Below are 57,671 nucleotides of genomic sequence, written 5' to 3' on the forward strand. Positions count from 1 at the left end.
CTTTATTGTCCATGAGCATGGGCCTCTCGCGCATAATCTGCAACAACAGAATCCCATAAACCTTGATTCTTCAAGATATATTCTACAGCCTCTCTAACGGCACCATGACCACCATTTGCGTTAGAAATAAATTTAGCTAATGATTTAACCTCTAATACCGCATTGTTTGGTGCCATCGGTAAACCTACGAGTTGAAGAGCTCCTAAATCATTAAGATCATCCCCCATGTAAGCAACCGAATCTAAGTCGATTTGATGTTTTTTACAAAGAGTTCTTAATGCTTCAGTTTTATTAGCATACCCCATAAGAAGTTCATCAAAGTGTAACTCCTTCGCACGATGCTCTACCATCGGAGATACGCGAGCCGTGATAATTGCTAACTTTATCCCTGATTTACGAGCCGCAGTCAAGCCTAAACCATCTTTTACAGAAAAAGCTTTGAGCTCTTCTCCAGTCGATGTGTAAATTAGAGTTCCATCTGATAAAACTCCATCAACATCGAGAACAATCCATTGAATATTCATTATACAATGCCTCTACGCAATAAATCCGTGATGTGAACAATGCCAAGACATACATTATTAGTATCAACCACTGGTAATACGGTGATAGGGCGGGGTTGATTTTTCTCCATCAAATGAAGCGCTTCTGCGGCCAGTTTATCCTTTGTAATCGTACGCGGCATAGACGTCATCATATCCTCTACGGGCCATTCTAAAAAATTGCTGCCAGAATCAAGTCCACGTCGAACATCACCATCAGTCACTAGACCTAACAAATGTCCTTCTTCATCAATAACATTTGTAGCACCTAACCCTTTTTCTGTCATTACAAAAAGTGCATCACGAACGGTAGCCCCTTTAAATACTGTTGGATTATCCTCGCCACCATGCATGATATTTTCTACAGTCAACAATAATTTGCGACCTAAGGAACCACCTGGATGGAATACAGCAAAGTTTTCTGGAGTAAAATGATGGCGTTCCAATAAACATACTGCTAACGCATCACCTAGTGCTAGGGCAACAGTAGTACTTGTAGTAGGTGCTAAACCCAATGGGCAAGCTTCTCGTTCTACCTCTGCCAACAATACAATATCAGAATTTTTTGCTAATGTAGACTCTGGTTTCCCTACAACACAGATTAATTTAGCCCCTATGCGGCGCAGAGACGGCAAAATACTAATAATTTCTCCTGTTTCACCACTATTAGAAAAGGCTAACACTACATCATCTTCAGTAATCATACCAAGATCACCATGCACGCCTTCACCAGGATGCATAAAAAGTGCCGGTGTCCCTGTACTAGCCAAGGTAGCCGCAATTTTACGACCAATATGACCAGATTTTCCCATTCCTGTACATACTACACGGCCCTTACAAGCCAAAATCATATTTACAGCATTTACAAAATTGTGATCCAAACGAGAACTTAATTCTTCAATAGCACGAGCTTCCTCATGAAGCACCTGTGCCGCTTGTTCTAAAATAGTCACAAATACCGCCCCTAACCTTTTACGATTTTATCAATAGCTACTAAATCACGAAGCACATCTTCGAATTGATCTAAATACAACATATTAGGACCATCAGATAATGCTTCCTCAGGATTATCGTGCACTTCAAAGAATAGCCCATCTACACCACTAGCCACAGCCGCACGCGCCAAATTTGGTACAAATTCACGGTTACCACTAGATTTAGTCCCTGCACCACCTGGTAATTGAACGCTATGAGTAGCATCAAAGATTACTGGATAGTCGAAAGAACGCATAATTGGGAACGATCTCATGTCAACTACGAGATTATTATAACCAAAGCTAAAACCACGTTCGGTAAGCATAAGATTTTCATTACCTGTTTCTTTCATTTTATTAAGAACATTTTCCATGTCCTTAGGAGCCATGAATTGACCTTTTTTAACATTTACGCATTTACCAGTTTTAGCAGCGCCGTAAACAAGATCAGTTTGACGGCATAAAAAAGCTGGAATTTGTAGAATATCTAATACTTCAGCTGCAGGTTCAATTTGCTCGATAGAGTGAATGTCACTGACAACAGGTACATTGAGTTCCTTCTTAATAGAAGCAAGCATTTTTAACCCTTCCTCAAGACCTGGTCCACGGAAGGAGTTAAAGCTAGAGCGATTAGCTTTATCAAAGGAAGCTTTAAAGATATAAGGAACACCTAAACGTTCGCATATCTCTTTTGCTCGTTTACCGATAGCTAATGTGCGGTCATAGTCCTCAATAACACATGGACCTGCAAGGACAAATAAACCCTTGCCGCCACCCACAGTAATATCTTTAATTTGAACTGTTTTCATTTATTTCTCCTCTTGCTCGTAAATTGCATTAACACGAGCTAAGTCTTCAGGTGTATCAACACCGATAAATCGTTTATTTGTTAGAATAACACGAATTGTATAACCATTCTCCAAAGCACGTAATTGTTCTAGAGATTCTGTTTGCTCCGCCGGAGTTGGCTCCATCTTAGCGTAGTTTAATAAGAACTCTCTACGATATGCATAGATGCCAATATGTTTTAGTGGCGGACGCACAAAGTCATGACGAGGATATGGGATTAAAGATCTAGAAAAATACATCGCATCATTACGATTATTTAAAATGACCTTTACCGCTGATGGCTCCTCGTACTCTTCCTCTAATAAAGGAGTAGCTACTGTGGCCATCTGCAAGTTTGGATCTTCCTCAAATAGACGTGCCAAGTCATCAATAAGATTTGGATCAATCATCGGTTCATCACCTTGGACATTGATAACAACATCTAAGTCTGTATAATGACTAGCAACCTCTGCTAATCGATCCGTCCCTGTAGGGTGATTAGGATCTGTCATCATAACAGTTCCCCCAAACTGTTGTACTGCAGAATATACGCGGTTATCATCAGTGGCTACAATTGTACATACTGTCTTTGTAGCTTGTGATACCCTTGCATAAACCCGTTCAATCATAGGTTTACCTGCAATATCAGCTAATGGTTTGCCCGGTAATCTTGTAGAACCATAACGCGCAGGAATAACACATCCAAACTTCACGATAAAACCCCATTTCTGTTATTCGTGTATCTTATTATTATACACTAAATCTCTAAATTTTCTATGAATTCTTGTTTTCCAGAAACAAATTCAATCCCTATAGATAGCACCAGAATCGGTATTTTCAAGTCTTCAATTGCATGCAACTGACTTAACTTAACTGCATCCTTTTCTGTAATGCAAATAGCATCAGCTTGATGAGCAAATGCTTGTTTCCAAATCTCAACTACATCATCATTTGAAAAGTCATGATGATCTCCAAATGGCAAGGTATGAACAACGTTATACCCTACATCAGTTAACGTTTGTGTAAAGGATTGAGGGTTTCCAATTCCACTCACAGCCATAATGCGTTGTTCCTTGTAAGCATCTACAGAAGCCCCAACAGAACCATTAGCCCACTCATCTAAGGTGTACATAAATTGCGGCTTATGTGTTGTTTCATAGACAGGTATATTGGGAATCATCTGAGTTAATCGCTTTCGAATGCCGGATACAATACCTGGTGCTACTTGATCAACCTTAGTAAGAACGATAATATCCGCACGCTGTAAACCACTAAGGGGTTCACGTAATAGTCCCCGTGGCAATACATGTTCATAGCCAAACGGATTGGATGCATCGATTAGTACAATATCAATATCTCTTGCTAGTGCACGATGTTGAAAGCCATCATCCATAATAAGACAATCGGCACCTAGCTCATTAATAGCGATTTCTGCAGATTTGGAACGTTCACGTCCAATGATTACATTAGATTTTTGTAAAACCTTAGCCAGTAACCAAGCCTCATCACCACTGATAGATGGCTCTACAAGCATTGTTCCATCTTTAGAAATAATAATATTTTTGTTATTATCTTCTGCACGGTATCCACGACTAAGAACAGTAGGATGAAGGCCCTTCTGAGTAAGCACATCACAAATAAATCGCACCATCGGTGTTTTTCCAGTACCACCAGCCGTAATGTTGCCAACGCTGATTACAGGCACTGTAACTTTCGTAACGCCTTTACCCTCATCAAATCGAGCATTGCGTATTGATACAGCTTTCTCATAACCTTTACTCAAAAGGCCTAAACTGGAGCGAGCTATATCACCTAATACGGATTGATCTTCACCACTAACGATGGATTTGAATAATGCTTCCCCACTCATAGGTGACGCCTCCTATTATGTAATACAGTAAACTAATCTACAAATTTAGTCTTACTACGGAATAATTTGATGTTTCTCAAATAGCAAACGTAACTCTTGTGTATTACGCCGCGTAGCACCACGATTTTCTTTAATGATATCCAGGCAGTTTTGCCCCATCTTTTTAGCCAAGTCTCTATCCTTACATAAACGCAAGACCATAGCGGTTAACTCTTTTCCATTCTTCACTTGCTCACAAGCATTTCGAGAGTTTAATAAGGCGAAAATTTCTTTAAAGTTAAACATATGAGGCCCAACCAAAATTGGCTTACCATGTGCAGCTGGTTCCAAAATATTATGGCCTCCAGTTTTAACAAGGGAACCACCAACAAAGATAATATCGCCTAAGCTATACAGTCGGCCAAGTTCACCAATGGTATCTAAAACGACAACGGGAATACCTTCATGAACAGGCTCCTTCATATCGCTACGACAAATAGCACTCAATTCATAACGCTTTGCAATATTTTGCACATCATGACCGCGATAAATTTCACGAGGCGCAATCAATAAACGAGCTTGTGGATACTCTTTCAATACTTGCTTGAAGGTTTCAAAAATAGCCTCTTCTTCACCTTTGTGAGTACTACCTGCAATAATGATAGGATGATTATTTCCAAAGCCAAATTCATCGAGAAGAGCTTGTTTTTCTTCATATGATACGGTGGCATATGTTTGATCGTATTTCATATTACCTGTTACCGTAATATCAGGTGTATGAGCACCTAAACTTTCAATATACGCCGCATCAAATTTGGACTGCATGCAGAAACGCTCAATAGAACGTAACATTTCACGTGTAAAAGCACTGATATACTTATAACGTTTCATACTGCGATCTGAAATGCGTCCATTAACCATCATAACTGGAATATTTTCCGATTCGGCGATACGCAAGAAGTTTGGCCAGATTTCAGTTTCTACGAGTAAAATAGTAATCGGCTTAATAATATGTAAAATTTTACGAGTTAAATATGGTAAATCAAGGGGAAAGAAAATAATTCCTTCTGCTTCAGCAATGATACGATGAGCCATAGCATGACCAGTAGCAGTAACTACAGACACGACCACAACAGCTTCAGGAAACTCCTTTTTGACTTCTTTTACCAATGGACTGGTAGCCACAATTTCCCCTACAGAAGCGGCGTGAATCCAAATAGCACGACGCCCTTCAATTTTCTTTAATAGTGAAGCTGGCATATAGCCTGCACTCTGTTTGATACGCTCATAAAATCCATCTTCAAAGGCAAGTCGGTATAAAATAACCGGAATCAAGCCAATCCAATAGAATATGAGCAATACGTTATATATCCAGTACATGGTTATCCTTTATTGGAGAATTGAACGGAATAAAGATGGTTGTACAATCCGCCGTCAATAGCTAATAGCTCTTGGTGAGTCCCCTGCTCTACCAAGCGGCCTTGATTGAGTACAACAATTTGATGAGCATTTTGAACAGTGCTCAATCGATGGGCAATAACAAATGCCGTACGCCCTTTCATAAGGCGATCTAACGCCTCTTGCACAAGTTTTTCACTCTCCGTATCTAAAGCAGATGTGGCTTCATCTAAAATTAGAATTCGAGGATCTTTTAAAATAGCACGTGCGATAGCAACCCGTTGACGTTGTCCACCAGATAATGAACTGCCTCGTTCACCTACAATCGTATCGAGACCATCAGGCATTTTCTCAACGAACTCAAGTACGTTAGCCGCTTTAGCCGCTTCATACACTTCTTCATCAGAGGCATCTAAACGACCATACAAGATGTTCTCTTTGATAGTAGCATTGAATAAAACGGTTTCTTGTGGTACAAGACCGATTTGTTCACGCAAGGATTTAAAAGTAACATCTTTCACGTCATAACCATCTATTGTTATAGAACCACTGGTTACATCATAGAAACGAGGTAGTAGGTTAGCGAGAGTTGTCTTACCTGCACCGGATGGACCAACGAGGGCCACACTTTCACCAGCCTTAACAGACAAGGTAAAGTTTTCCAATGCAGTCTTTTCACCACCATAGGAGAAGGAAACATCGTTGAATTCTACATTGCCTGTAATATTAGGCAATGTAACAGCATCAGGTTTCTCCACAACATCAGTTTTAGTATCTAAAATCTCAAATACGCGATCAGCAGCAGCCAATGCTTTTTGAATATTACCATATACTTGGCTCAAACGTTTTACTGGGTTCGACAAGTTAATCGCATAAATCAAGAAGGCAATCAAAGAACCAGCAGTGATAGCACCTGTTACTACGGAGTAACCACCGTACCAAAGGATGACCGCTACAGCGATTGCCGCAGAAAACTCAACCATTGGACTTAATAAACTAGTCAATTTAGTGGCTTTAATAACCGCTTTAAAGTTACGGTCGTTTTCATCTTCAAAGCGCTTGCGCTCAAAATCTTCACGAGCAAAAGATTTTACAACGCGAACTGCACTGATTACTTCTTGTAAAAGTGCCGTAATATCAGCTACACGGCCTTGAACATCGTGCCCTGCCACGCGAAGCTTTTTACCAAAAACATTAATAATCACTAAAACTACGGGAACCGTAATAAAAGTAACTAACGTCAATTTCCAGTCAATGAGAAGCATGGACACCAAGGAACCGATAAGTGTTACAGATTCAGTGATAAAAGAAATCAAGTTATCTACCACGGCCGTTTGCAATGCAGCTACGTCATTTGTAAGATTACTCATGATAACGCCCGTCTTACGACGATCGAAATAGGATAAGCTTAATTTTTGTAGATGATTAAAAATAGCCTCACGTACATCGATAATCACGCGCTGTCCGATGTAGGACATATTATAGGTTTGACCATAGGTAGCAAAGCCACGAATTAGGAAAATGAGTATAATAGCACCTACAATAAGGTTCAACATAAACATATTCTTTTCATCTAATACTTGGTCTACTACATTCTTAATTAGCCAAGGTACTACCAAATAGGCAGCAGCAGCGACAATCATGCAGAACACTGCAAAAAGCATTCGCTTATAATAAGGCTTTACAAAATATAAGAGCCTAGAATAACTATTCATTACATTTCTCCTTACCGAGATTGTACACAAGATGTGCTACTCGTTTTACTGCACCAGGCTCACCTAATTTATGACGTACTTCGCGCAATTCACTACGCATAGCTTCATTTTTCTCTACATCACTGAGCAATGGTTCCACCAAAGATACAATCGCGTCTGGTGTGACAGCATCTTGTAATAATTCAGGAATGACCTCTTTACCAGCTACAATATTAGGCAAGCCCACATGTGTTACATTCACAACCATCTTACCAATACCATACGTAATTGGAGATACACGATACAATAATACCGTTGGCAATTCCATCATCGCCGTTTCTAATGTAGCCGTTCCTGATGCAGCAAGGCACACATCACAAATCTGCATCAAGTCATATGTATGGTCTTCCGTAATCGTAACAGGTACCTTATGAGCATCGATAAAAGCTTCTAGCTCACTTCGATCAATCGTATGTGCTCGAGGCAAGAAGAATTGAACATCTTCATGTTTCGCCATCAATTGCTCACCACTTTTTAGCATCGTATCAAGCAAGGATAAAACCTCTTGTTTACGACTGCCAGGCATGAGCAATACTTTTTTAGCCTCTTTACGAGCCCCAAAGTATTCTTCGGCCGCATCCTTAGTCATCGTAGGATGTACAATATCGAGTAAAGGATGACCTACAAAATCTACATCACATTTGTACTTGCGATACGCTTCAGCTTCAAATGGGAAGATAGATGCTACCTTGGTTACATACTTACGAATTGTATTACCACGACTACTGTGCCAAGCCCAAATCGTTGGAGCAATATAATATAAAACAGGAATCTCCAATTCATGAGCCACCGCAGCTAATTTCATATTAAAACCTGGATAATCTACACAAACGAGAATATCTGGTTTTTCCTTCATCATGACACGTTTCAAGTACGTGCGCAGCTTAAAGAATTTTGGCAATGACTTCACAATCTCTACAATACCAATGACACCAAGGTTCTTAATGTCATACACGATACGAACACCAGCGCGTTCCATCAGGGTGCCACCCATACCAAACATCTCTACAGAAGGATCTATTTCTCTCAATGCATTGGCCACACTTGCCGCATGAGTATCGCCGGAAGCTTCACCGGCGGAAAACATGACTTTCATTATGCATCCTTTCTGGAATTTACAAATTCTTGGTCTACAGCACAGATAACAATACCATGACGATCTGCCATATTAAGCACGTCTTGTTGTTGTACAAAAATAGTCTTTTCCGCTTCTACAGCTAGCACCTTACAACCGCTATCAATCATAGACATGAGAGTTTTTATGCCTACTGCTGGCACATCAAAGCGTACGTCTTGATTTGGTTTTTCGGTTTTAACGACAACCGCATCCCCACGACCGAGTTCGCCACCTCGTAAGATACACTTATCAGTACCTTCAATGGCTTCAATTGCCATGACCGCCTTATGCTTAACAACAACGGTTTGACCAATATCAAGGGCCCCCATTTGTTTAGCTAATTCAAAACCAAAACAAATGTCAGCCCATTGCTCATCTGTAGGTTGTGCTTTTGAAAGCACTCCTACCTTTGGCATAAATGGTTTCAAGTATACGGTTTGATCTAATACTTTAAAGCCTTCTCGTTCGATTTCATCAACGATGGCAAGCATAATCGTATCATCTTTACGATTTTTGAGCCGCTTTAAGACTCCTAATGTTTTTAAATCAGGAAATGTAAGGCCTTTAAAGAGAATCTCTTTAGTGACTTTTCCAAGCATAGTTAACTCTTGAACCTCTTCTTTTTTCAAGGTTTTAAAGATTTTACCTAGTTTAGCAACACCAATATCATAGAAAGCATCAGCCTCAGCCTTTAGAGCTGGGTCTATATCAGGTACTACACCGATAACAACCACCTCGTGGCCCAATACATGAGCGGCACGCATGAATTCTACAGGCAAAACACCTATGCCCGCAATTAATCCTACCTTTGCCAAGACTATACCTCCTAGATGGCCTCACGGCCTATATATCAATTAGTAATTTCAAGTTCCCTATGAAAAGGCCTAAAAATAGACATAATCATATACAATATATTGTACTATAAATAGCTACTTTTTACCATTAAAAAGCCATGGTTTATGCCCTTTTCTTCATCATTTTATTATAATTCCCTTATTCCTTTTAAGCACTAAAAAATCTACGATTATATCTATCAAAACTTTTCTATAAATATAAAAATATAATGTAAATTATCATTGATATAAAACTCAACTAGTAATAATGCACACAAAAAGACCTCGTACATTGTACGAGGTCCTCATAATTAGTCGCGACGAGTACGCATAATTCCCCTATCAGCATTGCGTAGGAAGCGTAATAAATTTTCAATTTCTACGGAAGAATCCAATTGTAATTCCATTTCTTCAATCGCCTTAGATAAGCTGAATCCAGAACGATAAATAATACGGAATGCCTGTTTCAAATCACGTCGTACATCTTCGGAAATCCCTGCACGAGATAGGCCTACAGAGTTTAGACCGATAACACGTGCCGGTTGACCATCAGCAATTACGTAAGGTGGGATATCTTGTACCACCTTAGCCATCCCGCCAACCATTGCATTACGACCGATTTTAACAAATTGATGAATACCTGCAAGGCCACCAATAACAACGCGATCTTCAACGATAGCGTGCCCTGCAAGACCAGCACAATTACTCATTATTACATTATTACCAACGATACAGTTATGAGCCACATGTGTACAGGCTTGAAGTAAACAATTATTGCCTACACGTGTTTCTTCACCTTCACCAGTAGCGCGGCTAATAGTTACGAATTCACGAATAACCGTTTCATCGCCAATATTACAATAGCTTTTTTCGCCTTTAAATTTTAAATCTTGCGGTTCCAACCCAATAGATGCGTTAGGATAAATTTCACAACGCTTACCAATGGTTGTCCAACCACCAATTACAACATGTGCACCGATTTGTGTGCCATCGCCAATCTCGACATGTTCGCCGATAACAGCGCCAGGACCTACGATTACATCTTTGCCCAATTTAGCATTTGGATGGACTATGGCTGTACTATGGATGTTGGATTTCGCATTTTCCATGCCTACAACTATCACTACAATCACTCCTCATTCTATTATACAAGGGCAAACATGTATTCACCGCTAGCGCACAATTTGTCGCCAACATAGGCACGGCCTTCAACCTTGCCCATTTTACCTTTAATTTTAACAATATCTACCTCCATGCGAACTTGATCGCCAGGTTTTACAGGATGGCGGAAACGCACTTTATCAATACCTGTAAACATAGGAGTAAGACCACGATTTTCCTCAGGGTATAATAATGCAATACCACCGACTTGAGCAATAGCTTCAGTCAATAATACACCTGGCATAACTGGGTTCCCTGGAAAGTGACCTTGGAAGAACAATTCGTTGAATGTAGCATTTTTAATACCCACAGCACGTTTCATAGGTTCTAACTCAACAATGCGATCAACCAAAAGCATTGGGTAACGATGAGGTAAAATTTCTAAAATATCTTCGTGATTAAGAATCATGGCTGTGTCTCCCTTATTTCTTCCATTATACTGCGAGCCAATCTTGAATTTAATTCATGACTCGATTTCAAAGCAATTACATGGCCTTCAATCGGTCCTAACAAGAATAAATCCCCTATAACATCTAATGCTTTATGGCGAACTAATTCATCCTCAAAGCGTGGTATAGATAGACATTTCTCATCATCATAGACTAATGCATTATCTAGGCTACCGCCTTTTGCAAGCCCCATGGCCTGTAATTGTTCCAATTCCTTCATAAATCCGATAGTCCTAGCCGATCCAATGTGTGCTTTGAAATACTCAGGCGATACTTCAAAATCACATTGTTGCGTACCAAGCAACGGATGGCTGTTAATTGATGTAAAAGTCATGCGATAGCCATCATATGGCAAAATCACAATAAAACGATCCCCATCATAAACAGCATGAGATCGAGTCACTTTGTATATATGACGCGATGCTATTTGTTCTTCAATGCCAGCCTCTTCAATAAGATTGACAAAAATAGCACTACTACCATCACCTACAGGAGGTTCTGGAGAATCCATTTCAATATAACAGTTATCAATATTCATAGCACTGAACGCTGCCATCACATGTTCAACAGTAAATACCTTTGCTTCACCATTTTCCAGCGTGGTAGCGCGCATAGTGTTCGTCACATTATCAATGTGTGCTCGCACAGAAGGATGCCCTTCAATGTCCGTGCGGACAAACACAATTCCTGTATCTTCAGGTGCAGGCTTAAAAACCATATGTACTGGTTCACCGCTATGAAGGCCAATCCCTTGATATGAAACAGCCTTTTTTATTGTTTGTTGTGGCTTACTCATAAGAATGTCCTTTCATAATCCGAATTCACGTTTACTATACACCAATATGTATTATACCCTATTTGCATAGGCGTTACAAGAAATTTACCATATATTACGCTAATTGGAAAGACTATTCTTAGTCTTTAAAATTTTAATAGATTATTTTTAAACACTAAGTTATAAGTTATAAAATAAAAAGAGATTTCATCCATGCTAGTAGGAATCAGTTTCATCTTGAAGACTCCACAATCGCATAAACAAAATCTCTTTAAAATTATTAACTATTGAAAAACATCAGGTGGTGTATCTATTTGTTCACCATAAAAACGACGAGTCCATTTCCAACGGTTATGAAGCCAGAACCAATCTTCAGGATATCGTCGAATATAATCTTCAATAAACTCATTTAGACGAGTTGTTGTTACCGCTATATCACGCTTTTTATCATCTGTACGTTCCACATAAATTGGTGGATGTGCTTCAATCTCATATTTCTCAGAAAACGGGCTATAATGTATGGTTACAAAAATAATAGGCACATCTTGCATACGAGCCAGTACAGCTGGCCCAGCAGCCGTCAATGTTTCATAGCCAAAGAATGGTACAAGAACGCCATCATCACCAGGGTCCTGATCCATAATAAGGCCTAAAAATGCACCTTTTTTTAGTTCATTAATCATTTCACGAACACCTGTTTTATAGGTCACATGTTGATGCATAATCCGACGATATTCATTGATAAACTTATCGGCATCACCATTCTGTTTCATAGCCACAGAAATCAGCGGATATCCTTCAGAAGCAAGAACGCCACCTAAAAGTTCCCAGTTACCACTATGAACAGCAGCTAAAATTGCACCTCGACCATTTTCTAAGGCATCATCTAAGTACTCTCGATTAATAAACTCCACCATATCTTTGTATGCGCCATCTTTAATTTCAGGATAGCGCAATACATCAATAATCATACGGCCAAAGCGTGTAGTACTAGCTTTCGCAATACGTCGAGCTTCTTTAGGATCATCTGTAATATTACAGAATAAAATTTGGCCTATCGCCAGGCGCTTGCGTTTAGGTGGCACCACTAACCACACAATTTCACCAAGCAATGTACCAATAGCATATTGCAAACCTTTAGGTAATAAGCAAATAAAGGCACTAAAGATTTTCATAAACCTATACATGGATTATTAGCTCTCCTTAAGCTGTGCTTTCAAAGCGTCAATTTCTTTTTGTAATTGTTTTACAGTTTTCACCATTTCTGGCAAACGATTCTCGTAAGCAGCCAATTTCAACCACTCTTTATGAGGTCTCATTGGATACCCAGCCATAACAGAATTAGAAGGCACATTGCCAGTAATTCCTGTTTTACCTGCAAATTGTACATTATCTCCAATTGTAATATGACCTGTACAGCCTGTTTGTCCTGCAAAGATTACATGGTTACCACATTTTGTACTACCTGCAATCCCAACCTGTGCGATTAAGAAACAATCTTCTCCAATCTCAACATTGTGGCCAAGGTGAACAAGATTGTCAATTTTGGTACCGCGGCGTACCAAGGTAGATCCCATTGTAGCATTGTCGATAGTAGTGCAAGAGCCAATTTCTACATCATCTTCAAGAATAACATTGCCTACTTGAGGAATATGCGTATGAATACCATTTTCTGTGGCAAAACCAAAACCTTCACCACCGATAACTGCTTTAGCACGCAATACAACGCGTTTACCCAAAATACAGTTCTCATGTACGATAGCACCCGCATAGATGTCAGAATCTTCCCCAATTCGTACATTATGACCAATATATACATAAGGTCGAATCGTTACATTATCACCGATAACAGCATTATCATTAATAACACAATAGGCACCAATAGCTACATTTTTACCAAGTGTAACATTCTTGCCAATAATAGCAGTACTATGCACTTCACGGGGAACTACAACAGGTGGATGGAATACTTCTAGCACTTGGGCAAATGCAGATTTTGCATTATCAACTACGATTTGCGCCATCGGTGCATTTTTTACTTCTGATTCAACGATAACAGCACCCGCTTGGCATAACGCAATATGTTCAACATATTCACCAATTGCAAAAGTTATGGATTGTTTTACCGCTTGTTCAAAGCTACGTGTCTCAGTAATGACAATAGACTCATCCCCTATAAGTTGACCGCCTACTAAATTTGCGAGTTCCTGTAAAGTTTTTTCCAAGGCAAACTCCCTCCCCTGTGGTAATCCTCAATTATTGTGCAGCTTCAGTTGTACTTGTTGTAGCTTGATCTGCTTGCTGTGCATTTTGCTGAGCATCTTGTTGCTCTTGGGCTTTAGCCGCATTTTCAACTTCTTTGATTTGATCGTCAGAAGCTTTACCCATTTTTGTGATCAAATCATCGGTTACATCAGAGCCACCACCAACAACAGCGCCTTTTTCAATAATAACATCAAGTTTTTTTTCTTTCACAAGTTCATTGATTTTTTGTTCTTGATATTGACGGTATTCTTGTGCTTTTGCATTTGCAAAGGCATTTAATTCTTGATTCGCTTGGTTAAATACATTTTGTTTAGATGCTTCATCAGCAGCAGCAATTTTAGCATCTAATTCCGCTTTTTTAGCGTTAATCTCTTTAGTAATTTCAATACCTTTTTCAGTACTATTTGCTACTTTCACGCTATCCACATAGCCAACATTGTTAGAACCACAACCACCTAAGATAGCCATAGAAGCTACTAAAGCTGCACTTAATACTAAAGATTTAATACGTTTATTCATAATATAACTCCTTATTGAACTCGATAAGACGCCTTCACTGCATCAGTAATATCAAGCCCTTTAATATTACCACCATCATCGATGATGACTAAATCTAAATGTTGTTCCTCAGCAATAATTGTTACGCGCATACGAACATCTTCTAAAATAGCCTCATGAAGTGCACTCACTTCAGCTTCTTTATCTGAAAGTTTTTTTGCCCATGTATCATTCCAATCTTGCGCCACAGGCAGATTATTATTAGCAATGATGGCTTGTGCTTGTTGTTGCACCATGGAGTCACGTTTCTCAGCTAATTCCTTCTGTAGGGATGCAGCGTATTGATTGAGCTCTTCCTGCCCTTTTTGTTGCATTGGAGCAAGCTCAGCCTGTACCTTTGCTTTAATTGAATCCACATCGAAATCCGACGGTTTTCTCTTAGCTAATAATTCTTTTAATCTTTCTTCTTTTTTAGCCTTTTCAGCCATAGCCGCCACCCTTTGTGCATCATCTATATATACACGTGCATCATCTATATATACACGTGCATCATAGGCATATAAGTCTAATTGAAGGTTTACGATTTCCAGATCATATTCATTAGTACTAACCTTTAACTCAGCTAAATACTTTTGAGTCAATTCATTGCGCTTCGAATTTAATTGCTGATTTAGTTCATTTTCTTTTGTTGCAATACGAGTTTGCAATTCTACCGTAAGAGCATCTGACAAGGTTGAATCCAGTGCAAGTGTTTTCAACTGTTCATCTTGTGTCTCTGACTTGGCATTTAAGGCTTGTTGTTCAAGTTCATATTGACGTTGTAAAAGTTCCAGTTCATTCTTGGCTTGTTTATAATCCGCATAGGATGGATTAAACTCTAGTACATCATCAATGCGTACAACACCTATTGACATGCCATCAGGACCCTGTTGGCGATTTGTTACAAAACCATAGGCCCAAACCATAGCACTTATTGCAGCAACGAGAAATATGACTAGTCCTATATATCGTTGTTTCCCGTTCATTGTCGTTCTCCCTTACATAGAACTACAGTTTATTTTTTTGCATCAGTAGCTAGTTTTTTCAATACTTGATCTGTAATGTCAACACCGCCATATAGTACAGTATCTTTAGTCATAACAACGCTAAGACCCTTAGCATCACCAACCGCTTTTGCAGCCTCCATAGCTTTATCTTGAACGGATTTAGCAATTTCTTGATCTTTTTTAGCTAGGTTTTGACGCGCTTCTTCAGCGATTTTTTGTTTAGTAGCATCATCTTGTGCTGCATCAATTTTAGCTTGCGTTTCTTGTTGTAATTGGCTTTGATAGCTCATATACTCTTGAGCTGCAGAGATATAAATTGGATTATCTTGAGACAACATACGAGATGTATCGATAACCCCAATAGTACTAGTCCCACTATTACTACTAGGCGAAGCCATTTGCGTATAAGCTAACGCACCAATACCAACAATAAAAATTGCAGCAATGACGATGGAAAAAATCTTTACATTCGCCTTGTTGTTCATCATTCGCATCATAATAGAGTGCCCTCATTTCTTTAAATCACTGCATCAAAGGATGCCATATAGAGATATTGGTGAAAGCCTCTTTAAAAAGAGGCCTTCACCATATACATTTACTATATTAGAATTGTGTACCGAAGCTGAAGTGGAATTTATTTTTGTGTTTACCCACGCCATAGTCAAGTTTAACAGGACCAATTGGAGTTGTAATACGAACACCAGCACCAACGCCATAGTTAAAGGATTTTTTGCTGTTATACCATGTAACATTTGGTGCATCCCATGCATCACCAATATCACCGAATAACACACCGCTAACTTTCTTAACAATTGGGAAACGGAATTCCAATGTAGCATTGTACATCTTCTTACCACGGAATTGATCATCTTCATAACCACGTAAGGAATCAGCTCCGCCCAATGTGAACAATTGGCTATAAGGAGCATCACCTTGGATGAAACCAGCACGTGCACGGAATGCCAATACATTTTTAGCACCCAATTTCTTGTACATACGAGTTTCAGCTGTGAATTTGTAGAAGTCGAAGTCACCGCCCAAACCATGACCAGCCCATTGTGTAGTATAGGAAATACGACGACCACGAGTTGGTTCATAGATATTATCGCGAGAATCGTATACTTTTTGCCATGTTACAGAGTTAATGCGACCGAAGTTATTTTTTACATAGTTGTCAGATGCGAAGTTATAGGAACCATTATCCCAGTTTGTACCTTTACCCGCATTTTTATCATAACGGAAACCAGAGCTATCATCATCATCCCATTTATAAGAATCTTTACGGGATTCTAATGTCAAGTAATCACGAGTATATTCCCCAGTTTGACGACCGAAGGAAATATTGAAACCACGAGATTTCTTATTGTATTCTGCTACTTCATTACCATCTTCATTGTAATCTGTGTATTCATCTTCGCGGTTGAAGAAGGAGAAGCCAAGGGATGTACCTTTGCTATCGATCCAAGGTTTCAAGTAGGAGATTTGGTAGTTCTTATATTTTTTCTTACCACCGATTTCCCAGTGAACTTTAAATTTATCGCCAGTACCACGGAAGTTATCTTCACCGAATTCAACAATACCCATCAACCCATCAGATTTAGAGTAACCAGCACCTAATGTGATGGTACCAGTCTTATGTTCCAATACATCGATTTCAATAATTACATTATTTGGATCTTGTTCACCTGGCAACATACGAACGTTTACGTCATCAAAGAAACCTAAGTTATATACGCGTTCTACAGAACGACGTACCAAGAATTTATTAAAAGGTTTTCCTTTCTTTTGAACAAATTCACGAGTAATAACTTTATTGCGGGTTTTCTTGTTACCTGCTGGAATGATATCTTCTACGATACCTTCAACAATGTGTATATGAAGTACGCCTTGGTCATCTACACGGACACCATCAACATGTGCTAACATATAGCCATCGCGAGCATATGCAGCATTAATGCCTTGAACTTTTTGCCCTACGGATACAGAGTTAAGAACTTGACCTGGTTGAATGTCCATGAACTTAGTCAATACTTCGGAGGAATATACAGTATTACCTTCAAAGGAAACGCCAGTAGTAACTGGATTTACTGTTACGGCAAAGTCCAATTTTACGCCTTCAGGCACGGAAGTGAATACAGGATTTACTTCGGAGAAGTAACCAGTATTACCAAGATTAGTTACATCTTTAAATACGCCATCAACAGATACGGCATCGCCAACTTTTTCAGTTAAAATTGGCAACAAATTTGCTTGCTGTTCAGCTGTAACGCCAGATATAGATAAACCGGTAATCAATTTACCTACGTAAGGATTAACAGATTCTGCACTAGCAGATGTAACATATTGTGCTTCTACTGTTGTAACAGCTTGAGTTTGGCCATTTTCAGCAGCCTTATCAAGATCAGTACCACCAGTAGTTTTAGATACCATTTTTACTTGTTTATCATCAGTTTTTAAAGCAGCATTATTGACTGTAACAGTTCCATCAGAACCTTTTACTACAGTGCCGTCACTAGATATAGTCGTATCACCACGAGCAGCTAAGATAGCTGCATCAGTTTCATCTTGTATAGTTGTAGTAGTTGCATCAGCATTATAAACAGCTTGTGTAGTAGCTGCATCATTTGTTGTAGCAGCATTAGTCGTCGTTGTGCTATTTAAATCTGGAGTATAGCCAGCTTGTACCTCAGCAGCAAATACACTGCCTGTCCCCATGACAGCGGTCAACACGGACGCTGCAAGCATACTTTTATAAGCTTTTGGTTTAAACATAAATTCCTCCTAGAACTCATCCCCATAAAGAGTTTACATCTTATTTATAAAGACTAATAAATCTTTATCATTATAGCATAAATTGCTTGGAATGAGTACTATATTAAACAAATTTTATGAAATTAATATGACTAGAATGTGCATACCTAAGGGGTTTACACATTCTAGTCATACTCTTAAAAGCTACGTGTCCAACGACCACCTATATAATTGTTCCCTTTTGATGTATGCCATCCCGTGAACTTAAGGTTTCGTTTAACAGAATATTCTATACCATATTTATTTTGTTTGTTATTAATACCTTGAGAATAAGTCAACATGACTCTCGGTAATACATATTTACCGATTTCAATATTATAATTACTTGCCGTATCCCTATTAGTTGGCTCATCGGGATCAATTGACCCTGTTGTAATATTGATGCGGTCTAACCCAAGTGTATTTTGTAATGCATCTTGTACATAGCCAAAAGCAAACATTTGAAGCCCTGCTGTAGCCACAGCATTCACATCTTCATTTGTCAAAGTACTACTATTTGAATCTGCACCGCGGCCGAAGGTCAACATGGAAATGATTTGCTTTCTAGACAATGTAGGATTAGAGGACAATGATAAGTCCATATGATCCACTGTCCCTTTTACGCCAAGCATAATAGTGTAATTACTTACATTTGTTTCAGCCTCTAATTGTAAGTTTGGTAAATAAGAGCCACCTACGAAATGAGCATTCCCTTTTGTAATATTAAATACATGGCTCAAATACTTAAACGTGCCATTTCTAACATCGAATTGACCACTAGCAGTTGGATTTTGTAAGGATCCACCAAAATGAACATCGCCACTGATAAACATGTTGTATAAGGTGCGATCATATAAACGTACACCTTTACCCGCATGAACAGTAACATCCACCCCCATATCTTTGGTACTTTCACTAGATTGTAAGGAAAGAGGAATTTTGAATTGAATCTTTTCAAGATTTAAAGTACCAATAAGGGTCGGCAATCCATCTCGGTCAGCAATATAAAGTTCACCATTCAAAGGTCCTCTTACATATTCACTGCGAACCTCTAAGTCTTCTAGCTGAACTGCCGCCTTGTAATTAGTAAGAGTATGTCCAGACCAATTTACTTTAGCAGCCAAACCAGCTGAGCCTTTGCCCATATTAATACGGGATTGGAAATCACCTTGTTGACCAGAGAAAATTAAGTCACCATCAATACCAGTAATTTGATTTTCTACACTTGCCAATTTCATCGTACCATTACGTACCGATACAGTACCATATGCTTCAGGCTGATCAATAGTGCCTGTAATGTGAACCGTGCCTTTTAACGGACCTGTTGCCTCCTTAACACTAGTTGTAAGAAGAGGGATAACAGCCATATCTGCTTCGTTAAAATCAATAGTTACATCCATAGATTTGCTATCATTTGCTGGAATATACCCAGACGTAAAGATTGCCGCTAATGGAATCTTACCATAGACACTTAGCTTATACCCACTTTTGGCACCTTGAATTCGTTGAATCTGAATAACTTGATCTTGCATTGTAGCCAATACAAAACCTTCATCAATACCAACACCATTAAAGGACCCCGACTCTACAGCACCGGATAATTCTACTTTAGGATTCTTAGTTTCCCCAGTGATATTTACAACGCCAGTCACCCAACCAGTAGCTTGAATATCCTTACCCATAAGTGGCAAGAACGGTACTATATCAACATCCTTTAATGCAACCTGTAAGTCCGCTTGACCATCAAGATCCATCGTACCGCCTATTGCAATGAGACCTTCATCAACAGGCAGTTTCAAAGTTGTAACTTTGAATTTACGATTAGCAAGACTTGCATCGATAGTTGCATCACCAACAATCTTTTCATCAATACTTACATCATTAATCTTGCCTGTTACATTAACGCTTGGATTGTCGCGTGTACCTCCGATTTCAACAGAACCATTTAATTTGCCATCAATGTGTTCATTGGACCGGTCTAGCAAGGTTAGCAAATTCTTTACGCTACCATTAGTAACATCTAATACACCAAATAGTTGTCTACTATCATCAAACTTCATACCACCTTTAGCAGTGTAGCGACCACCATCGGCTTCAGCAAAGGTGAAATCTTGCACATTTACAACCGATTTATCTGCATAAACACGACCATGAATATCGTTCAATAATTCCCCATTAACTGATAAGGCATCGGATGAAATATAGCCATTGAATTGAGGGTTATCCACAGATCCAGTAATTTGTCCTCGACCAGATAGCAAACCATCAACTTTGTAATCCGTATTAATGAGCAATCTGCCCATATCAATTTTTTTGCCTTCAAAATCAATATTAATTGCTTCTTTAGATACTGTACCGCCACCTGTGATAGTTGCACCATAACCTTCAATATCAAATCTATAAAGCTCTAATGTATCATTCTGATAGTTATATTTTGCAAACGCATTGGTCACGAGTTTGCCATAAGCAGAACCATCCCACAAATGAGCACGACCTTCTATAATCGGATTTGCAGCCGTCCCTGTAATATGATTGTCTGTTTCAAACCAACCTGTAATAGGAACATCTGTAACAGTACGAATCACATTTTCAATACGAGCAGCCCGAGCCTTGGCATTTAGATCTAACACATCTGTATTAAGATTATACCAACCATTAACATCATAGCCCCCATCGCCATCACCAATATGTCCATTGGTGATAGTGAGAATATGGTTATCTAGCTTAATATCTCCATGGATATTATTGAATCGAGCCCCTTTATAATGTACCTCTTGCCCCCATACAGTGCCCATTACATTTGGATTATCCAATGTACCTTGTATCGCAAAAGAGGTATTCAAGGTGCCATCAACATCTTGACCAATAATAGGACTTAGTGCGGTCAATGGCAATGCATTACCGGAAATAGTGGCATCTATATTACCATTTTGGATATAGCCATATCCGCTTAGCGCCCCATCTCCTATAGTGCCTACAACGGTCATATTTGTACTATTATCAGCATGCGTAAAGTTAGCTTTTGCAGTATCAACTACAACACCGCGAATGCCTATTTGGCGACCTTCAACAGAGCCTACAACATCTGTAACTTGATTATTTTTTCCTAAGATACGCATCTCACCATCGATATTACCTGTAACCGGTGAGATCATATCTTTTGTGAAAGTGCCTAAAGGTAAATTTTGAATCTTTATAGTAGTATCAAAATCCCCTGTATCAACCACATATTGGCCCTTAACCTTTGCACTACCTTCGCCTACTGATAGGCGCACATCATCCGTACGAACTAAACCGTTATCATATACAATATCACCTTGTAAACGATCAATATAGTAACCATTATAAGAAATACCATCACTAGCAATCGTTGCATCTACACGAGGGGCTACTGTCGTGCCACCAATATGTGCACGCCCACCTACAATACCAGAAACACCGACGTCTGTTATCGCCTCTAAATCTACTTTATCGGCCACAACATTAAGATTTAAATACTCTTCATCTTTGCCTAGTGTAACTAAGCCATTGATCTTTGTTACTTGATCATTTACCCTCCAAGAACTACGACTAATAATGATTTGATCATTATTAAGCATAATGCGACCCGTGCCATCGGTAATATTATAAATTGTATTACCCCGTTTATAAGTGCCTGTTAAACCTTTAAAGCCTACATTACCACTCATAATGTATTTGCCATCTTCACTTTTAAGATTTAAATGTAAATCTTGTAACTTACCACTCGTTACAGATAGATCCTTACGAAGTGGAACAAAACTCATAATACCAGCAGTATCAATTTCATCAGCTTGTACAAAGAGATCAAAATTAGATACATTGTTCATATCAATTTTGCCATTCAAGGTAATTGCGGAACCATCTACATCAGCAGTAAAGGCACCTTTAGACATGCCACTCATATCAAGCGCCATAGTCCCATCAAGATTTTCTACATTCCTCTTTATTCCATCTTTAGTACGTAGCGCTACGCGACCATCATTAACAGTCACAGAGCCATCAAAAGTACCCGACTTATTTGGATCGGATGGTTTTACTAACTTAGTTATACTCCACGACCCATCAGCTAGTTGCCATATATGAAAATCTGGCGCCTCAACGATTACACTAGAAATAGCCGTAGCCCCTGATGTGTTGCCACCGACAATCTTCGGCAAAGAAGATAGTTTAACTCCTACAGCTACCTCTTGAGCAGTTCCAACTAAATGACCATCTCTATCTTTGATAGTCACATCTGTTAGAACAACATCACCATTCCAATTAATTCGGAGAGAATCATAGTCTATAGATCCGTTTATGACATTATTTACTTGTTCTTTAACCATAGGTGCAATGTAAGTTTGAGCCATAGGATTGATGCTGGCACCAACAATACCAGACAAACCTAAAATCGCTGCACCGATAAGGAGCCACTTTTTACGGGTCATAATGATACTCCCATACACATTATGAATAATATAAATATATATACTAATCTTACCACAGACACAGTAATAACTATAGTATTTTCAGAGTGAATTTTATAAAACCTATCAAGAACACTCATTGTCTATAATGTCCATTACAAGAAAAAAAGACGACCGAAGTCGTCTTTTTAAAGATCATATTATTGATTGCCGCCTAGTTTTGACAATTGTTCAACAGCACCACTATTAGCGATAACTTCAGCACCTTGACCTACAGGTGTAGACAATGGAACGCCTGTTAATTGTTCAAGAGCCGCAATGCTAATATTGTAATTGTAAAGAGCTTCTACATAGTTATTACGAGCTGTTGTCAACTTAGTTTCTGCATCAAGTACATCAAGGTTCGTACCAACACCTGCACGGTAACGAAGCGTAGCAATACGGAAACTTTCTTGACCTTGTGCGACTGCAGTTTGTGTACTTTGGATTGTTTGTTCAGCAGCTCGTAAATTCAAGTATGCTTTTTGTACGGCTAACAATACAGCATCAACAGTTGCCAAGTTAGCTTCTTTTGCTTGTTCAAGTTGTGCATTTGCTTTTTTAATAGCATTTTGTGTTGCACCACCATCCCATAAGTTCCAAGTAGCACTAGCACCAACACTCCAGGACTTTGTACTTGTACCAAAGTAACCATCTGGATCACCATAGCCACGACCAGCTTTTACAGCAACCGTAGGCAAATAACCCGCCTTAGCAGATTTTACAGCTTCTTCCGCAGATTTTACATCAAGAGCTGATTTAACAAGAGCGGAACGATGAAGCATAGCATATGCTTTCGCTTGCTCCAAGGTTACATTATATGGTTTATATTGTAAATCATGCTCTGCTGTAGTAATAGCTGTTTGTGCAGGGTATGCAATAACTTGATTTAAGTTCGCCTCTGCTAAATTTGCAGCATTTTGCGCTTTTACAAGAGATGTTTGAGAATCATCAAGATTTGTTTTAGCTGCCAATACATCGGAGCTCGCCACTAAACCAACATTATACTGTGCCTCTACATTAGTTACATGACCTTGATAATCTTTAACAGCTTGTTGTGCTACATCTACCATATTACGGCTCATAATCAATGTATAATAACCGTTAAGAGCATCATATTTTGCTTGTTGTAAAGCCTCTTCATAGCTAGCACCAGTACCTTCACGAGTATAACGTGCAGAATCAATGCTTGCATCGAGTTGTGGATTGAATACAGGCGCACTAATGGAGAAGTTATGACTACCAGATTTGCCACTACCTGTGTCACCGCCCGTTTTTTGAGCACTCCAACCATAACTAACACTTGGATTCTTACCAGCTGCTACTTGGCTTACTGCAGATTTAGCAGCTTCATAACCCCATTTAGTTTGCTTAGCTGTACGATTATTAGCTAATGCTAAATCAACCGTACGGGCTTCGTTTAAAGCTAATGTACGTTCATAGGTTTTACTGTCTAAAACAGATTTTTCTGCTAATTGCTTTTGTGTTAATTGAATAGCTTCTTTTTGATATTTGCTTAATTGGTCTCCGTTGTTAACGGATGTAGTTACTACATCAGCGGCGAATGCACCAGTAGTAACTAAAGAAAGCATTACACCTAAGGAAAGAACCTTTTTATTCATAATATGTACCTCCATACTCATATAGAGTAAATGTGTTAGTCATTAGAATACTTGTTTAATACCGAAATAGGTACCTCCATTCGTAGAACTGAACGGTCTGGTCATTTGAATAACGCCATAGGTATCTTTATGCAAACGTATATCACTACGAATACGATATTTACGATGATTAAGGTCATATAGCGCGGCTGATAAGGACACAGGACCACGGAGGTTATAATCCACCCCAAGACCCAATTCACTTTCAAAAATACCACCACGCACTAACCATTTAGAACTAATAAATCGACCTGCATTCAGATCAAAAGTAGTATCATCACCCATATTAGAAAGGCCAATTTCAGCCATTCCTTTATTGTTAAAGGCACGTACTCTACCATTGACACGGAATTCATTATCCGTTGTGTTATACAACAAATCTACAGATGGTTCAATCTTGGTAGATGACTTTTTTTCAGTCATACCAACCTCTACACTATTTCCATTTACATCCGTTTGGTACGCCTTTCCGCCCATCAGTTTATTGATGCGAGCTGAAATCTGTGCCGTATTATGTAAAGTCTCCTTAATATTTTCTTGTGCTTTAGGATCTGTTACAGTTGATTCCATGGTACGAGCCATATTATCTACACGATCAGTAGTTTGTTTTAAATTAGTTAAAATAGCACGCATATCATTGCCTGCATTACCATCAGCATTAAACTGTTGTGCTGCTTGATTTAGCTGAGCCGTTACATCCGCCATATTTTGTGTAATAGCTACCGCATTATCAGCCATCACAGCTGTAGATTGCAAAGAATATTTAAGTGCACTTTGAGTTGCAGGATCACCAATAATACTATTAATAGACTGTAGCATCTTCTCAGTACCATCCATTAATTTTTGTGCACTCTGCATGGCCTTATCCACAGCATCAACGCCTTCACCTTTAACGGAGTCACCATCTTGTAAATATACTTTAGACTGTCCTGGTGAAATTTGAATAAATTTATCACCTAAAAAACCATCTGACCCCAAGGAAAAGATTGAGTCACTTGGAATCTGCGTTTTTTCATCAAGTTTCATCTTAACCACAACGCCACGCGGTGTAATTTCAATATCAGAAACAGTCCCGATGGCCACGCCGGAAAATTTAACCTGATTCCCATTTTTTAGGCCATTTACTTGAGTGAAATCACCTGTAATTGTCATTTGCGGTTTAGCCCAAATATCGATACGGCCTACAAATAGTATGCCTGCAATAAATAGAACTATACCTATTATTGTAAAAGCCCCTACCTTGGCCTCCGTCGTCCACTTCATTATATATCTCCCATCGCAGATTCGTTAATCGGCTCTGCTTCACCATGAATAAATTGTTGTACCTTCTTATTTGTAGAATTCTTAAATTCTATTGTATCAGAAATTTCTACAAAATGCCCCTGATCGAGTAAAGCTATGCGGTCAGCAACATAAAATGCTGACTGCATATCATGTGTTACCACGATAGAAGTACAACCAAGCCGATTCTGCATCCCCTTAATTAGCATACTAATCGTACCTGATGTAATAGGATCTAACCCTGATGAAGGTTCATCATAAAGAATTAAACTCGGATCTAGTGCTATAGCACGAGCTAAGCTAACCCGCTTTTTCATACCACCAGATAACTCATTAGGCATATAGGACTCATATCCCTTTAAACCAACCCAATCAAGTCTTTCTGCCACAATGCGTTTGATTTCGTCATCCTTTAACTTCGTATGTTGACGCAAACCAAAAGCTACGTTCTCACCTACCGACATAGAATCAAACAAAGCTGAATATTGGAATACCATCCCCATTTTTCTTCGTACCGTATTAAATTCATCTTCAGATAATGTAGTTATATCTGTGCCATCTACGATAATCTGCCCTGATGTAGGACGTTGTAAACCTATTAATAAGCGAAGTAATGTACTTTTACCACTACCACTGCCGCCTAATATAACTAACGTCTCCCCATCATTAATAGTGAGATTAACAGAGTCTAAAATCACACGTGACTCGTAGGCAACTACAACATTGCGTAGTTCAATCATAAATCCCTCTAAAAATATCCACTAAAATAACAATGTAGATAAAAAGTAATTTAATACAAATACTAGAATAATACTAGTTACTACAGAACTAGTAGTGGAAAAACCAACAGCTTCTGCGCCCATTTTAGTTTCCATGCCCTTATAAGCACCTACCAATGCAATGACAGCACCAAACACACTAGACTTTATAAGTCCTAAGGTGAAATCTGAAATGGTAGAAAACATTTGAATAGAATCTAAATATGTACTAGGCGCCAAACCCTTGATAACAGTGGCTACAAAGTAACCACCGGCAATACCGATAACAACACCATAAAATGCCAAAATTGGCACCATAATCATACACGCTACTACACGTGGTACCACGAGGTAACCAACAGGATCAACAGCCATAACACGTAGGGCATCAATTTGTTCTGTTACCTTCATTGTACCAATTTCAGCCGTGATAGCTGCGCCAACACGGCCGGCTAATACTACACCAACTAAGATAGGACCCAATTCACGGCCCATAGCTACAGCCATAAGGCCACCTACTGTACTTTGAGCACCATAGGTAATGAGTACATCTGTAATCTGTAAGGTCATAACGGCACCAGCAAAGAGTAGAGTTAAGCTAATAATAGGCAAGGAGTCTACCCCTAAGTGAGCCATCTGTTGAAATACATGCCACAGATTAATCATTTTTAATTGTTTTATTGTTTGCCACACTAATAATGTAGCACTACCCATCTGCGATAAGCCGTTTATGACGACTCGACCTATCGATTCTAGCCAACTCAACAGTCTATCCCTTTCCCTTACAGTTTCAACTTATTCAGCTGTATTTGTTCCACCAGCATTAGCCTCATCTTTTTTATTGGTTTCTTTCGACTCTTTTTTAGAATCCTTTTTAGACTCAGCTTTATCCGTTTTATCTTTTTTAGATTGATCTTCCAATTCTAACTTGCGTTCCATCTTAATCTGATGTTTCGCTTCTTTGACACGTTTTGCTAATTCTTTATCCCGATCAGCAGGCTTCATTACATGAATCGTAAATTGACCATCACCTTGCACAATGTACTCAGTATCAACAGCAGTCTTTTCAGGTTTCTTTTCATCATCCTTACTAGAACTCAAATCTTCTTGACCTGTTTTTTTCTTTACATCCCCTGGCATAGGTTTTAATTCCACATCTTTAAGCTTAGCCTTTTTAACAGATTGAGAGCCATCTTCATCAACTAAGCTGATACCATCTTCCAAAAATTCTACAACGATTTGATTATTTGTATCTGTCTTTTGAATTTCATCATAAAGCTCATCAAAATCTTTATGAACTTTCAAACGGCGTAAAATTTCATCTGTTAAATTATATTTCTGTTTTTCCAATACGTATGGCAATGGAATCTCGCCACCGCCACGCACCTCTAAGGTATATTTACCAATAGCTTGATCTTCAGGTACCTTAAAGAAAATTTGTTTAATAACCTTTTCACCGCGGAACGGCTCTAATGTTACATCTACTACGATAGTATCCCCAGGAGAAACTACAGTAGACGAAGCAGAAGCATCGATAAGCTTTGCTGTTTTCTTATCTTGCGTTACGTTGGTTTCAACCGAAATATCCGAAATTTCATAGTTGATGAATCGATTGTTCATAAGAACATCAATGACATTATAAAATTCATCAACTGCTTTTTCACTAATGGAATCAGAGCTGTAGAACATATTTGTCCGCGTTAATGGCTTATGTTCTTTCCCTTTTGGCGTAATAGTATAAGAAATTGTAGCCGTACCAGAGCCACTGCGATCCAATGTTTTATTCAACATATTGTATAAGGCTGTAGCTGCTAAAGTTGGTGTCATTTCACCATCTTCAATAACCTTGACGGAACTAGTTCTATCACGGCCCATATCAATATCCTTTAAATGGAATCGCAATGGAATACCTGGCGAAATCACGCCTGATACACCTGCAATACCGGCACCTCTATCTTCAGTAACAGAACCAATCTCTTTACCCATAGAGCCAAGCTTAAAGGCAGCATTATAGCTTTTTACAACGGTAAAGATACTTGCATTGTGCATAAAATAGTTAGAAGAACCATGTTTTAAGAATGGATGACCAAAGGCAACAACCTTTTCACCATCTACATGAGTAACAGTACCAATAGCGCCCAATTTAAGGTCACCATCAACTAGCAAAGCCGCTACCGAGCCACCAGCTTCTAAAGGTTTTGCAATTTCATCACCACTAGCACTTGCGGTGTCATATGTTTCATATTTATATTGTGGTAACTTCGATTTAAAGTATTCCATTGATGCCGCATCGAAGCCATACGCCATAAGTGGAGTACCTAAAGGAATCAATTGTGTATCATCCCAAGGTTTAGATAAGTTTTTCTCATATGGTATATTCCATAGTTTGACCATATCCTCAATAGGAGTAATCATACCTATCGTACCATCCGCAAACCCCCAGCCATAAGCAACAGCCCCAACAAGTTTACCATTTATATATACAGGGCTACCACTCATACCATGCGCAATGCCACCAGTTTGATCCATAACGGGTCCGGAAAACTTGGCTAAAATAAGATGACCAGATGGTCCCTTATCCTTCATGACACCCAGTACCTTTACATCAAAGGTGGAAATAGTATCCCCTACGATTACAGTTTTTGCAATACCTTCCATACCTGTTGTTACATCATTGACAGGCATAAAATCAATAGCCTGTGCAGTTGTAAGTGAAGTACAGAAGAAAAGCGCCAGTATCGCTTTTCTATACCGACGCCAAGAATGAGAAAACTTCATTCCTTCTCTCCTTTATTTACTTTCTACAGTGACAACGATTTGATCACGAGAAACGTCTGAACCCACTGTAACATTAACCGCCGTTACAGTACCAGTTACAGTAGATTTAGCAGCAGCCATAGGACCAGCCAATGTCTCTACAGTCACCAATGTTTGGCCTTCTGTTACAGAAGTACCAACAGAAACTGTAGAAGCAACTTTACCTGTTAATACACTTTGGTATGATACAGGGGCCGCCATTACAGAGCTAACACTTAAAATGCCTAATGCAGCTAAAGCTAACACTACTCTTTTCATAACGATCCCTCCTTTTACAAAATTAGTTATGTATTTATAGTATACTAAATTATTAGTAATATTTCAAACAGAATTGTATGCAACGAATCTATTTTATAATTACTATATCCTCATAACTCATAGGTGCAGAAGATTTGTGTACATAATCATCATTGATAACTATATCAATGCTACCTTGATTTGATAATTCAGCGCCATCAACAACACCTAATTTAGACAATAACTGAGCTCCTTCTTTTTGAGTCACACCTACAGATTGAAGTTCGGATTTATCAACTGTTAGCACAACTAAATCGTGTTCCTTTGTGGTTCCAATGAAGCTACGACCTTTGTTATTAGATTCATCAGCACCTACATAGCGACCGCCTTTCATCACCATAGTGCCCACTTCTAAACTAGCTCCACCGGTAGTACTAACTTGAGCAAGTTCTTCTCTATTTTGAATCGTAATAGGTGTTCCAACTTTTAATTTACGTAAAGCACTTCCAGATTCGCCATGACCAGACAATACGTATTGGTTTTCCCCAATTTTAGAATTTCCCTTTTGTTTACTAATAACCTTGCCATTAACTACAGTCACTTCATAACCATATTCATTGGTCTTTGTAGAAGGACCATAAGTTGACGTATAAAGGGTCAAGGCATTCTCTTTACGAACCGTATCAACGGAGGTGATTACAAAACTCTCATTCTTTGTTTTAGCTTGAAGTAAAGGTTTTTTCTCTTCTATAAAATATCCTCTATTAGGCGTATATCGTAACGTACCACGATTAGAAATACGCTCTAAATCAATGGCTCCATCACTCGCCACTGAGTAAGGTCGTTCAAAACTGCCCCCTTTTACCTTTGCTCCAATGATAGCTGTATGAGCTTGAGTAACAGAAGATAATGGTTTACCTTCTGGAACATGCGCCACCACCATAGGTGAATCATTATCTACGGCCAATGCAAAGGCTTGAATTTTCCCTTCAGCTACGGTGTTATTAATTTTGCTATACGTTACAGATTTATTTACATCTTTTGTAGTCTGTTGCGCATAGCCAGAAAATAAATCCACTACTATACGCGAAGGCTTTTCTAATGCAAACTCATGATGTTGTACATCCTTATTCGCTGTTAATGTTACTCGTAAGGCCCCATTAACCGGTTGTAAGCCAATGCCTTTAAGAACTCCCGTTTTTTTATCATTTTGTGATATGGGGCCAGTTAAACCATTTGTAGTACCCCCTAAGTTCAATGTAAGAGCATGTGTTTCTTCATTATAGGATTGAGTCCAAGATACAGGCATTTCAGATACATCTAAAACAATTCGGCTTGTACCTTCATGATTAGATACGCGCACCCCTGTTAAATTACCGGCCTCAGCATGAGGAACGGTACTACCCAGTAGACCTAAAACAGCAAAAGTCATATACAGATATCGTTTCATCTTTAATTCCTCTATAGCTATAAACCATAATAATGGCCTTATATCATTACATCAATTTTACGCAATATACTTTTACTATAGTATACAGCATAAAGATGAAAAATTCAAAAAATAAACGAAAAACGAGGTTACAGTCTAAAGATACTCCATACATAAAATAGAATAACTGTAGACCATAACCTCGTCAATTTAAGCTTACATCATCATGGTATATTATTGTAACTATATTATTGTAACTCATCTAATGTATCACGAAGCTGTGACATTTCATCTAAAGCCTTTGCAACACCTTTAATTACTGCATATCTTGGAGATTCTACAAGGTATGCCGCGATTCCAATAGAACGTGTAATAACACGGTCTAATCCATCGATGAGCGCGCCACCACCAGTAAGAATAATACCATGATCGTTGATAGCGGCCACAAGTTCCGGTGGAGTTTTTTCTAGAATAGACTTAACGCCTTCCAAAACATTCATCACTTGTGCTTCTAGAGCACGTTGAATCTCTAAAGAATTCACCGCGACCATCTTTGGTAATCCAGAACTTGAATCTCGTCCTCGTACCTCAATCGTGCGCTCCTTTGCACGGCGATCCACAGTCCCTACAGAAATTTTAATTTTCTCTGCTGTTAGCGGACCAATAACCAAGCGTTTCTTACGACGGATATAGCGAATAATAGATTCGTTAAAAGAATCTCCACCGATGCGAAGTGATTCACTTACAACTACACCCGTATCACAAAGAACGGCAATATCCGTAGTGCCACCGCCAACATCGACAACCATCGCCCCTACGTGCTTAGCATCATTGAGACCAGTCCCCATAGCAGCAGCCAATGGTTCTTCAATAAGGACTGTCTTTTTTGCACCAGTTCTGAGTAAAGCTTCCAAAATAGCGCGTTTTTCAACTGGTGTAATGCCCGACGGAACACATACAATAATACGCGTCTTCATCAATCTAGAAGCAGGTACAACGGAGCGAATAAAGTACTTCAACATGAATTCTGTCATATCATAATCTGCAATAACGCCCGCTTGAACTGGACGGATGACGGAAATCCCTTTTGGAGTACGGCCCACCATAGAACGTGCAGCCTCACCTAAAGCAAGAATATCACCAGTTTTATCATCCCGTGCAATATACGCAGGTTCATCTAATACCAAGCCTTTACCCTTCGCAAAAATGAGGATATTTGCAGTCCCTAAATCAATTCCCAAATCGAAGTTTAAGGATCGATTTAAACGACTCATAAAATCCCCAACTTGCTCAGGTCGAACTAAACGTTTTAATGTCATGGCTGGTGTTGTTTTAGCAATCGCTACAGTCTCACGACTACGTCGTTCAGCACGGCGCATTTTTGTAACTTTAATCATGGTCTCACGCATATTGGAGGCCAAATGATTAGCTTGCTTTGCCACGCCATTTGAAAGCTTAGTAGACTTACGTTTTGTCCTTCTCAATGGTTTGCGTGTAGTACTCACTTTCGAATTTTCAACCTTTGCAGCACCTAAGTTCTGTTGCTCGTTGTATAAAGCCGGCCCTTTAGAGCGCCGGCTTCTTTTCTTTTTATTTTGTTTTGGCTGTGTACTCTTATTCGTCAACCCGAACAATATCAGCACCTAACCTTTGCAATTTACCTACAAAATCATCATAACCTCGGTCAATATGATGTAAACGACCGACTTCTGTTCTACCTTCTGCAGTCAATGCAGCACATACAAGCGCCGCTCCAGCACGCAAATCAGTAGCATTTACTATAGCCCCATGTAAGCTTGGCATACCTTCGACAATAGCTTGACGATTGTCGATGTCAATATGCGCCCCCATTTTACGAAGTTCAGCAACATGCATAAAACGATTTTCAAATACAGTTTCTGTTACTGTACTAGTGCCTTCCGCAATCGTAGTAAGAGCCATAAATTGAGCTTGCATATCTGTTGGGAATCCAGGGTATGGCAATGTTTTAATGTCCACAGCTTTAATACCTTTACCACTACTGATAACGCGAATGCCGTCGATTTCTTCCTCTACTGTTACACCAGCTTCCTTTAATTTAGCCACTACTGGTTTTAGATGTTCTGGCAATGCATTTTCTACGAATACATCACCACCTGCCATAGCAGCTGCGATTAAATATGTACCAGCTTCAATGCGGTCAGGAATAACTGTATGAATAGCACCGTGTAATTGAGGTACACCTTCAATACGAATCACATTTGTACCAGCTCCGCGAATATTAGCACCCATAGCATTTAAGAATGTAGCTAAATCAACAATTTCAGGCTCTTCTGCAGCATTTTCGATAACGGTTTTACCTTTCGCCATAGAAGCAGCCATAATTACATTCTCTGTAGCCCCCACACTTGGAAAATCCAAATAAATTTGAGTCCCTTTAAGTCCTTCCGGTGCATGAGCATATACGTAATCTTCAGTAATTTCAATTTTTGCACCTAATGCTTCAAATGCTTTTAAGTGAAGATCAATGGGGCGTGCACCGATAGCACATCCACCAGGCATTGAGATTTTAGCCTCCCCTTTACGAGCCAAAAGTGGACCCATGACAAGGAAGGATGCACGCATTTTACGTACAAGTTCATAAGGAGCTTCCGTAGCAGTCAATGTAGAAGCATCAAAAACAATTTCACCATCTGCATTATTACGAGCGATTTTAACCCCCAAAGACTCGATAACTTGGCAAATCGTGCCTACATCTTCTAAATTTGGAATTTCAAGCAATTTACTAGGCGTTGATGCTAGCAAAGTACCGGCAATAATAGGGAGTACTGCATTTTTAGCACTACTAACACGTACACGTCCTTCCAATCGATTGCCACCTTGAATGATTAACTTTTCCAACAGAATTCCTCCTACACTTTATATCGTTCATCTTGTATAAGCTACAAGACCTTGTATTTATAACGTCATATACTAAATGTTATTATACTATTTTTCGATATATCTCATCAAGAGAATGAGAGAAAATACAAAGAAAAAAAAGCCCTGAATATATCTCAAAAATTTGTGCCAAATTTTTGAGTATATTTCAGGGCTTTATTCTTATTTAGCTTTTAATGTTTTAAGTTTATGATCCATATGCACTGTATCAAGGAAACGAACCGTACCAGTTTTAGACCGCATCACAATAGTATGTGTACGCGCACCACCTGGGAAATATTGAATTGGATTTAATAAGTTACCACGTGTAATGGCAGTAGCCGCAAAAATAACATCATCAGTACGAACTAAATCATTTAATGTGAGCACTTGGTTTACATCGGCAATGCCCATTTCATGGCAACGACGAATTTCTTCTTCCGTTTCTGGTTTTAAGCGAGCTTGCATATCGCCGCCTACACATTTTAAGGCTGCAGCCGCTAATACACCTTCAGGTGCACCACCAGTACCTACAACCATGTGCACCCCAGAACCTTCGATACAACATTCCATAGCTGGATTAACATCACCATCAGAAATGAGCATAATACGAGCCCCTACTTCACGAGCCTCTTTCATCAAGCCTTGATGACGCTCACGATCAAGCATAACCAACGTGATTTCATCTACATTACGTTCCATTTTAGCCGCTACATTTTTGATATTTTCGGTCAAAGATTTCGTAATATCGATAGCACCTGCACCTCGAGGACCAACACAAAGTTTCTCCATGTACATATCCGGTGCATGTAACAAGCCACCTTTTTCTGCAATCGCCATAACTGCAATAGCACCATTTTGACCTTTAGCAATCAAGTTTGTCCCTTCAATAGGATCAACAGCGATATCTACTTCTGGTCCGCCAGCACCTACGTGTTCTCCGATATAAAGCATAGGAGCTTCATCAATTTCGCCTTCTCCGATAACCACAGTACCAGAAATGCGAACAGAATCAAACGCTTGACGCATAGCATCTACAGCAAGACCATCGGCTGCATCCTTTTGCCCACGGCCAAGCAAACGACCGCTACGCAAAGCTGCGGCTTCAACGACACGAGCAAATTCCAAAGATAATGTACGATCCATAATGGGCCTCCTTATAAGTCCTCTATGTATTGATATGACTCTTACCTAGAGTCTCTAACTTATTGATTAGCTTGTTTCCAATCTTCCATAAATTTTGCAAGTCCTGCATCAGTCAACGGATGTTTCATAGCTTGCATGAGTACTTTAAATGGAACAGTTGCAATATGAGCACCTGCTTTAGCACATTGAATAATATGCAGCGGAGTTCTCACACTTGCAGCAATAATTTCAGTTTCAATTTCATGAATAGCGAAAATATCTGTAATATCTTGAATCAATGTAAGACCATCCATGCTGATATCATCAATACGACCCACAAATGGACTCACATAACTTGCACCTGCACGAGCAGCTAATAAGGCTTGGTTTGCAGAAAAAATCAAAGTCACATTCGTTTTAATGCCTTCTTTGCTCAAAATAGCAACGGCTTTAAGACCTTCTGGAGTCATAGGAACTTTAATAACCACATTAGAGCCTAATTTCACAAGGTCATGTGCTTCCGCCACCATGCCTTCAGCATCAGAGGAAATAACCTCTGCGCTAACAGGTCCATCAACAAGGTTTACAATTTCAGAAATAACTTGTTTCAAATCGCGTTTAGCTTTCACGATAAGCGATGGGTTTGTAGTTACGCCATCAATAAAACCAAAATCATAGGCCTCTTTAATCTCATCAAATTCTGCTGTATCAATAAAGAATCTCATAAAATGCCCCCTCTTATTTAGCCGGTGAAATCACTTCAACGCCACCCATGTATGGCACGAGAACTTTTGGAATTACAACGGACCCATCGGCTTGTTGATAGTTTTCCAAGATAGCAGCTACTGTACGCCCTACTGCAAGGCCAGATCCATTTAATGTATGAACAAATTCCGGTTTACCCTTAGGTCCACGACGGAATTTAATATTAGCACGACGAGCTTGGAAATCAGTCATATTAGAGCAAGAGGAAATTTCTCTATACTTGCCTTGTGCAGGCATCCACACCTCTACATCATAGGTTTTAGCAGAACCAAAGCCCATATCACCTGTGCACAGAGTGATAACACGGAACGGTAATTCTAATAAGCGCAATACTTCTTCTGCATTATCTGTTAATGTTTCTAATTCTTTGAAAGAATCTTCTGGTTTAGCTAATTTAACCATTTCAACTTTGTTAAATTGATGTTGTCGAATAAGGCCACGAGTATCACGCCCCGCGGAACCCGCTTCAGCACGGAAACATGCGGTGAATGCAGTATAGTATTTAGGCAATTCCTCTTCGCTCAAAATTTCACCACCGTGATAATTAGTCAATGTAACCTCAGCAGTTGGAATCAAGAAATATTCCGTTCCCTCTACATGGTACATATCTTCAGCAAATTTAGGCAATTGCCCAGTGCCCGTCAAAGTTTCACGTGTTACCATATATGGAGTCATCATTTCAGTATAGCCATGTTTATCTACATGAAGATCCACCATGAAGTTGATAAGAGCGCGTTCCAAACGAGCCCCTAACCCCTTATACACAGTAAAGCGAGCTCCACTCATTTTGCCTGCACGATTGAAATCAAGGATATCGAGGCTTTCACCTAAATCCCAATGAGCCTGTACATCAAAATTAAATTGACGTGGTTCGCCCCATTTGCGTTGCTCCACATTTTCATCTTCATCGGCCCCTACAGGAACAGATGCATCACACATATTTGGCAACATCAATGCCGCATCGCGCAATTTTGTTTCCACTTCGCGAATACGGTTATCAAACTCAGCAATCTCATCGCCTACTTTTTTCATTTCTGCGATTTTTTCATCAGCATTTTCTTTGTTGCGTTTTAATTTGCTAATTTCTTCTGTTACAGAATTGCGAAGCGCTTTTAATTCTTCTACTCGACCGATCAATTGACGACGTTCATCATAAGCGGATACAAAGGTTTTCAGATCGCCTTTTGTATGACGATTATCTAAATTTTGTTGCACTAAATCAATATTTTCACGGACAAATTTTAAATCTAACATACTATAAACCTCATTTTCCAACTATGTTACGCACAATATATTCAATACGTTTAAGTATACCATATATTGGTGTATTTATCATTAAATTATGTGCTATATACTAGACTTCTCACCAATATTTTATATTATTCATCCTCTTCTTCATCTAGCAAATAATCTTTTGCCATCCATTTACGCGTGCCTGTAAAAGAAATGGTCACCCATTTTTCCGTTGGGTTACCGCCGATTTCTTGGTCAATTTCATTGCGAATAGCATCAATTTCAGCAATGGTTTGATATGGAAAACTTTTAGGAACTAAAATATCAATTTCAATGATTCGAGTATTGCCATATACTTGCACGCTCGTCACATAATCTTTAAAATTATACTTTTCCATAAATCGATCCATAATTTCTTGCACTTCATTATGCAATGAAGTTGGTGCCCATCCTAATATTTGTTTCATGGATGGCACAATGATACGAAATGCAGAGGGTATCATCTGTACCGCTAAAATAATTAATACAATAGGGTCAATATAAGTAGCCCATCTAGCATATTCAGTACTTTCTAGCATAGTAGCTACAACGAAACTAATCAAGATAGCCGCTTCTAACAAAGCATCGACATACCAGCTTACATTATCAAATTTAATTAAGTTAGACTGCAAACTTTTATTAATACGACGTACATAAAGATAGTAAGCAGTATCCGCAACAGTAAAGAATATAGCATAGAAAATAGCTGGCCCGAAGTCTACGTGACGTCCACCAGACAAAAGATCTGTAATCCCACTAGATAAGGCATAAATTACTATGAGAAGAATAAAAAAGCCCTCCACGGCGAGCACCAGAGGTTCAAATTGCCAAAAACCGAATTGGAATCGCTTACTCGTTTCTCTAGCAACTAACTTAGCTGTCATAAGCATCATAATCTTAATAACAACATCAACGAAGGAGAATACCCCATCTAACAACACTGCACTAGATCCCGTTACAATCCCCATCACAGTGCCGCTCACCGCAACTAGCGCCATCAAAGCAACAGATTGCATTAATAGCTTTTGTTCAATAGAGCGTCTTGCTCCTAATATATCCATTAAGCCCCCACTTTCTTAATTTGTACATTTTTTTATTATACACCAAGTGAATTGATGAGCAAAATCGCCCTGTTCAGTAATATAAACAGAAAAGCTATAAAACCTACTATAAATCATAATCCAAAGTTTATCTAACACCTCGGTCAGGTTCTAAAAGAAGCACCGAAAAGCAGCTAGTTTGAAGGGTATACAAACTAGCTGCTTTAAATATATCAGTATTTTTTTCTGTAAGATATAAACTTTACCCTTTTGGACTCGGAACTACGCGACCAGCTACATAGCGTTCAATAATATGACGATCATCCCCTACATATAGCCAGCGCTCTAAACGCTCTTCCAAAGAACGTTCATTTGGGTCAAATAAGGACGTATCATCGATAATAAGGGCATCTAACTCATAGCCTTTTTCAAAGCTTCCAACGTGGCCAAAAAATTGTCCACCACCCTTGGTAGCCATATAGAAGGCTTCACTCAAGGTAAGAGGTGCATAGTTTGGGTCTACTTCAGCCCATTTCATTTTCGATAGACCAATAGCTTCAGTAAGGACCTTTGCCATCGATACAATATGTCCACCAGAAATATCGGAGCCTAAACCAATTGGTATATTCCGCTCAATCAGCTTACGAATCGGTGCAATTCCGCTAGAAAGATTTACATTCGAATATGGACAATGAGATACCATGGTCTGCGTTTCAGCCATGCGATCCATTTCTACGTCACTCAAATGAATGCAATGGGCCATTACAGTTGGCACGGTACCCATCAAATGATGTTCATAGTACACATCTGTATAGTTTGACGACTCAGGATGTAATGATGCGACCCAATCAATTTCGCCGTGATTTTCCGACAAATGAGATTGAACAGGAACATCGTATTCTTTCGCTAATTTAGCAAGTCCTGTCATGAGTTCACTCGTACAAGATGGTACAAAGCGCGGTGTAATAATAGGTTTAACTAAAGGTCCAAATTGAGCTGATGTATCTAACCATACTTTAGTATCAGCTAATGATTGATTCGTTTCTTCAATCAAAAATTCCGGACTATTACGGTCCATGTTTACCTTACCCACATAAGCTGACAATCCTGCTTTTTGTAAAAGCTCCATCAACACCAATGTGCTGTCTTTATGGATTGTACCAAACAAAATACTTCTCGTCGTACCATTGCGCCATAAATCGTGAACAAAGGCACCATATACTAGACGAGCATAGTCAGGATCAATAAATTTTGCCTCTTCAGGAAATGTATAAGTTTCAAGCCATGGTAACAGTTCCTTATCCATACCAAGTCCACGATTACAATATTGTGGTGCATGCGCATGGGTATCCACAAAACCAGGAATAATGAGATTATCACCGTAATCAACAACATCATACTCTGTATAAACTGTAGGAATACTTTCACCACAATGAACAACCACCCCATCTACAGCAATAACATAACCCTGTTGAATAGATACAAGTGCTGATGGATTCGGTGTATATAATATATTTCCTTTTAAAATAATCGTTGAATTCATATAACCTCCTCGCGTGATTAGAGCCCTAAAGTACTGCGCCCATATACTACGCTAGATTTTCGTTTAAAGACTATGCTATATGATTCATAGTATATGCTATTTAAATAGCAAAGTGAATGATGAACGCCACAGTCATGATGTACATAATAGGATGAATTTCATGATGACGACCTGTTGCCAATTTAATTAATGTATAAGAAATAAAACCAAAGGATAAACCTTGAGCAATACTAAATGTTAATGGCATAAGAAGAATTGTTAAGAACGCAGGCAATGCTTCCGTGAAATCAGTAAAATCAATATGCGTTACCTCACTCATCATAAATACGCCAATAGTAATCAGTACAGGTGCAGTCGCTTGTACCGGTACCAATAAGAACAATGGTGCAAAGAATAAAGATACCAAGTATAAAAGGCCAGTTACTACTGCCGTAAGACCTGTGCGACCACCATCAGCAACGGCTGCCGCACTTTCAATATAAGAAGTAACTGTAGAGGTACCTACAACGGCACCTGCTGCGGCACCAATAGACGTACATAGCAAGGCACGATTCAAACCTTCAAATTTCCCTTCTTCATTTACTAAGTTTGCTTTTCTCGTTACACCAATCAATGTACCGATATTATCGAACATATCCACAATAGTAATGGAGAAGATAATGGAGAAAAAGCCATACCCAATAGCACTCATTACATCAAGTTGACCAAATGTGTCTACTGGAAATGGTGGTACCAAGTTAAAGATATCCGAACTAGATATAGGAACCTTAGTCAAACCTAACACCATAGCCAAAATCGTAGTGAAGGCCATACCAATTAACAATCCACCCTTAACCTGCTTAGCTAATAAAATACTTGTAATAAACAAGCCTAACAATGTTAATAGTACTGCAGGATCTTTCATGTTCCCAAGGGTTACAAATGTAGCATTATCAGAAATAATTATATGAGCATTTTTAAAGCCAATGAAGGCAACGAATAAACCAATACCTACGCCAATAGAGGTTTTCAGCACTTGTGGAATACCATCTACTATTTTATTAAGAACTTTAGTAACTGTTAAAATAACAAAAACTGTACCGGAAATAAAAACGGCACCTAATGCAGTTTGCCAACTAAGGCCCATAGCACCACAAATGGTATACGAGAAAAATGCACTTAGGCCAAGTCCAGGTGCTACGATAACCGGAACATTAGCAACAAAACCTATTAGCATTGTCGCAAAGGCAGTTGTTAAAATTACAGCCGCTACAGCACTACCATGAGGCATTCCTGATACAGATAATAGATTGGGTATTACTGCCAGAATGTATACTGATGCAATAAACATTGTAATACCCGCAAAAATCTCAGTCTTTACTGATGTTCCATGTTTGGTTAACTTGAAAAACCGATCAAGACAACCATTGGCTTGATTACCTCTTTCATAATCCATTGAACTCATCGCACTTACCTCCTAAACTTTTAGAAATATAAATTTAGTTAAATAAAAAACGGCTACAAGAGCATCATAAATAAGCTCTTGTAGCCGTAAATCTCGGTTCACGCTAGAGAGACTTGACCCATCCCGTCAAGGTTATACAAGGTATGTAGTAGTTCTATACAGTTAATCTATATCATCACATTCAGATTCGATAAAGCAAAGATAAATAAGAAAAACTTTATATGCATGAATTTATATCATATATATTATGTAAATACCACATCTCACACTTAGTATAAAATTATTTTTATACACTGTCAATAACAATTGATGAATAATCATAAACTATTTTTTTATCCTAGAAATTATTTTCTATAGACTTTATATCGTTAATTTTGTTATATACTTATAGACTGGTACAGGAGCTCAACATATTAACCACTCCATTAATCCATCGTATAAAATTACATATAGCATTCATGTTTCAATACATATTTAAAGGCAGTATCGTAGTAACAGGTTTAAAATGATTTTTATATGATACTAACTATTTCATAAATATATAAAAAGCTCCCTACTCAAAGAATAGGGAGCCTTAATAGTGTCGATTATTATTCTGCTTCTTCAGCTTCAAAATGCTTAGGAGCTTCTGGTTTCATCAACGGGAACAATAATACATCTCGAATAGATGCAGAGTCTGTTAAGAACATAACAAGACGGTCGATACCAACACCAAGACCAGCTGTTGGAGGCAAGCCGTACTCAAGAGCAGTAACGAAATCCTCATCCATACGATGAGCTTCATCGTCACCCGCTTCACGTTCTTTCAATTGATCCAAGAAACGTTGTTTTTGGTCGATTGGATCATTTAACTCGGAGAAGCCATTTGCCAATTCACGACCATAGATGAAAGCTTCAAAACGTTCTGTAGCCAATGGATTTTCACGACTTGCTTTAGCAAGTGGAGAAATCTCTTTAGGGTGACCATATACGATAGTTGGCTGAATCAAGTTTTCTTCTACATAATCTTCAAAGCAAAGATTTAAGATTTTACCAATACCATCATTTTCTGTGTATTCTACATTTAAGCGATCAGCAATAGCACGAGCTTCTTCTATAGTTGTGACTGCATCAAAATCTTCACCAGTGTATTTTTTTACACCTTCAGCCATTGTGATACGATTCCAAGGAGGAGTCAAATTAATTTCTGTACCTTGGTATGTAATTTCTTGTGTACCAAGTACTTCTTGAGCACAGTAGGACACAAGATTTTCTGTTAAGCGAATCGCATCCTCTACATCTCCATAGGCTTGGTATGATTCGATAGTAGTAAATTCTGGATTATGACGATTATCGATACCTTCGTTACGGAAGCAACGGTTCATTTCGAACACGCGGTCCATACCACCAACGATTAAACGTTTGAGATACAATTCTGGTGCAATACGCATGTAAATATCGATATCAAGCGCATTATGGTGAGTGATAAATGGACGTGCAGCAGCTCCACCAGGGATAGCATGCATCATCGGTGTTTCCACTTCCATGAAGCCATCACGCATCATGTATTCGCGAATCTTAGCAACGATTTGAGAGCGTTTTACAAATGTATCACGCACTTCAGGATTTACAATCAAATCAACATAACGTTGACGGTAACGAAGTTCTGTATCCTTTAATCCATGCCATTTTTCTGGTAGTGGACGTAAAGACTTAGATAACAATGTTAATTTGTTAACTTTAATGGTAACTTCACCGGTATGCGTTTTAAATACGTGACCTTCTATGCCGATGATATCACCGATATCAAGCATTTTAACGTATTTATAAGCATCTTCGCCCAATACATCTTTACGGAAGTATACTTGAATATCACCTGATTTATCACGAATATTCGCAAATGCCGTTTTACCATGGGAACGGATTGTCATCAAACGACCTGCAATAACTACAGGCTGGCCATCATATTTCAAGAAGAAGTCTTCTTTAATATCTTTTGCGTAATCTTTTACGACAAAACGTTGGCCAAATGGGTAAATACCATCAGCTTCATATTCGGCTAATTTATCGCGGCGAATTTGCATTTGCTCATTCAGCTCTTCTTGTATATTTTTAATTTCTTCACTCATGTTATCGCCTCTTTGTCGGTAATTGTAAATTATTGGATTGCTAACACTTTGAATGTTACAGGACCATCTGGTGTGGAAACCTCTACTTCATCGCCCTTACGTTTACCCAAAATAGCTTTACCTACAGGAGATTCATTAGAGATACGATTGTTAAATGGATCCGCTTCAGAAGAACCAACGATAACATATTCCAATTCATCGTTGTACATAGTGTCAAGTACAGTAACTTTACTACCTACAGATACAACGTCACCTTTTACAGATTCATCGATGATCTTCGCAGTGTTAATCTTATTCTCTAACTCTACAATATGACCTTCAATAAAAGCTTGTTCATTTTTTGCATCATCATATTCAGAGTTTTCACTGATATCGCCATATTCAATAGCAGTTTTAATACGTTCAGATACTTCAATACGGCGTACAGATTTATAGTACGCTAATTCTTCTTCTAACTTCTTTAAACCTTCGGCGGTGAGTAATGTTTCTTTTACGTCTGCCATGGGTACCCCACTCTTTCTACATATAAATAATAAGAAAAAGTGTCATAATAAGATGACACCTTATCTCTTGTTTCTAAATTATCTCAATCATTATATAAAAATACTATTTATTTGTCAATCTAACTACCCTTCGGACAGTATTTTGCGATATGATTCTAGCTCATTGTGAAAGCTCGTTACAGTATGAATTGTATTCACTCGATTGCGCCAATATGCAGATTCCGGAAGTCCCTTCATATACCAGCCCGCATGAGTGCGTATCTCCTTAACGGCCATACTTTCACCCTTGTATTGGCATAACAAGTCAAAATGCTTTAATAACATATCTAGACGCTCTATATCGGTCGGAGCCGGCAATACTTCACCAGTGGCTAAATAATGATGAATACGACCAAAGATCCAAGGATTCCCCTGTGCACCACGGCCTACCATTACAGCATCACAACCGGTTTCATCAAGCATTTGCTTAGCATCTTCAGGATTCACAATATCACCATTGCCAAGTACAGGTACAGATACCGCTTCTTTCACAGCCTTAATATAAGACCAGTCCGCATGTCCACTATACATTTGCTCCTTTGTACGCCCATGTACGGCTATAGCAGCCACACCTGTAGACTCAATGCGTTTTGCAAAATCCACAACATTAATAGAGTCACTATCCCAACCGATACGCATTTTTACAGTAACAGGTACATCAACAGCCTCAACAGCGGCTTCTGCAACACGCGCCGCTAGATCAGGATTTTTCATAAGTGCCGAACCATCGCCAGAGGTAACTACCTTTTTTACAGGACAGCCCATGTTTATATCTACAATATCGGCACCCGCATCGGCCACAACCTTAGCCCCCAAAGCGATTGCTTCTGGATTAGAGCCAAAAATTTGCATGGATACAGGACGTTCTGCCTCTTCAATGCGCAATAATTCATGAGTACGTTCATTCTTATATTTAATACCCATAGCACTGACCATTTCGGTACATACCAAGGCTGCACCTTGTTCTTTGGCCAGTAGTCGATACGCAATATCGCTAACCCCTGCCATAGGCGCTAATATGGCTTGACCATCAATTTTGACAGCCCCAATTTGCCACTGTTTATTATTCATATAATTCTATATCCCCTAATAAAAAAGGTACAGCATAAGCTGTACCCGAATGTACACTACTTCGTTACATATACGTAACTATATTATAGTAGCATTATTTATTTCTTTCGTAAATAAGGCGTAAGCCTTCTAATGTAAGCATAGGTTCTACATGGTCAATACAGTCTGTAGCACTGCTAATAAGTTGTGCCAAACCACCTGTAGCCACTACAGTTACATGATTTCCCATTTCTGCTTTCATACGAGACACGAGTCCTTCTACTTGCCCTACATAACCGTAGAACATACCAGATTGCATAGAAGACACCGTATTTCGGCAAATGACTTGCCCCGGATCTCTCACATCGATACGAGGCAATTTGGCTGCCCGTTGAAATAGAGCTTCTGCAGAAATGGTTACCCCTGGACTAATAACCCCGCCCATATAATCACCATTACCTTGTACCGCACAATAGGTAGTAGCCGTACCAAAATCGATGATAATTAAATCGCCCTTATAAAGCTCATGTGCTGCTACGGCATTTACAATACGGTCAGCCCCTACTTCACGAGGATTATCATACTTAATAGCGATGCCAGTTTTAGTGCCTGGTCCTACAATAAGAGGATTTACATTAAAGTAGCGCAAACACACGCGCTCTAATGTAGGCATTAATGGTGGTACAACCGAGGAGATAATGATAGCATTAATATCTTTTACATCAACCTTACGGTCGTGAAAGAATAAGTTCATCATCAGCATGCCATATTCATCGGTGGTACGAACCCGATCTGTGGAAATACGCCAGTGACCCACAAGTTCTGTCTTGTCGTATACACCGAGAACAATATTGGTGTTTCCCACATCAATTACTAATAACATTAATGCCTCCTATTTACGCGGACGAATTGATACGTCCCCTGCCACAATACGTTTAATTGTCCCATCTGGGATTCTTACTAATAAATTACCATCTTCATCAATATCTGTAGCTGCCCCTTCATAGGTATTGCCAGGAGCACGCACTTCAATTTCTTCACCGAGAGTAACAGATAATTGACGCCATTCATTAAGGGTTTCGTCAAAGCCACTATCGAGCACTTCATAATATTGATGTTCTAATTCTTCTAATATAAGTCTAAATGCTTCTGTGCGCTCAATATCAATATCTTCCATCGCAAGGGATGTAGCAATTAATTTTAACTCTTCTGGTAATTCTTCTTGTTTTGTTTTTACGTTGACCCCAATGCCCATTACAATATGAGAAATTTCTTCCATAGAACCAGACATTTCAGTCAAAATACCTACTAGCTTACGACCATTCACAAGAATATCATTAGGCCACTTTATCCCCGCATCAGTGAGTCCCATCTTATGAAAGGCCTTTGTTAAAGCCACTGCAGCCATCAAAGTACACTTTGGAGCCTCTACAGGTGGAAAATCAGGGCGTAAAATCAAGCTAAACCACAAGCCCTTGCCAAATGGAGAATACCAACCACGAGATAAGCGCCCACGACCAGCAGCCTGTTCCTCAGTAACCACAACCGTGCCTTCTTCTGCACCTTGTTGAGCTAAACGACGAGCTTCTAAGTTCGTAGACTCCGTAGTATCCATATAAACATATCGTTTACCAAATACATCTGTTTTTAAGATTTGTTTCATTGCCAAGGGGCTCAACAAATCAGGTTCTTCCAATAATCGATACCCTCTCTTGGTATAAGATTCAATTTTGTAGCCTTTTTGACGTAACGCCTTGATATGTTTCCAAATAGCTGTGCGCGAAACATGGCAGGCTTCGGACATATCTTGTCCCGATACGAAACTACCTTGGTTTTGTCTCAAGAATTCTAGCACTTCATCACGCATAGTTTAGAGCCCCTTTCTTTGTCAACCTAGGTTTACAATTCGATTGTACAAGTGTCCCCTTCAAAATGCAAGGATTATTTAAAATAATTAATGGTATAATGTATATAGTATAAAGGTATACATAAAAAAATAGATAACAATAATGCTATCTATTATCCTTCGGAGAGATATATGAAACAGTTTACATTAGAAGAGAAAAATCAAGTTTTAGAGAACCCTTTTATCCATATTCATCGAAAACTGGATGTACTACTCAATATAGGGAAGTTACTAATGGAATGTGGGGCAAATACAAATCGAATCATTGAGGAAATGCTAAAAGCTGCAACATTTATGGGAATTCCTCATGATTACTTAAATATCCATATTTCATATACCACTATTATGGTCAATCTATTACACAAAGAACGATCCATAACGGTCTTCAGAAAAACACCGGTTCATATTCCGAATATGGCTATGATCAATGCCGTATCAAAGCTCACATGGCGCGCATTTGAGCGACATTACTCACTAACGACCTATGAACGACTAATTGCCAAACTGGATACAACTATACCAACGTATCCAAACTGGATAAAAGGACTAGCTTGTGCACTAGGATCAGCAGGTCTTGCATACCTCTACAGTGGCGATATCATCGCATTCATTGTTACCATCATATGTTCTAGTATTGGTTATTTTACGCGCACCCTATCAGGCAGATTAGGTCTTAATGAATATGTAGGAATCGCATTAGGCGGATTTGGTGCCATGATATCGGCTTACGCTTTTTATAGTCATGTAAATAATGAATCCTTACTATATGTACTCGTTTGCTGTACCTTGTTCATGATTCCTGGGGTACCATTGATCAATTGTGTCATCGATATCATTAATAATCATATTTTATCGGGCATGACACGCGCTATAAGAACACTACTCATCGTGGGTAGCATGACTTTAGGTATGGCTATGGCACTCTACTTTAGCCCTGCACCAGCATTTAATTTTGTTGATATTAAACCTCATGTTATTTCCATAGAGCAAGTTATCGGTTCTTTTACAGCTGCGGCCGCTTTTGCGGTACTTTTTAATGCTCCTGTCAGACTATTAGTATCCATTGGTATTGGTGGCGTACTATGTGTATGTATTCGCAATATACTATCCGTAGAATTAGGATTTTCTACACCAGGTGCTACCTTTATTGGTGCTGCCATTATGAGTATTATTTTTGTAAAAGTTTCTACTTGGTTAAAAACATCTAGCACTATCATTATCGTACCGTCTGCCATCGCATTAATGCCCGGTATATTGTACTACCGATTTCTCTTCGACATGTTACACATCAATGCATTAAATGATGCTAGTCTAATCCTTATGATACAAAATGGTGTAACTGGCACATTTACAACTATAGCTATAGCAATCGGTGTAGCTATACCAAATGTTTTGGCACAAAAATATTTGCAAAAACTAAAAGAACAACGCATGACAGAACTTCTTGCCACACGTCATATAAACGATGGACAGTAAAAAAGAGCTAGCCTTTTTAGAAGGCTAGCTCTTTTTCATTTGGACAAAATCCATTATTTAATTTCATTAGATGATGCTTCACTAAGATCTGCTACAGTACTAGTTGTTTCTTTAGCATCAACACTATCTGGTACTACGCTACCTTCTACTTCAGAAGCTACTTTAGGCTCCTCAGCTTCAGGTTCTTTTGTTGTACCATATTTGTAAAGATTATCTACCGCTTTCGCATCGATTGTTTCCTCTTCTAACAAAGCATTTGCCATGTCATGTAAGAATTTTTCATTATCGCTAAGAAGTTTTGTTACATCTTTATAAGCTTCTTCTACGATACGATGAATTTCAGAGTCGATTTTCGCAGCGATTTCTTCACTATAGTTGCGCTCATGGCCCAGGTTTTTTCCTAAGAAGATTTGTTCTTGTTGTTCACCAAACACGATAGGACCAAGCTCATCGCTCATCCCCCAACGCGTTACCATAGCGCGAGCAGTATTAGTTACGCTTTGCAAGTCACCTGAAGCGCCTGTACTGATTTCATCTAAAATCAAGGCTTCTGCAATTCGACCACCAAGAGCGACTCGAATATCTGCTAATAATTGAGATTTTGTTTTGTAGTTTTGTTCCTCAGTAGGAAGCATCATAGTGTATCCACCAGCTGCACCACGAGGAATAATTGTTACTTTATGAACAGGATCTGCATGAGGCAATAGATGTGCCACGATAGCATGACCAGATTCATGGTATGCTGTCAATTTACGATCCTTATCGCTCACAATATGACTGCGGCGTTCAGGTCCCATACTAACTTTTTCACTGGCTTCTTCAACTTCAGCCATAGTAATTACTTTTTTGTTAAGACGAGCCGCCAAAAGAGCTGCTTCATTTAACAAATTGCTCAAGTCTGCACCAGTAAAGCCTGGTGTTTTCTTCGCAATTATTTTCAAGTCTACATCGTCAGCCAAAGGCTTATTACGAGCATGAACTTTCAAAATTGCTTCACGGCCGCGTAGATCTGGACGACCTACAATAACTTGACGGTCAAAACGACCTGGACGCAAGAGTGCAGGATCTAGAATATCTGGGCGGTTTGTTGCAGCGATAGTAATAATACCTTCGTTGGCACCAAAGCCATCCATTTCAACGAGCAATTGGTTCAATGTTTGTTCACGTTCATCGTGACCACCACCAAGGCCGGCACCACGTTGGCGACCAACCGCATCAATTTCGTCTATAAAGATGATACATGGGGCGTTCTTTTTCGCTTGTGTGAAAAGATCACGCACACGAGAAGCACCAACACCAACGAACATCTCTACAAAGTCAGAACCAGAAATCGTAAAGAATGGTACCCCTGCTTCACCAGCAACAGCTTTAGCAAGTAATGTTTTGCCTGTACCTGGAGGTCCTGCCAATAATACACCTTTCGGAATTTTAGCACCGATAGTTGTAAATTTGCCTGGATCCTTTAAGAATTCTACTACTTCTTCTAATTCTTGTTTTGCTTCTTCAGCACCAGCTACATCTTTGAAGCTAACCTTTACATTGCCTTCACCCATCAATTTAGCACGGCTTTTACCAAAGTTCATCACTCGGCCACCGCCACCTTGCGTTTGTTGCATGATGAAGAAGAATAATACTACCAAAATGATAATCGGAATAGCAGAACCTAACAAGCTCATCCACCAAGCTGGTTGCTCAGGTGGAGCTGCAGTAATTTCTACACCATTATCTTGTAAAGTTTTGATTAACGTTTCATCAGTTGGCGCATAAGAATTGAATTCTGTTCCATTTTTTAGTTTACCTTTAATACCATGATCATTGGTAATCGTTACGGACTCAACCTTTTTCTGTTGTACTTGTTGAATAAATCCTGTATAACTGAGTTCAGATTTATTCGCACTTTGACCAGAGAAAGCGTCAATGGCGATAACGAAAGCGGCAATGATAAGTAAATAAAGGACGATATTTTTTGTAAATCGACCCAAAATATTACCCCTTTCAATAATAGTTTAGTGGCATAAACGAATTGAGTACATCTCGTTGAGAGATGCACTCATATATTATATCATATTTTTAATCTTGATACATTTCTTCCTTTAAAATACCTATATAAGGTAAGTGACGATATTTTTCTGCATAGTCTAAACCATAGCCGATAACAAAGTAGTCAGGGATGACAAAACCTACATAGTCTACTTCTACATCCATTTTACGGCGTTCAGGCTTATTCAACAACGCTGCAAGGCGTACACTTTTAGCTCCACGAGCATGTAAATTTTCTAGCAAGTAATGTAATGTTGTACCCGTATCTACAATATCTTCTACAACGAGTACATGCTTTCCTTCTACAGAGCGATCCAAATCTTTTAAAATTCGAACTACCCCTGTACTAGTTGTACCACTGCCATAGCTAGAGCAAGAAATAAAATCGAAGCTTACATCCACATTCTCATCGATAGAGCGAGCTAAATCTGTAAAGAAAACGATAGCACCTTTCAATACACCTACGAGAACTACGGATTCCCCTTTATAGTCAGCACTGATTTGACGACCTAATTCAGCCACACGAGCCTTTAATTGTTCCTCTGTATATAAAATATCTTTTGCATCTTGATGCATCTATATGACCTCCGCGATTCATATTAATGTTTGCAATATACCTTTATTGTATCACATTGAGCACTTACTTTTATACTTTTAATATTGAAAGTTTTCCCTTCCCCAGTGTTAACAATATCGAGTAATTGCTCTTGATGAGCAGTGGTAAGCTTGATTTCAGGATCAAAGATGCTCACCAGTCTTTGCCACAATCGACGTTGGATAGACAACGGCTTCTTACGTAACCCCCTACGAGATATAAACGCGCCCTCATCAGAGATAGTTACTAACTCATCAAACGCCATATCCGTTAAATTAGAAATAAGAGAAATGTCTTCGCGTACAGAAGCCCCTAGCCTTACTATAGCATCGATAACGATAGGATTAATGGCTTTTAACTCAGGTATAATGCAATGACGAATTCTATTTCTTTGATATCGTACATCCTCATTTGTACTATCTATACAGTAAGAAATATCTTTCTCTTTTAAATATAGAAGTAATTCTTCTTTTGTGACATCTAACAGAGGTCTTACTACTGGAACAGTATAATCATTACTAACAACGGCCATGCCTGTCAAACCATTAAGTCCAGTCCCTCTAATAAGATGTGCTAAAATTGATTCTGCTTGGTCATCTTTATGATGAGCTACTGCAATATAGTCATACCCCTCAGACTGTGCTATACCGGTTAGCCATTGATACCGAACTTGGCGGCCTATAGTTTCCTCTGATAGCTTTTGAGCTTGACTCAATTTAGGCACGTCAAAGACAGCCGTATAAAATGGCAGTCCTAGTACGTCCGCTTGATTTCGTAACCATAGGACCTCATTCTTGCTTTCAGGACGAATACAATGATCTACGATAGCAACTCCAAGCTCATATACTGTATGGCGATGTGTAGCAATATCTTGCAATAAATGCAATAAAGCCATCGAATCAGGACCACCAGAACAAGCTACCAAGATACGACAATTCTCAGGAAATATATCATGTAATTTTAAAGTGTGATTAACGGTTCGAATGAGTGCTTTCACATTCACGGGCCATCGCCTCCATACCATCTTGGTCGCTTACAAATACATGAGAGACCTCATAGGAATCCATAAAGGATGTTAAAATCTCCGCCCCAGCAACAATGATGTCGGCACGCCCAGCAGGTAAACCTTTTACTTGTAGTCTCTCATTACGACTCATATACCGCAATTTCATAATAATGCCTTCCACCGTTTCACGGCTCAATTTATGACCTTGCACCTTTGTGCCATCATAATGGTCTAAACCTAAATCAATAGCAGCCAAGGTTGTTAGGGTTCCTCCAATACCGATAAATTCACCAAATTCACCTTCAATCATCATCGGATCCCAAAGAAAACGGGTTTCCTCCCACACTCGTTGAGGCCCTTCATCAGATATAGATTGAAGGCGTACCGCTCCCACAGGATAAGAACGGCTCCAGTACACTCCATCCTTGTTACCTAATGCAAGTTCTGTACTACCTCCACCAATATCAATGGTCGTATAATGACGTCCATCCTCTAATTGATTTCCTAAAGCACCATAAAAGCCATACATCGCCTCTTCATCACCAGATAAAATTCTCCACTCCATAGGACAGTATTTATTAATACGTTCCATAAATGCAAGTCCATTAGCCGCTTCACGAACAGCACTCGTCGCAAAACCAAAGCAATACTCAGCACCATATTGGCTTGCTATTTTTTTTATATCTGTAAAAGCTTGATAAGATGCTTCCATGGATTCAGCTCGCAAGGTACCATCTGTATTTCGTTGACCTAAACGGGTAGTCCACAACTGCTTAGGCTCATAACGCCACTCGTTATTCTCATAGGTAGCCAATAATAAACGTACTGAATTAGAGCCAATATCGATAATTGCTAACTTCATAATCGCTCCTTACATATACATAGCATTCTCCTAATACTATTATAGCGTTAATACTCTATACATAAGTAAAGAGATGGCGGAATGCCATCTCTCACTATTAATCTCGACGGCCGCCTCGGCCTCCGCGTTTTCCTTCGGTATTGCGTTTTAAATCGTGTAATCGTTCATTACTATCGCGCAAGAATGATTTCATCTTCGCTTCGAAAGACTCTATACTTTGTTTCGATTGAACACGATGAGGGCGTTTTTCTTCGTCCATACCCTCTTTAGGTTGTGTTTGACGAATCGAAAGGCCAATTTTATTACCATCAATAGATAAAACCTTAACCTTTACCGGATCCTCAACCTTTAAAAGGGTATTAATATCTTCGACATATCCATGAGCTACTTCAGAGATATGAACTAACCCTGTTTGCTTTTCTCCTAAATCAACAAATACGCCGAATTTTGTAATACCTGATACGGTACCATCAATAATGTTACCAACTTCGATTGCCATGCAACCTCCTAATTAATGCGGAAACCTTAAACTACAAACTGATGCAAAGAAAAAATAATAGAATACACTCTATTTTACATATGGTACTTCACCAGGCTTTACCAATCCTAACTCCTCACGAGCAAGCCCTTCTATGGTCTTTGGATCTTGTAACCTAGCCTTTTCCTGTTCTAACTCTTCATTTCGCTGCTGTAACTCTTGCAATTGTTGCTCTATATGTTGTTTTTCTTGATATACAGCCACCAAGCGATAAGCCTGCCCTAACAGTAACAGCACCATAATCCCTATGCCAATCCGCTTGATCCACATGAGGATAATACGCTGATCCTGTGCTTTGCGATTAGGACGAACCCGTTTGCGTGGCCTTTTTGGGCGTTGTACATCCATAGTGTCCTGAGTCATAATGTCCCCCAAATATTCATCATCTGTATACTGTCATTTTTAGATTATACCACATAACAGAGCTTGGGACTAAAGAAAATTACAGATATTTCTCATTAAGAACGATAACATAAATCCGTATAAATTTAAAACTCCATATGCAATGTAAACTTTCTATATACAAAAGTAAATATCCACTTACATAGTCTCAGCCTTTGCAACATGTTCACGAATGACAGCACAAGAAGCTTTAAATAAGGCTAGCTCTTCATTGGTTAGTTGCAGTTCAAAAACATCTTCGATGCCATCTTTACCAATAACAGCAGGAGTAGATGCAAATATTCCTTCTTCTCCATATTGTCCATTTAAATAACAGGAGCAAGGCAATACCTTCTTTTCATCATGGAATACGGCGCGAATCAATTCTGTGGTAGCACTCGCAATACCAAACTCCGTAGAACCTTTACCAGCTAGTACATGATAGCCACCAATTTTAACATCATCTAGTACTTTTGTATGGTCAAGTTTAGGAAATCTATGAGGTAGCTCTCGATATAATTCTAAAAGTGGTTTACCTTGTACACAGACATGGGACCACGGCACCATGGCACTACCTCCATGTTCACCTAAACAGTAGGCCGTAATAGAGCGATTACTAATAGTAAAGATATGAGCTAATTCTTTTTGCAATCTAGCTGAATCTAGAGCGGTTCCCGTTGAAATAATACGCTTAGGATTCCACTCAAGATGTTTACATAAATAGGTAGCTACCACATCAGCAGGATTAGAAATTGAAATGATGAAACCTTGAAAAGAAGACTGCTTAATACGTGGAATAACATCTTTTAGTACAGCCACTGTTTCACCAAGGCTCTCAAGGCGATCCTGATACAAATTCGGCAAAGGCCCCGCACTAAAAACGAGGATATCACAATCTCCACATTCTTCAATAGGGCCTGAGGTAGCAGTTACTTGATGTGGAATATAGCTAACGGCATCATTAATATCCATAGCTTGCGCCTGAGCTTTTTTCTCGTCAATATCCATCAAATATAATTCATCAACCTCACCTTGCAAGGCTAAAGAAAATGCCACATGAGAGCCTACATGGCCAGTGCCAATAATACCTACCTTACGTAACTTCATAAGAGCCTCCATACCTTAGCATAAAACGATAGCATATCCTCAAATGCCAATTATTTAAATCACGTATATCTGTATATGATTTATCTTAATAGAATCATAACTCATTTAAATTCATCTCATCCAGATTGAGTGGGAACAAATCTTTTCCTTCCATCGCTTGAGGAGATTTTTCTAAATATTGTTTACGCATGGACCATAAAATATCCAAATCTGTAGGATCCAATTTTGATAATGCATATATCATAGTAAAGTCAGAACCATAGTGCCCACGTAAGCTATCAGGTACACCCTTAGAGCCTTCACCACTAATGCGGTTATTAAAGAACCCTTGGATACGACGATTATCTAAATCTATAATAATAAAACCTGATCCATCATACACATATAATGTATGATTAACACGTTTTAATGCACGTACTGTATTCGTAATAAAATACTGGTCCTTCAAATCAATGAGGGACGACTCATAACCAGAATGGTAAAAGTCACCATAATAATGGGCCCCTCCATCGGTAGAGTCCAACAAACTTTTAAATTCGTCTTGCTCATCATTACTGAAGTCAGACAATGCTTTTACCTTTGTTATATTCCGTAAACCTCGTTGGTAATCACCCGATTTAGGAGGTTCTATATGTTGCCCTCTAAAGGTAATGGGCATCAAGCGAAGTGTATTATCAGATAAATTATAAATCCCTAGTCCTTCATAACCTAAGAAATACACTTGCGATCCACTGGTCTTCATAGCTAATATTCGTTTTGAAATAATGGCATCACTAGAATTAACCAGTGTATGCGCTTCTGGATCAATACGTACTGTTTTGCTATCATAATTTGCCCCTACAGCAAGCCAGTAAGATATGCCCATTATAATAAGTGCCAGTACAAATAATCCAATACGTTTTATATTCATCTACACTCTCCATGACTCCCCAATCATAAAACGTAAGAGCATGCGTACAATCTGTATCATGTTTACAATGTATCTAACATTAGCTTATATACGATTCTAGCTTATACCTCCAATTGAGATAATCGGTCGGCAACCTTAACCCCTTTATATGTGAAAGTTGGTAACAGCTGAGATAGCGGTTCTAGTACAAAATTACGATTCCAAAAATGAGGATGCGGTATCACAAGACTTTCATCACACAGAGAAATCATTTTCCCCTCTGTATCGTACACTAAAATAATATCCAAATCTAATGTGCGAGGGCCCCAATGAATCAATCGTTTTCGTCCAGCCGCCTGCTCTAATTGCTGAATAAGGCTGAGCATTTGATGTGGTTCTAGAGTGCTTTCACAAGACCATACGCCATTAACAAAGGTATCTTGTTCCGTATATCCCCACGGCTCAGTTTCAATAAGAGAAGAAGTGACTAGCTTAGAAATTGCCCCATGTTGTTGTAAGGATTGAAAAGCAGAATTGATGTAGTCACTCTTGTCCCCTATATTCGAGCCTACACTGATGTAATAGGTATACATCAAATTTGTCCTCTTGTAGTGATAACCTCAACATAATCCAAAATGCCTGAAATCGGTACAGATGGTTTACGCACCGTTACAGAGAGACCTACAATACCTTGATAATGTTGGTACAAGGAATCGGCGATAAGCGCCCCTAATCGTTCTAAAAGATTGTACTTTTCACCAGTCATAATTGATTCTACAATTTCATATACCTCTACATAATTGATTGAGTCCTCTAATTGATCACTTTGACCGGCCTTTGTAAGATCAGTTATTATTTCTACATCTACAAAAAATCGTTGCCCTTGTTCTTGCTCAGATGCCAAATTTCCGTGGTATCCGTAGAATGCCATATTTTTTAAAACGATTCTATCCATTATTCACCTCGTAACAAGCCGTCTGCTACAGCTAAGGCGCGTTTGTGCATTTTCACATTGTGAACACGCACCATGTCAACGCCTTGGAATACACCTGTAATACAAGCAGCTACCGTACCTTCATCGCGATCTTCTGGAGGCAATCCGCCTAACATAGATCCGATGAAACGCTTGCGGCTTGGAGCAAGTAAAACAGGATATTCGTAAGCCGTTAACTCACCCAAGCGTTGCATAACTTCAATATTTTGTTCTTCAGTTTTACCAAAGCCAATACCTGGGTCAAGCCAGATTTGTTGTGGCGTTACCCCCTCTTTCAACGCTTTATCGATAGCACAGAAGAAGAATGCTTTCATATCTTCAATGATATCACCATAATTTGTATCATTACTATTATGCATGATGATAACAGGTACCTTATATTTAGCCACTACTGCGGCCATGTCAGGGTCATAATGTAAGCCCCATACATCATTTAGAATATGTGCCCCTTTTGAGAAGGCATATTCTGCGGTTTTAGCATGATATGTATCGATAGACACAGGAACTGTAGAGGCCTGTAAGACAGGCTCTATTAATAGAGATAAGCGTTCTATTTCCTCGTCTGCGGTCAAAGGTGTAGAACCAGGGCGTGTAGATTCAACGCCTAAATCGATAATATCTGCACCATCTTCAATCATTTGTTTTACATGAGCAATAGCTGTTTCTGGTGTATTAAATTTTCCCCCATCAGAGAAGGAGTCAGGTGTACCATTCAGTATACCCATGATAAGGGTACGATCACACAAAGATAAGCTTTTGCCATCATTCCATGTATAATTTCTACGTTTAAACATTTACCTGTCCTCCGCCTAACATTGCCAACGCTTCATCTCTTAATGTGCCCTTTTCGGCTAATACGCCTCGGCTTTCTAATGTAATAACCTTTGAATCTTGCTGCATGGTCCCTTTGATGAGCATACACAACTGAGTCGATGTAATGCGTACAAATACGCCATGAGCAAATAAATCATTCATAATCGCATCAGCTAATTCAGATGCTAACCGCTCTTGTAATTGCGGTCTACGGCTGAGGATATTCACGATATCTTGAAACTTACTAAGTCCTGCCACACATCCATCCTTAGGTTGGTACACGATATCTACGGTACCAAAAAAAGGCAATAAATGATGCTCACACATGGAGTAAAACGGAATCCCTGTA

Annotated in this window: 52 protein-coding genes (1 of these 52 only partly in view); 1 reads left to right on the forward strand and 51 read right to left on the reverse strand. The window is 39.0% G+C overall.

Features of this window, described 5'->3' with window-relative positions:
- Positions 1 to 2: 2 nt before the first annotated feature.
- From KHY58_RS05975 to KHY58_RS06165, 39 genes are all read right to left on the reverse strand, one after another.
- Positions 3 to 524 (reverse strand): KdsC family phosphatase, encoded by a 522-nt coding sequence (locus tag KHY58_RS05975; protein WP_278472502.1) that lies wholly within the window; start codon positions 522 to 524, stop codon positions 3 to 5.
- The gene (locus KHY58_RS05980) at positions 524 to 1,495 is read right to left on the reverse strand and encodes a KpsF/GutQ family sugar-phosphate isomerase (RefSeq protein WP_004695498.1); all 972 of its coding nucleotides are present in this window, start codon (positions 1,493 to 1,495) and stop codon (positions 524 to 526) included. The genes KHY58_RS05975 and KHY58_RS05980 overlap by 1 nt, the downstream gene beginning before the upstream one ends.
- 11 nt (positions 1,496 to 1,506) lie before the next feature.
- Positions 1,507 to 2,325, reverse strand: coding sequence for a 3-deoxy-8-phosphooctulonate synthase (gene kdsA / locus KHY58_RS05985; protein WP_004695496.1), 819 nt, complete (start codon positions 2,323 to 2,325; stop codon positions 1,507 to 1,509).
- Positions 2,326 to 3,057: a 3-deoxy-manno-octulosonate cytidylyltransferase gene (gene kdsB, locus KHY58_RS05990; protein WP_004695494.1), complete on the reverse strand. Its 732-nt coding sequence runs from the start codon at positions 3,055 to 3,057 to the stop codon at positions 2,326 to 2,328.
- A 44-nt stretch (positions 3,058 to 3,101) separates the two neighbouring features.
- Positions 3,102 to 4,214 carry a tetraacyldisaccharide 4'-kinase gene (gene lpxK / locus KHY58_RS05995; protein WP_004695492.1) on the reverse strand — a complete coding sequence of 371 codons (1,113 nt, stop codon included), beginning with the start codon at positions 4,212 to 4,214 and terminating at the stop codon, positions 3,102 to 3,104.
- Between the two features lie 54 nt (positions 4,215 to 4,268).
- Complete coding sequence (locus tag KHY58_RS06000) at positions 4,269 to 5,573, reverse strand: 3-deoxy-D-manno-octulosonic acid transferase (RefSeq protein WP_278472505.1); 1,305 nt, start codon at positions 5,571 to 5,573, stop codon at positions 4,269 to 4,271.
- Between the two features lie 2 nt (positions 5,574 to 5,575).
- Positions 5,576 to 7,306 carry an ABC transporter ATP-binding protein gene (locus tag KHY58_RS06005; RefSeq protein ID WP_278472507.1) on the reverse strand — a complete coding sequence of 577 codons (1,731 nt, stop codon included), beginning with the start codon at positions 7,304 to 7,306 and terminating at the stop codon, positions 5,576 to 5,578.
- The gene (lpxB, locus tag KHY58_RS06010) at positions 7,299 to 8,441 is read right to left on the reverse strand and encodes a lipid-A-disaccharide synthase (RefSeq protein WP_004698443.1); all 1,143 of its coding nucleotides are present in this window, start codon (positions 8,439 to 8,441) and stop codon (positions 7,299 to 7,301) included. The genes KHY58_RS06005 and lpxB overlap by 8 nt, the downstream gene beginning before the upstream one ends.
- A complete protein-coding gene (locus KHY58_RS06015) occupies positions 8,441 to 9,277 on the reverse strand; it encodes an LpxI family protein (protein WP_004698445.1) in 837 nt (278 codons plus the stop codon). Before KHY58_RS06015 ends, lpxB begins: the two co-directional genes overlap by 1 nt.
- Positions 9,278 to 9,606: 329 nt before the next feature.
- Positions 9,607 to 10,419: an acyl-ACP--UDP-N-acetylglucosamine O-acyltransferase gene (lpxA, locus tag KHY58_RS06020; protein WP_004698481.1), complete on the reverse strand. Its 813-nt coding sequence runs from the start codon at positions 10,417 to 10,419 to the stop codon at positions 9,607 to 9,609.
- A 20-nt stretch (positions 10,420 to 10,439) separates the two neighbouring features.
- Entirely contained in the window at positions 10,440 to 10,865 is a 426-nt protein-coding gene (gene fabZ, locus KHY58_RS06025) for a 3-hydroxyacyl-ACP dehydratase FabZ (protein ID WP_004695477.1), read from the reverse strand.
- Complete coding sequence (lpxC, locus tag KHY58_RS06030) at positions 10,862 to 11,701, reverse strand: UDP-3-O-acyl-N-acetylglucosamine deacetylase (RefSeq protein ID WP_004695472.1); 840 nt, start codon at positions 11,699 to 11,701, stop codon at positions 10,862 to 10,864. Before lpxC ends, fabZ begins: the two co-directional genes overlap by 4 nt.
- Before the next feature lie 263 nt (positions 11,702 to 11,964).
- Positions 11,965 to 12,867 (reverse strand): lysophospholipid acyltransferase family protein, encoded by a 903-nt coding sequence (locus KHY58_RS06035; protein ID WP_004698501.1) that lies wholly within the window; start codon positions 12,865 to 12,867, stop codon positions 11,965 to 11,967.
- A 6-nt stretch (positions 12,868 to 12,873) separates the two neighbouring features.
- The gene (gene lpxD, locus KHY58_RS06040) at positions 12,874 to 13,905 is read right to left on the reverse strand and encodes a UDP-3-O-(3-hydroxymyristoyl)glucosamine N-acyltransferase (protein WP_004695469.1); all 1,032 of its coding nucleotides are present in this window, start codon (positions 13,903 to 13,905) and stop codon (positions 12,874 to 12,876) included.
- A 31-nt stretch (positions 13,906 to 13,936) separates the two neighbouring features.
- On the reverse strand, positions 13,937 to 14,464 hold the full coding sequence (locus KHY58_RS06045) for an OmpH family outer membrane protein (protein ID WP_004695467.1): 528 nt from the start codon (positions 14,462 to 14,464) through the stop codon (positions 13,937 to 13,939).
- Between the two features lie 11 nt (positions 14,465 to 14,475).
- Positions 14,476 to 15,468 (reverse strand): hypothetical protein, encoded by a 993-nt coding sequence (locus tag KHY58_RS06050; RefSeq protein ID WP_278472510.1) that lies wholly within the window; start codon positions 15,466 to 15,468, stop codon positions 14,476 to 14,478.
- Positions 15,469 to 15,497: 29 nt separating this feature from the next.
- Positions 15,498 to 15,986 carry an OmpH family outer membrane protein gene (locus KHY58_RS06055; RefSeq protein WP_004695463.1) on the reverse strand — a complete coding sequence of 163 codons (489 nt, stop codon included), beginning with the start codon at positions 15,984 to 15,986 and terminating at the stop codon, positions 15,498 to 15,500.
- 106 nt (positions 15,987 to 16,092) lie between these two features.
- Positions 16,093 to 18,261 carry a BamA/OMP85 family outer membrane protein gene (locus KHY58_RS06060; RefSeq protein WP_004695462.1) on the reverse strand — a complete coding sequence of 723 codons (2,169 nt, stop codon included), beginning with the start codon at positions 18,259 to 18,261 and terminating at the stop codon, positions 16,093 to 16,095.
- 176 nt (positions 18,262 to 18,437) lie between these two features.
- Positions 18,438 to 22,727, reverse strand: coding sequence for a translocation/assembly module TamB domain-containing protein (locus tag KHY58_RS06065; protein WP_278472513.1), 4,290 nt, complete (start codon positions 22,725 to 22,727; stop codon positions 18,438 to 18,440).
- A 179-nt stretch (positions 22,728 to 22,906) separates the two neighbouring features.
- Entirely contained in the window at positions 22,907 to 24,367 is a 1,461-nt protein-coding gene (locus KHY58_RS06070; protein WP_004695458.1) for a TolC family protein, read from the reverse strand.
- Positions 24,368 to 24,409: 42 nt separating this feature from the next.
- Positions 24,410 to 25,669, reverse strand: coding sequence for an MlaD family protein (locus KHY58_RS06075; RefSeq protein WP_024061015.1), 1,260 nt, complete (start codon positions 25,667 to 25,669; stop codon positions 24,410 to 24,412).
- Positions 25,669 to 26,427 carry an ABC transporter ATP-binding protein gene (locus tag KHY58_RS06080; protein WP_004695454.1) on the reverse strand — a complete coding sequence of 253 codons (759 nt, stop codon included), beginning with the start codon at positions 26,425 to 26,427 and terminating at the stop codon, positions 25,669 to 25,671. The genes KHY58_RS06075 and KHY58_RS06080 overlap by 1 nt, the downstream gene beginning before the upstream one ends.
- Before the next feature lie 21 nt (positions 26,428 to 26,448).
- Positions 26,449 to 27,210 carry an MlaE family ABC transporter permease gene (locus KHY58_RS06085; RefSeq protein WP_004695453.1) on the reverse strand — a complete coding sequence of 254 codons (762 nt, stop codon included), beginning with the start codon at positions 27,208 to 27,210 and terminating at the stop codon, positions 26,449 to 26,451.
- 30 nt (positions 27,211 to 27,240) lie between these two features.
- Positions 27,241 to 29,223, reverse strand: a complete 1,983-nt coding sequence (locus KHY58_RS06090) for a SpoIVB peptidase S55 domain-containing protein (protein WP_278472516.1) — start codon at positions 29,221 to 29,223, stop codon at positions 27,241 to 27,243.
- A 12-nt stretch (positions 29,224 to 29,235) separates the two neighbouring features.
- Positions 29,236 to 29,520, reverse strand: a complete 285-nt coding sequence (locus tag KHY58_RS06095) for a biotin/lipoyl-containing protein (RefSeq protein ID WP_004695449.1) — start codon at positions 29,518 to 29,520, stop codon at positions 29,236 to 29,238.
- A gap of 88 nt (positions 29,521 to 29,608) precedes the next feature.
- On the reverse strand, positions 29,609 to 30,949 hold the full coding sequence (locus KHY58_RS06100) for a phosphodiester glycosidase family protein (protein WP_278472518.1): 1,341 nt from the start codon (positions 30,947 to 30,949) through the stop codon (positions 29,609 to 29,611).
- Between the two features lie 227 nt (positions 30,950 to 31,176).
- Positions 31,177 to 32,562: a rod shape-determining protein gene (locus tag KHY58_RS06105; protein ID WP_012864056.1), complete on the reverse strand. Its 1,386-nt coding sequence runs from the start codon at positions 32,560 to 32,562 to the stop codon at positions 31,177 to 31,179.
- The gene (murA, locus tag KHY58_RS06110) at positions 32,543 to 33,808 is read right to left on the reverse strand and encodes a UDP-N-acetylglucosamine 1-carboxyvinyltransferase (RefSeq protein WP_278472520.1); all 1,266 of its coding nucleotides are present in this window, start codon (positions 33,806 to 33,808) and stop codon (positions 32,543 to 32,545) included. Before murA ends, KHY58_RS06105 begins: the two co-directional genes overlap by 20 nt.
- Before the next feature lie 201 nt (positions 33,809 to 34,009).
- A complete protein-coding gene (gene glpX, locus KHY58_RS06115; protein WP_004695442.1) occupies positions 34,010 to 34,972 on the reverse strand; it encodes a class II fructose-bisphosphatase in 963 nt (320 codons plus the stop codon).
- A 59-nt stretch (positions 34,973 to 35,031) separates the two neighbouring features.
- The gene (fsa, locus tag KHY58_RS06120) at positions 35,032 to 35,676 is read right to left on the reverse strand and encodes a fructose-6-phosphate aldolase (protein ID WP_058948504.1); all 645 of its coding nucleotides are present in this window, start codon (positions 35,674 to 35,676) and stop codon (positions 35,032 to 35,034) included.
- 13 nt (positions 35,677 to 35,689) lie between these two features.
- Positions 35,690 to 36,970, reverse strand: coding sequence for a serine--tRNA ligase (gene serS / locus KHY58_RS06125; RefSeq protein WP_004695438.1), 1,281 nt, complete (start codon positions 36,968 to 36,970; stop codon positions 35,690 to 35,692).
- A gap of 125 nt (positions 36,971 to 37,095) precedes the next feature.
- A complete protein-coding gene (locus KHY58_RS06130) occupies positions 37,096 to 38,049 on the reverse strand; it encodes a cation diffusion facilitator family transporter (RefSeq protein ID WP_004695437.1) in 954 nt (317 codons plus the stop codon).
- Positions 38,050 to 38,290: 241 nt separating this feature from the next.
- On the reverse strand, positions 38,291 to 39,571 hold the full coding sequence (gene guaD, locus KHY58_RS06135; protein ID WP_118091606.1) for a guanine deaminase: 1,281 nt from the start codon (positions 39,569 to 39,571) through the stop codon (positions 38,291 to 38,293).
- A 100-nt stretch (positions 39,572 to 39,671) separates the two neighbouring features.
- Positions 39,672 to 41,015, reverse strand: coding sequence for an NCS2 family permease (locus KHY58_RS06140; protein WP_004695433.1), 1,344 nt, complete (start codon positions 41,013 to 41,015; stop codon positions 39,672 to 39,674).
- A gap of 590 nt (positions 41,016 to 41,605) precedes the next feature.
- Positions 41,606 to 43,123, reverse strand: coding sequence for a lysine--tRNA ligase (gene lysS / locus KHY58_RS06145; RefSeq protein ID WP_123138499.1), 1,518 nt, complete (start codon positions 43,121 to 43,123; stop codon positions 41,606 to 41,608).
- A gap of 29 nt (positions 43,124 to 43,152) precedes the next feature.
- On the reverse strand, positions 43,153 to 43,626 hold the full coding sequence (greA, locus tag KHY58_RS06150) for a transcription elongation factor GreA (RefSeq protein WP_004695428.1): 474 nt from the start codon (positions 43,624 to 43,626) through the stop codon (positions 43,153 to 43,155).
- Positions 43,627 to 43,749: 123 nt separating this feature from the next.
- Positions 43,750 to 44,736 (reverse strand): tRNA dihydrouridine synthase DusB, encoded by a 987-nt coding sequence (gene dusB / locus KHY58_RS06155; RefSeq protein WP_156696960.1) that lies wholly within the window; start codon positions 44,734 to 44,736, stop codon positions 43,750 to 43,752.
- Positions 44,737 to 44,830: 94 nt separating this feature from the next.
- Positions 44,831 to 45,598: a type III pantothenate kinase gene (locus KHY58_RS06160; protein ID WP_123138497.1), complete on the reverse strand. Its 768-nt coding sequence runs from the start codon at positions 45,596 to 45,598 to the stop codon at positions 44,831 to 44,833.
- 9 nt (positions 45,599 to 45,607) lie between these two features.
- Positions 45,608 to 46,582 carry a biotin--[acetyl-CoA-carboxylase] ligase gene (locus tag KHY58_RS06165; RefSeq protein ID WP_123138496.1) on the reverse strand — a complete coding sequence of 325 codons (975 nt, stop codon included), beginning with the start codon at positions 46,580 to 46,582 and terminating at the stop codon, positions 45,608 to 45,610.
- A 171-nt stretch (positions 46,583 to 46,753) separates the two neighbouring features.
- Here KHY58_RS06165 and KHY58_RS06170 point away from each other — a divergent pair, with 171 nt between their 5' ends.
- Positions 46,754 to 48,097, forward strand: a complete 1,344-nt coding sequence (locus KHY58_RS06170) for a threonine/serine ThrE exporter family protein (RefSeq protein WP_004695419.1) — start codon at positions 46,754 to 46,756, stop codon at positions 48,095 to 48,097.
- A gap of 53 nt (positions 48,098 to 48,150) precedes the next feature.
- Here the strand turns inward: KHY58_RS06170 and ftsH are convergent, their stop codons facing one another.
- From ftsH to folE, 12 genes are all read right to left on the reverse strand, one after another.
- The gene (gene ftsH, locus KHY58_RS06175) at positions 48,151 to 50,079 is read right to left on the reverse strand and encodes an ATP-dependent zinc metalloprotease FtsH (protein WP_123138495.1); all 1,929 of its coding nucleotides are present in this window, start codon (positions 50,077 to 50,079) and stop codon (positions 48,151 to 48,153) included.
- Between the two features lie 88 nt (positions 50,080 to 50,167).
- Entirely contained in the window at positions 50,168 to 50,713 is a 546-nt protein-coding gene (gene hpt / locus KHY58_RS06180) for a hypoxanthine phosphoribosyltransferase (RefSeq protein ID WP_004698467.1), read from the reverse strand.
- Between the two features lie 23 nt (positions 50,714 to 50,736).
- Entirely contained in the window at positions 50,737 to 51,735 is a 999-nt protein-coding gene (gene tilS, locus KHY58_RS06185; protein WP_278472527.1) for a tRNA lysidine(34) synthetase TilS, read from the reverse strand.
- Positions 51,704 to 52,600, reverse strand: coding sequence for a phosphatase (locus KHY58_RS06190; protein WP_278472529.1), 897 nt, complete (start codon positions 52,598 to 52,600; stop codon positions 51,704 to 51,706). The genes tilS and KHY58_RS06190 overlap by 32 nt, the downstream gene beginning before the upstream one ends.
- 97 nt (positions 52,601 to 52,697) lie before the next feature.
- Positions 52,698 to 53,099 carry a S1 RNA-binding domain-containing protein gene (locus tag KHY58_RS06195; protein WP_012864039.1) on the reverse strand — a complete coding sequence of 134 codons (402 nt, stop codon included), beginning with the start codon at positions 53,097 to 53,099 and terminating at the stop codon, positions 52,698 to 52,700.
- A 69-nt stretch (positions 53,100 to 53,168) separates the two neighbouring features.
- Positions 53,169 to 53,501 carry an FtsB family cell division protein gene (locus tag KHY58_RS06200; RefSeq protein ID WP_278472532.1) on the reverse strand — a complete coding sequence of 111 codons (333 nt, stop codon included), beginning with the start codon at positions 53,499 to 53,501 and terminating at the stop codon, positions 53,169 to 53,171.
- 177 nt (positions 53,502 to 53,678) lie between these two features.
- Entirely contained in the window at positions 53,679 to 54,626 is a 948-nt protein-coding gene (locus KHY58_RS06205; RefSeq protein WP_118091601.1) for an L-lactate dehydrogenase, read from the reverse strand.
- A 94-nt stretch (positions 54,627 to 54,720) separates the two neighbouring features.
- Complete coding sequence (locus KHY58_RS06210; RefSeq protein ID WP_278472536.1) at positions 54,721 to 55,536, reverse strand: hypothetical protein; 816 nt, start codon at positions 55,534 to 55,536, stop codon at positions 54,721 to 54,723.
- A 101-nt stretch (positions 55,537 to 55,637) separates the two neighbouring features.
- Positions 55,638 to 56,108: a 2-amino-4-hydroxy-6-hydroxymethyldihydropteridine diphosphokinase gene (gene folK / locus KHY58_RS06215; RefSeq protein ID WP_004698513.1), complete on the reverse strand. Its 471-nt coding sequence runs from the start codon at positions 56,106 to 56,108 to the stop codon at positions 55,638 to 55,640.
- Complete coding sequence (folB, locus tag KHY58_RS06220; protein ID WP_004698484.1) at positions 56,108 to 56,470, reverse strand: dihydroneopterin aldolase; 363 nt, start codon at positions 56,468 to 56,470, stop codon at positions 56,108 to 56,110. The genes folK and folB overlap by 1 nt, the downstream gene beginning before the upstream one ends.
- Complete coding sequence (gene folP / locus KHY58_RS06225; protein WP_120055714.1) at positions 56,470 to 57,303, reverse strand: dihydropteroate synthase; 834 nt, start codon at positions 57,301 to 57,303, stop codon at positions 56,470 to 56,472. Before folP ends, folB begins: the two co-directional genes overlap by 1 nt.
- On the reverse strand, positions 57,296 to 57,671 hold the 3' portion of the coding sequence (gene folE, locus KHY58_RS06230; RefSeq protein WP_004698508.1) for a GTP cyclohydrolase I. Its footprint extends 194 nt past the window's final position; the window shows 376 of its 570 coding nt (coding positions 195-570); its start codon lies beyond the right edge, outside the window — the gene reads right to left on this strand; the stop codon is at positions 57,296 to 57,298. The genes folP and folE overlap by 8 nt, the downstream gene beginning before the upstream one ends.

This window comes from Veillonella parvula (genome assembly GCF_018366295.1).
Lineage (GTDB): Bacteria > Bacillota > Negativicutes > Veillonellales > Veillonellaceae > Veillonella > Veillonella parvula_P.

Bases quoted from the DNA above. Each gene is read 5' to 3' on its own strand.
- kdsA (WP_004695496.1), bottom strand. From the start codon at position 2,325: ATGAAAACAGTTCAAATTAAAGATATTACTGTGGGTGGCGGCAAGGGT.
- KHY58_RS06075 (WP_024061015.1), bottom strand. From the start codon at position 25,669: ATGAAGTGGACGACGGAGGCCAAGGTAGGGGCTTTTACAATAATAGGT.
- KHY58_RS06170 (WP_004695419.1), top strand. From the start codon at position 46,754: ATGAAACAGTTTACATTAGAAGAGAAAAATCAAGTTTTAGAGAACCCT.
- lpxB (WP_004698443.1), bottom strand. From the start codon at position 8,441: ATGAAAGTCATGTTTTCCGCCGGTGAAGCTTCCGGCGATACTCATGCG.
- KHY58_RS06140 (WP_004695433.1), bottom strand. From the start codon at position 41,015: ATGAGTTCAATGGATTATGAAAGAGGTAATCAAGCCAATGGTTGTCTT.
- hpt (WP_004698467.1), bottom strand. From the start codon at position 50,713: ATGCATCAAGATGCAAAAGATATTTTATATACAGAGGAACAATTAAAG.
- dusB (WP_156696960.1), bottom strand. From the start codon at position 44,736: ATGAATAATAAACAGTGGCAAATTGGGGCTGTCAAAATTGATGGTCAA.
- folB (WP_004698484.1), bottom strand. From the start codon at position 56,470: ATGGATAGAATCGTTTTAAAAAATATGGCATTCTACGGATACCACGGA.
- greA (WP_004695428.1), bottom strand. From the start codon at position 43,626: ATGGCAGACGTAAAAGAAACATTACTCACCGCCGAAGGTTTAAAGAAG.
- KHY58_RS06195 (WP_012864039.1), bottom strand. From the start codon at position 53,099: ATGGCAATCGAAGTTGGTAACATTATTGATGGTACCGTATCAGGTATT.
- lysS (WP_123138499.1), bottom strand. From the start codon at position 43,123: ATGAGTGAAGAAATTAAAAATATACAAGAAGAGCTGAATGAGCAAATG.
- KHY58_RS06000 (WP_278472505.1), bottom strand. From the start codon at position 5,573: ATGTACTGGATATATAACGTATTGCTCATATTCTATTGGATTGGCTTG.
- lpxK (WP_004695492.1), bottom strand. From the start codon at position 4,214: ATGAGTGGGGAAGCATTATTCAAATCCATCGTTAGTGGTGAAGATCAA.
- guaD (WP_118091606.1), bottom strand. From the start codon at position 39,571: ATGAATTCAACGATTATTTTAAAAGGAAATATATTATATACACCGAAT.
- KHY58_RS06165 (WP_123138496.1), bottom strand. From the start codon at position 46,582: ATGCGTGATGAAGTGCTAGAATTCTTGAGACAAAACCAAGGTAGTTTC.
- KHY58_RS06060 (WP_004695462.1), bottom strand. From the start codon at position 18,261: ATGTTTAAACCAAAAGCTTATAAAAGTATGCTTGCAGCGTCCGTGTTG.
- KHY58_RS06070 (WP_004695458.1), bottom strand. From the start codon at position 24,367: ATGAATAAAAAGGTTCTTTCCTTAGGTGTAATGCTTTCTTTAGTTACT.
- KHY58_RS06035 (WP_004698501.1), bottom strand. From the start codon at position 12,867: ATGTATAGGTTTATGAAAATCTTTAGTGCCTTTATTTGCTTATTACCT.
- fsa (WP_058948504.1), bottom strand. From the start codon at position 35,676: ATGAGATTCTTTATTGATACAGCAGAATTTGATGAGATTAAAGAGGCC.
- glpX (WP_004695442.1), bottom strand. From the start codon at position 34,972: ATGGATCGTACATTATCTTTGGAATTTGCTCGTGTCGTTGAAGCCGCA.
- serS (WP_004695438.1), bottom strand. From the start codon at position 36,970: ATGTTAGATTTAAAATTTGTCCGTGAAAATATTGATTTAGTGCAACAA.
- lpxC (WP_004695472.1), bottom strand. From the start codon at position 11,701: ATGAGTAAGCCACAACAAACAATAAAAAAGGCTGTTTCATATCAAGGG.
- KHY58_RS06005 (WP_278472507.1), bottom strand. From the start codon at position 7,306: ATGAATAGTTATTCTAGGCTCTTATATTTTGTAAAGCCTTATTATAAG.
- KHY58_RS06130 (WP_004695437.1), bottom strand. From the start codon at position 38,049: ATGGATATATTAGGAGCAAGACGCTCTATTGAACAAAAGCTATTAATG.
- KHY58_RS06045 (WP_004695467.1), bottom strand. From the start codon at position 14,464: ATGAATAAACGTATTAAATCTTTAGTATTAAGTGCAGCTTTAGTAGCT.
- KHY58_RS06065 (WP_278472513.1), bottom strand. From the start codon at position 22,727: ATGACCCGTAAAAAGTGGCTCCTTATCGGTGCAGCGATTTTAGGTTTG.
- fabZ (WP_004695477.1), bottom strand. From the start codon at position 10,865: ATGATTCTTAATCACGAAGATATTTTAGAAATTTTACCTCATCGTTAC.
- KHY58_RS05975 (WP_278472502.1), bottom strand. From the start codon at position 524: ATGAATATTCAATGGATTGTTCTCGATGTTGATGGAGTTTTATCAGAT.
- KHY58_RS06095 (WP_004695449.1), bottom strand. From the start codon at position 29,520: ATGAAAAGAGTAGTGTTAGCTTTAGCTGCATTAGGCATTTTAAGTGTT.
- KHY58_RS06090 (WP_278472516.1), bottom strand. From the start codon at position 29,223: ATGAAGTTTTCTCATTCTTGGCGTCGGTATAGAAAAGCGATACTGGCG.
- KHY58_RS06100 (WP_278472518.1), bottom strand. From the start codon at position 30,949: ATGAAACGATATCTGTATATGACTTTTGCTGTTTTAGGTCTACTGGGT.
- KHY58_RS06160 (WP_123138497.1), bottom strand. From the start codon at position 45,598: ATGTTATTAGTAATTGATGTGGGAAACACCAATATTGTTCTCGGTGTA.
- KHY58_RS06080 (WP_004695454.1), bottom strand. From the start codon at position 26,427: ATGATTGAACTACGCAATGTTGTAGTTGCCTACGAGTCACGTGTGATT.
- KHY58_RS06210 (WP_278472536.1), bottom strand. From the start codon at position 55,536: ATGAATATAAAACGTATTGGATTATTTGTACTGGCACTTATTATAATG.
- folK (WP_004698513.1), bottom strand. From the start codon at position 56,108: ATGTATACCTATTACATCAGTGTAGGCTCGAATATAGGGGACAAGAGT.
- KHY58_RS06205 (WP_118091601.1), bottom strand. From the start codon at position 54,626: ATGAAGTTACGTAAGGTAGGTATTATTGGCACTGGCCATGTAGGCTCT.
- folP (WP_120055714.1), bottom strand. From the start codon at position 57,303: ATGTTTAAACGTAGAAATTATACATGGAATGATGGCAAAAGCTTATCT.
- KHY58_RS06055 (WP_004695463.1), bottom strand. From the start codon at position 15,986: ATGATGCGAATGATGAACAACAAGGCGAATGTAAAGATTTTTTCCATC.
- KHY58_RS06200 (WP_278472532.1), bottom strand. From the start codon at position 53,501: ATGACTCAGGACACTATGGATGTACAACGCCCAAAAAGGCCACGCAAA.
- KHY58_RS06190 (WP_278472529.1), bottom strand. From the start codon at position 52,600: ATGAAGTTAGCAATTATCGATATTGGCTCTAATTCAGTACGTTTATTA.
- KHY58_RS06050 (WP_278472510.1), bottom strand. From the start codon at position 15,468: ATGAACGGGAAACAACGATATATAGGACTAGTCATATTTCTCGTTGCT.